Genomic DNA, 55,956 nt, shown 5'->3' with positions numbered 1-55,956 from the left:
GCACGGCCTACAACGGCCTGCAACTCAGCCACTTGAACCGGCGCGCCAGTGGCGTCTGTGATATGCAGGATCAGCAGACCGCCTGTGTTTTCTGCGCGCACCTCCCAGCCCAACGCCTGATGCTCTTTAAGACGGTCGTTGAACTCCTGACTTGCAACGTAGGAGTTTTTGACCTCCAGCCCCGGGAAGGTTTTGACCGCGCTATAGGCCAGGATCAAGTTCACCGTGATGATCACACCAAAGGCACATACGAACACCGCAAGGGCGTGTTTGCCGGTGAATTTCCGCTCGGACATGATCAGTTCCCTCGTCCGTTGAAGCTTGTGTCTTTATAGGCGCGTTCACCGCTGTCGAGATCCTCGACCCAGATCCGAACGGCAGACGTATCCGTACGCGCAGGCCCTGTGTCAGGCGCCGCTGTAATATAGACCCGCACCAGTTGCGCAGTATCGGGGGCCACAGTAACAGTTTGCCCGTCAACGCCTTCGATTTCCAGTAGCAAGGCCGGATCGCCAGTCAGAGACAGATTGAACGGACGCTCTTCGCCATGTTTGTTGCGTAAGCGCACGTCATAGGTGTTGCGGATCGTGCCATCCGACATCGTCACAAAGGTCGGATTGCGCACAGGCGCGACCGTCAGGTCGATATCGGACCGGATGAACAGAGCAAACAGCAGCGCGAAACCGACCAGAGACCACAACGCAGTGTACATGATCGTGCGCGGACGCAGGATGTGTTTCCAGATATTCTTAGGGGGCTGACCTGCCCGTTCATGCGCCTCATCACTCAGCGCCATATAGTCGATCAAACCCCGAGGTTTACCGATCTTGGCCATCATGTCGTCGCAGGCGTCGATGCAAAGGGCGCAGGTGATGCACTCCAACTGCTGACCATCACGAATGTCGATACCAACGGGGCAGACATTCACGCAGGCCATGCAGTCGATGCAATCGCCCAGCTCGGAATCGGCCGCCCTCTTGCCTTTGCCGCGCGGCTCGCCGCGCCATTCGCGATAGCCGACGACCAGGGTGTCCTCGTCCATCATCGCGGCCTGAATGCGTGGCCATGGGCAGGCATAGATGCAGATCTGTTCGCGCGCGAAGCCACCAAAAAGGAAGGTGGTGCCGGTCAGGATCAATATGGTAGTGTAGGCAACCGGGTGCGCGTTTCCGGTCACAAGATCACGCAGAAGGGTTGGCGCGTCGGCAAAATAGAAGACCCAGGCTCCGCCGGTTGCGAGGCCGATCAGGAACCATGCGGTCCATTTCGTCAGACGCAAACGGGCCTTGCGGAGGTCCATCTTCTCTTGCCGGTGCAGGCGCAAGCGGGCGTTGCGATCGCCCTCGATCCAGCGTTCGACCAGAATGAACAGGTCGGTCCAGACGGTCTGCGGGCAGGCATATCCGCACCACACCCGGCCCAAGGCCGATGTGAACAGGAAAAGCCCAAGACCGGCCATGATCAGCAGGCCCGCAACAAAGTAGAATTCGTGCGGCCAGATCTCGATCCAGAAGAAATAGAAGCGGCGGTTGGCCAGGTCCAGCAGCACAGCTTGGTCCGGCAGGCTGGGCCCTCGGTCCCATCTGATCCATGGGGTGACGTAGTAGATCCCCAAGGTCACAATCAGGATAATCCATTTCAGGTTCCGGAACGGACCTGAGACACGCCGGGGAAAGATAGGCTCTCGGGCGGCATACAAGCTGGGGGCGGGATCGGAATCGCTCACTGGCTGGCTCCAAGGATGGGTCTTATGGAAGTGTGTTCTTCCAGATCATGGTCGCGCAAACATTGACATGGGTCAAAACGCGCATCGGACAAACACCTTTTACCGGGCGTCACCCGCCTGCCGCCTCAGCCAGCTGACAAAGGTCTTTACCGCCGGTCTAAGAGGCGTTTTGGCCGTTAAAACGTGGTATCCGCTGCTTTCCGGCTCAGTATGGAGCTCAACAAGGCGGCCCGCCTTGATGTCCTGCTCGACGAAATGTCGCACCGTGGCTGTGACGCCCTGCCCCGCACGCAGCCCTTCAAGCAGCAAGGTCCCCGGCAGCGAGATGCGCCGCCCCTGAGGCGGGTGATCAACTCCACGTCTGGCCAGCCAGGTCGAGGCCTCGGTGGTGCCAAACTCTTCCAGCCAAGGCAGCTGGCTCAACTCTTCCGGTGTCCAATCCGACCGACCGCCCAGCAGGCTGGGGGCCGCAACGACAACAAAAGGGGTTTCAAGCAGCATTTCGCAATCCACACCAGGCCACCCTCCGGAGCCGTACCTGATCGCGACATCGACGCCGCCCGGTGTCAATTCCACCAGATGCGGAGAAGGGTCGATCGTCAGACTGATTTCAGGGTATTTGGCCTGAAATTCCGGCAGTCGCGGCATCAACCACGAGGCGGCGAACGTTGGTGTCAGCGACACGTGAACCGGACGGGCGCCGCCTGCGCTCATCACCTCTTCCACGGCTGCGCCGATTGAACCGAAACCAAGCTGCACCGCACGCGCCAGATGCGTGCCTTCGGGTGTCAGGGAGAGCGACTTCCCATCGCGCCGGACCAGAGCGACGCCCATGTGCTTCTCCAACACACGCAACTGCTGGCTTATGGCAGCGTGACTCACATTCAGCGCCGCTCCGGCCTGCACCACACCACCCTTCTCAGCAAAAGCCGAAAAAGCGCGAAGGGACGAGAGAGGAGGCAGTTTCAACCAGTTCATATGTAATCCCAACTTACATATAGAAATAGCAATTAGCTCGCATCCTGTACAGGGAAACATCATCCTAGGCGCATACAGAAAACGCGAAAGGAAAGCCTCATGCTGAGTGTTTTTGCGAAATCGTTCATGACCGCGACACGGATCAACGAGCCAAATCTCAGGGATGCACCAAAACCAACCCGCAACAAATCGCGCTGGTTGCCCGAGCATCATTGGTGGAAGAAACACCCGCGCACGGTCGATCTTGACGACCTTTGAAACGCGGCCTGTTCTGGATTGGCCATTGGCTCTATGATGGTTTTGGAAATAGGCACCGGCTGTTCAGGAAACGCGCGAACAGATGGAACAGCCGGTGCCGGGACCTAGGGGCAGCAAGCCGCCCCAAGGTATTCTTGTAGCCTTACTGACCGCCACCCAGTTGGTGGACATAGGCGGTCACGGCGCGGATCTGCGCCTCGGTCAGGCGGGTATCCCACGGGGGCATCACGCCAAAACGGCTGTAGGTCACCGTTTCAGTCAGGGCCTCTTCGCTGCCGCCATAGAGCCAGATGGCATCCGTCAGGTTGGGCGCGCCCTGGAAGACGTCGCCTTTGCCATCCTCGCCGTGACAGGCGGCACAATTGTCTTCGAAGACAACCTTACCTGCCTGCGCAGCCGCATCATCGGTCTGCGCATTGGTCAGCGACATCACGTACTGGACCACCTGTGTGATCTCTTCGCCTTCGAGGAGCTCACCGAAGGCTGGCATCTCGGAGTAGCGCGCATCGTCGCTTTCCTCGTTCCGGATCCCATAGCTGACGGTGAAATGGATATCCTCCATCGTGCCACCCCACAGCCATGCATCATCCAGCAGGTTCGGGAAGCCAGCCGCGCCCTGCGCGCCAGAGCCGTGACACTGTGCACACCAGGTGCGGAACACAGCGCTGCCTGCGTTGACGGCATATTGCTGCAACTCAGGGTCAGCCGAAATCTCCTCAAGCGGGGTGTCCACCAGCTTGGCATTCCACGGAGCGTTGGCCTCTTCGAACGAGACCAGCTCTTGCTGGACTTCGGCCCGAGATGACCAACCCATGACGCCTGCCGTTGCCGACTGAACCAGTGGCCATGCGGGATACATGATCGTGTAAATTACACCCCAGAAGATCGTGGCGTAGAAGGTCCACAGCCACCAGCGTGGCATCGGGTTATCAAATTCTTCGATGCCGTCCCAGCTGTGACCGGTTGTATTCGGGTCACCCGGCTGTTTTTCAGGTGTCTTAGTCATTTCCGCGCCTCCTCGGATGTGGCGGGTTGGTCTTGCTGCGGTGCGGGTGCATCAACGTGCCGGAAAGGGATGTTGGCGGTGTCGCTGTATTCCTTGCTGGCGCCTGGGCGGAACACCCAGACAATGATGCCAACAAAGAAGGCGAACAGCAGAAGCAACATCCAGCTATCTGCAAACTGCCTCAGGAGAGTATATTCTTCCATTGCACCCTCCCTCAGCGGTTTGCGTCAGGCGTGAAGGTCGAGAAGTCGACCAGCGTGCCCAGCATCTGCAGATAGGCGATCAGTGCGTCAGCCTCGGTCAGGTCGGATTGACCATCGAAGTTGCGGACGTTGACCTTATCACCATAGCGCTCCAACAGCCCGTCATAGTCACTGTCGGGATCGGCCTGAGCGCGGAAGTCGGCTTGCGCGTTCTCCAGCATCTCGTCGGTGTAGGGTGTACCGACCACCGCGTTTGCCGCCATGATGTCGCCGATATACTTGCCATCGATCTTGCGGTTTTCGAGGAAGCCATATTTCGGCATCACCGATTCCGGCACCACCGATTGCGCATCGCGCAGGTGGCGTACATGCCAATCGTCCGAGTAGCGGCCGCCAACACGTGCCAGATCAGGCCCGGTCCGCTTGGACCCCCACTGGAACGGATGGTCATACATCGACTCGGCCGCCAGCGAGTAATGGCCATAACGTTCGACCTCGTCCCGCATGGGGCGGATCATCTGGCTGTGGCAGACATAGCAGCCTTCGCGGATGTAGATCTCACGGCCCGCCATCTCGAGAGGGGTGTAAGGGCGCATGCCCTCCACCTTCTCGATGGTGTTCTCCAGATAGAACAGCGGGGTGATCTGAACGATGCCACCGATGGTCACGACCAGAAAGCTGAAGATCAGCAGAAGGGTCGCGTTGGTCTCAAGCACTTTGTGTTTGTCGAGAATTGCCATTGCTCCGGCCTCCTTTATTCAGCCGGGACTGCGACGGTCAGGCTGGCCTCTTTGGCCGGTGCCTTACGCACAGTCATCCACAGGTTGTAGCACATGATCACCGAGCCAGCGAGGAACAGAACCCCACCAAGACCGCGAACCACATACATCGGGAACTTGGCGGCAACGGTGTCAGCGAACGAGTTCACCAGGAAGCCGTTGGCATCCACTTCGCGCCACATCAGGCCTTCCATGATACCAGTGACCCACATCGACGCGGCATAGAGAACGATGCCAATCGTGGCGAGCCAGAAGTGCCAGCTGACCATCTGCAAGGAGTACAGACGCTCACGCTTCCACAAGACAGGCACCAGATAGTACAGCGCACCAAAGGTGATCATGCCGTTCCAGCCCAACGCGCCCGAATGTACGTGACCAATGGTCCAGTCGGTGTAGTGGCTGAGCGAGTTCACGGCGCGGATCGACATCATCGGACCCTCAAAGGTGGACATACCGTAGAAGCCGACCGAGATGACCATCATACGGATGATCGGGTCGGTGCGCAGCTTGTCCCATGCGCCCGAGAGCGTCATCAGACCGTTGATCATACCACCCCAAGACGGCATCCACAGCACGATCGAGAACACCATGCCCAGCGTCGAGGCCCAGTCGGGAAGCGCGGTATAGTGCAGGTGGTGCGGACCGGCCCAGATATACAGGAAGATCAGCGCCCAGAAGTGGATGATCGACAGCTTGTACGAGAATACGGGACGTTCGGCCTGTTTCGGGATGAAGTAGTACATCATGCCCAGGAAGCCCGCAGTCAGGAAGAAGCCCACAGCGTTGTGGCCATACCACCACTGGATCATAGCATCCTGTACGCCCGACCAGACGATAACCGATTTCGAACCCCAGATGCTGACCGGGATTGTCATGTTGTTGACGAGGTGCAGCATCGCAACGGTTACGATAAAGGCCAAGTAGAACCAGTTGGCCACATAGATATGCGGCTCTTTGCGTTTGATGATCGTGCCCAGATACACGGCTAGGTAAGCCACCCAGACGATGGTCAGCCACAGGTCCACATACCATTCAGGCTCGGCATACTCCTTGGACTGCGTGCCGCCCAGAACATATCCGGTCGCTGCCAGAACGATGAACAGCTGATAGCCCCAGAACACGAACCATGCCAGGTTTCCACCCCACAGACGCGCCGCGCTGGTGCGCTGCACCACGTAGAACGAGGTCGCGATCAGAGCGTTGCCCCCAAAGGCAAAAATCACCGCTGAGGTGTGCAGCGGACGCAACCGCCCAAAGTTCAGATAGCCTTGCGCCCATTCGAAGTTGAGCGTTGGAAATGCCAGCTGGAACGCAATAAAAGTTCCCGCCAGGAACCCGACCACGCCCCAGAAGGCAGTTGCGATCACGCCGTAGCGGATCACGCCGTCCATGTACTCGCCGGAGCGATCGACAAGAATATCTGGCTCATCCGTGTTTCGAAGCGTCCAGATGAACAGACCACCGGCGATGATCATCACCAGTATCGCATGCACCTGATACGCCAAATCGCGTGCATAATTGGACCCGATCGCGGCAAACAGCACGACCAGACCAAGCACGATCAGCTTGATGTAATTCGACATATTGCGTCCCTTTACCCTGCCCTGCGCGATTTACGTGCCGCACAGAACCTTTTTGACTGTCCCCCGTAATGTCGAAGAACACCCTCTGCCGCTTTGATCTGAGTCAAGACAATCCGTTGTTTTCTGTGACACCCATAGTCAAGTGGAGGGGCGCTGGTCGCATTGGATCGGCTGCTCGAAAGACGAGGTCGATATGGCTTACAAATCAATTCTCACAATCATGACGGAAACTACGAATGCGCAGGCAGCGTTGTCTCAGGCAGCGGCATTGGCCGAGACGCAGGATGGTCATGCCGAGGCCCTGTGCCTGGGCGTCGATCGCAGTCAGACAGGGTATTACTACGCCGGGGCGAACGCACTTATCCTTCAGGAAACTCTCAGCCGGGCCAATGCCGAGGCCGATGAACTGCTAAGCTATGCCGAGGATTTTCTGGGAAAAACTGGCGTGCGGTGGTCGGCCGAAAACGGAGTCGCCCAGATCGCAGACATTGGACGCCACGTTGCCCATAGGGCGCGGTTTTCAGATCTGGTTGTCCTACCGCACCCCTATGGTGAAGGGCGCGGTGCCGAGGCAGAACCAATTGTCGAAGCCGCCATGTTCGAAGGTCACGCTCCGGTCATGGTCGTCCCGAACGCGGGGCAACCTGTTTCGAAGCCTAAAAACATCATGATCGCGTGGAACGAAAGCGTCGAGGCTATGCGCGCGGTGCGCTGCGCCCTGCCATTTCTGAAAGATGCCGATCTGGCACGTATCGTGTTGATCGACCCGCCACGGCATGGGCCCGACCGCTCTGACCCAGGTGGCATGCTGTCCCAGATGCTCGCGCGGCACGGTGTCCGGTGCGATATCGAAGTCCTCAGCAAAACCATGACGCGGGTGTCTGACATTCTGAACCGCCACGCTATAGACACGGAATCAGATATGATCGTTATGGGCGCATACGGCCATTCCCGCTTTCGCGAAGCGATTCTTGGCGGCGCCACCCGCAACATGCTGGAACAATCCGCCGTCCCGGTCTTCATGGCGCACTGATCGCGTGTTGACCCGAACAAAAAAGCCGCCCTGCGGGGCGGCTTGATCACCTTGGGATATGACTGTCAGGTGGCGTCGCTAAACGAGGAACCCTCCGTCCGAGTCGTCTCCGGCCTCTTCCATCAAACGACCAAGATCGGGGATGGTCACGTGACGCTTGCCTTCAAGTACGATAACCCCGTCCTTTTTCAGGGCCGATATCTGTCGGCTCACCGTTTCAAGCGTCAGACCGAGATAGTCCGCCATCGCCTCACGCGTCAGCGGCAGATCGAACACGAGCGGGCCTGACAGCCCTTTCTGCGTGATCGACGCATCCCGGCGCGCAATGATCGAAAGCAGGCTGGCGATCTTTTCCCGCGCCGTCTTGCGGCCCAGAACAAGCATCCATTCCCGCGCTGCATCCAGCTCATCCAGAGTCATCTGCAACAGCCGGTGCGCAATATGAGGGGTCTCACTCAACAACCCTTCGAACGGCTTCTTGCGAAAGCAGCACATCACCACATCCGTGGTGGCCTGAACGTCATATGGCGCAGAATCACGTCCGGGACGCCCGACGAAATCGCTGGGCAGCAGCAGGCCCACCATCTGGGTCCGCCCGTCCTCCATCGTCTGAGTTAGGGACGCGATACCCGAGACGACCGAACCGACAAAGTTCATCTGATCGCCAGACCAGATGATCGTCTGACCCGCTTCGAAACTTCGATAATATTTAATCTCTTCAAGGGACTGCAGCTCATCAGCATCGCACCGGGCACAGACAGCCCGATGACGAATCGGGCATTCGTCACAGTTGGAATGATCAAACTTTAGCTCTACTGACATTCGCTTTCCTACTTGATCTCTATCAAAGCAACCAAGACTTGGGTCCCTTAAAGGTATCTCCATGATAGATAAATCACAATTGGCAAGGCTTGGACTTTTTGACGCGAAGGTGCCTCGCTACACCAGCTACCCGACCGCCCCCCATTTCAGCAATGACGTGGGGGCTGATCTTTTTGGTGACTGGATCGCCCGGATCAAGCCTGGCAGCGCCATTTCGCTCTATGTCCACGTCCCCTTCTGTCGGCGCCTCTGCTGGTTCTGCGCCTGCCGCACGCAAGGTACACAAACCGACAGCCCCGTGGTCGCCTATGTCGACGTACTGAAGGCCGAGCTGGACCTATTGGCCGCGCGCCTGCCCGAGGGGGTGGTTCTATCCCGCCTGCATTGGGGCGGCGGCACCCCAACCCTGCTGAATGCGGACCTGATGCGCGATCTGGCGCGCTACATTCTGGATATCGTGCCGCTGGGACCGGATGCCGAATTCTCGGTCGAGATCGACCCGAATGAGATTGACGAAGCGCGTCTGGATATCCTCGCCGAAGTTGGCATGAACCGCGCCTCGATCGGAGTGCAGGATTTCGATGACGAGATCCAGAAAACCATCGGGCGCATCCAAAGCTACGATACGACGCGGGATGCGGTGGATATGATCCGCGCACGCGGGATCACCAGCCTGAATGCCGACATCCTGTTTGGCTTGCCGCATCAGACCAAGGCACGGATGACTGAAAGTGTGCAGAAGCTTCTGTCGCTCAGCCCGGATCGCGTCGCGCTTTATGGCTATGCCCATGTGCCGTGGATGGCGAAACGACAGCAACTGATCCCGTCCGAGGCGCTGCCAACGCCCGAGCAGCGTCTGGATCTTTTCGACACCGCCCGCCGCCTGTTCATGTGGGACAACTACGCCGAAATCGGAATCGACCACTTTGCGACGCAAGAAGACGGGCTGACCAAAGCATTGAAAGCGGGCCAACTGAAACGCAACTTCCAGGGCTATACCGATGATCAGGCCGAAGTTCTGATCGGCATCGGTGCAAGCTCGATATCGCGCTTTCCTCAGGGCTACGCGCAGAACAACCCCGCGACCTCGGCCCATACCAAGGCAATTCGCGACGGTCAGTTCTCGACCTCGCGTGGGCATGCGTTCAAGGGACAGGACGTGCTGCGCGCCCGTCTGATCGAAGCGTTGATGTGCGATTTCCGTGTCGACTCGGCCGAGATTCTGCGCGGTTATAATGTATCCAGCGCAGAGCTGAACAAGATGTATGCCGAGGTGAACGCAAGATTTGACGGCCTGCTCCGTGTCACCGAAGACGGGCTATTCATCCCGCCCGAGGCGCGTACTCTGACCCGGATGATCGCCCGCAGTTTCGATGCCTATGATCTGAGCAAAGCCGGACATAGCTCTGCGATCTGACCTTGAGCAAGCGGCCCGGTTTTCGGCGGGCCCAAGCCGATCCCGAACGGGGGCTTGACGCAAGGCTGTTGTTTTCTCCACACTCGGGGCGTGGGTCTTCGATCAGGTCCACCGCCCGAGGCAGGCAAATCCGCAGACAGACCATGCCAACGCATTTGCGCAAGGCAGCCCCTTTCGTGCAGCCACTCTGCAACCTGAAAGAGGGACAGCACATATGCGCGTTTTCACCGTCCTAGGCCCCAGTCAATCGGGCAAATCCACTCTGGTCGAGGCCATCAGTCGCCTCGACGGGCGCCCGACAACATTCGACATCTCCGGAACCGTGCATTTGCACGGTTTTTCTTATTTGGACGAACCGTGGTGCGCGGTTGACGTGGACGGCGGCGGCGATGCGCTGGCCTATGTGGGACCAGCCATGGCGATATCGGACGCCGCCGTGGTCGTCGTCCCGCCAGACCCCGATGCGGCCGTACTATGCGCGCCGTACCTGCGGCTGGTGGAAGAGGCTGGCATCCCTTGCTTTCTGTTCATCAACCGAATGGACAATCCCAATGGCCGTATCCGCGACATCATCGCGGCCTTGCAGACCTATTGCACCCATCACATCGCCTTGCGGCAGGTCCCGATCCGCGACGGCGATACAATCATAGGCGCGGTTGATCTGATCTCGGAACGCGCTTGGAAGTACCAAGAAGGCCAACCCTCGGCCTTGATCGAACTGCCTCAATCCGTCGAGGACCGCGAACAGGAAGCCCGCACTGAATTGCTGGAAACGCTTTCGGATTTCGATGACCATCTTCTGGAGCAACTGATCGAAGACAAGCAGCCCCCCAGCGCCGAAATTTACGATCTGGCCGCTCAGGTCCTGCAAAATCACCAGTTGATTCCGGCCTGCCTGGGGGCCGCGCAACATGGCAATGGGCTCACACGCTTGATGAAAGCCCTGCGGCACGAAGCGCCCGAGTTCGATATCGCCGCCGGGCGAGATGAGGCCGCGGACAATGCACGCGCGATTGCGGGCTTTGCCGATGTGAAGAAACATATTGGCAAGATCACCGTGCTGCGCGGGCTGGGCGATGGTGTCAAAGCGCATGAAGCCCTTGGGGGCGAAACGGTCGGCAATTTGACGAGCCTCGACGCCAAAACACAGATTGGCGCGTTGGAGGCCGGACAAATCGGGCTTGCGGTCAAATCTGATCATCTCAACCCAGGATACATTTATGACAGCCGGTCGGCTACGCCACTTCCGGATTGGGCGTCTTCGCATCCGGTTGCGCACCGGCAGGTCGTCTCACCCGCGCATGAGCGCGACGACGTGCGCCTGTCTAACGCCCTGAGCCGTTTGGTCGAGATCGACCCGGGGTTGCATATGGAACAAGACGAACTGAGCGGTCATTCCGTACTGGGTTCGCAGGGTCCGCAACACATGCGTCGCGTGACGGCAAAGCTGCTAGAGGATTTCGGGATCGAGATCGAAACCGACCCCGTCGAGACCGCCTATCGAGAAACCATCCGCACGCCAGTCGAACATCGCCACCGTCATCGCAAGCAATCGGGCGGCGCCGGACAATTCGCCGACGTTGTGATCTCGGTCGCGCCTCTACCCCGTGGCTCGGGCTTTCAATTCGAAGAAGTTGTGAAGGGCGGTGCGGTACCGAAGAACTACATCCCATCCGTGGAGCACGGGGCCAAAGACGCTTTGGTACAAGGCCCCGAAGGCTTCCCGGTCGTGGATGTCAAAATCACCCTCAGCGACGGCAAACACCACAATGTCGATAGTTCGGACTACGCGTTCCGGACGGCGGGCAAGAACGCAGTGCGTGAGGCACTGCCGCAGGCCAAGCCCGTGGTGTTGCAGCCGATTCTCACGGCCGAGATTCATCTGCCGTCAGATTTCGTCGGAGATCTGGTTCCCATGATCAGTTCGCTTCAAGGGCAGGTTTTGGGGTTTGAGGGCAATGCGGATGCCTCAGGTTGGGAAATCTTCAACGCCCAACTTCCGGCCGTGGCGCAAGATGAGTTGCACCGAACTCTCGCCAGTGCCACGCGGGGAACGGGGTGGGTCAATCTGAGCTTCGATCATTATGAAGAGTTGCGCGGACCGGTCCCCAAATCCGCCGATCGCGAAAAAGCCAGCGCCTGAGGGAAACGCGAGGCGGGCCTTAGCCCGCCGCCGCAATCAGTTCACGAGTGTAATCTGTTTGCGCATTTTCGAACAAATCCTCGGATGCGCCCATCTCAATCACGTCGCCGTTGCGCATGACGATGACCTTGTGGGACATCGCCCGCACAACTTTCAGGTCGTGGCTGATGAACAGATACGCCAGCCCGTATTTCCGCTGCAGATCGCGCAGGAGATCAACGATTTGAACCTGCACCGTCATGTCCAACGCGCTTGTCGGCTCATCCAGCACCAGTAGTTTCGGACGCAGCACCATGGCCCGCGCAATCGCAATCCGCTGACGCTGCCCGCCCGAAAACTCATGCGGGTAGCGGTCCATTGAGGCCGGGTCCAAGCCCACCTCTGTCATCACCTCTGCCACCAGTTCACGCGGGGCGCGATGAGGGTCGACGTTGTGAATAGACAGCCCCTCGGAGATGATCTGCTGGCATGTCATACGTGGGCTCAGGCTGCCGAACGGGTCCTGAAACACGATCTGCATGTCCTTGCGCAGGCGCCGCAACTCTCGCGTGGACCAGCGGCGAACATCCTGATCGCGGAAGGTGATCCCACCCTCGGACGCGATCAACCGCATGATGGCCAGCGCCATCGTCGTCTTGCCCGAGCCACTTTCGCCGACAATCCCAAGGGTTTCCCCGGCCCGCACGCTGAACGTCGCATCGTTGACGGCCTTCACATAGCCGACTGTGCGTTTCAGAAAGCCGCGCTGAATCGGGAACCAGACCTTCAGGTGATCGGTGCGGGCGACCTCTTCCGCGTCTGCGGCGACGGGGTCGGGGTGCCCCGAAGGCTCGGCCTCCAGCAGTTTGCGCGTATAGGGATGCTGTGGGTTGTTGAAAATCTCTGCCGTGATTCCGGTTTCGACAATCTCACCGTCTTTCATTACGCAGACCCGGTCGGCGATCCGACGTACAATGCCAAGATCATGGGTGATGAACAGCATCCCCATGTTTTCAGACTTCTGCAGTTCGGCCAGAAGTTCGAGGATCTGCGCCTGAATGGTCACGTCCAAGGCGGTCGTCGGTTCATCCGCGATCAGAACATCTGGTTTGTTGGCCAGCGCCATAGCAATCATCACACGCTGCCGTTGCCCGCCCGAAAGCTGGTGCGGATAGCTGTCCAGACGATCCTCAGGGTCGCGAATGCCAACCTTGTTCAGCAACTCCACAATTCTGTCGCGCGCGGCATCCCCTGCCAAGCCCTGATGCAGCGCCAGCGATTCCGCCATCTGCTTCTGGATCGTATGAAGCGGGTTGAGAGAGGTCATCGGCTCCTGAAAGATGAAGCTGATATCATTGCCGCGCACCTCCATCAACTTGTCCTCGGACGCCCCGATCATCTCGGCCCCGTCATATTTGACCGAACCTTCGACCATGGCGCTGTCGCCCAGCAGCGACACTGTCGACAATGCCGTCACCGACTTGCCCGAGCCGGACTCACCCACCAGGGCAACCGTCTCCCCCCGATCCACGGTGAAGGAGACGCCTTTGACCGCAGCCGATACCTCGCCGTCCTGGCGGAACGAGATCTTGAGGTTGTTTACATCCAAAAGGCTCATGAGAAGGTCTTTCTGGGATCAAACGCATCGCGGACGCCTTCAAAAATGAAGACCAACAGCGACAGCATGATGGCGAAGGTGAAAAAGGCGGTGAAGGCCAGCCATGGGGCCTGCAGGTTCTGTTTGGCCTGCAATGTCAGTTCCCCCAGCGACGGGGCCGAAGAGGGCAGACCGAAGCCAAGGAAATCCAATGAAGCCAGCCCGCCGATTGTACCGGTCACGATGAAAGGCATGAAAGTCAGCGTCGCAACCATCGCATTTGGCAGCATGTGGCGGAACATGATCGTCATGTTGCCCACGCCCAGCGCCCGCGCGGCGCGGACGTATTCCAGATTGCGTGCCCGTAGGAACTCGGCCCTTACAACGCTGACCAAGCCGGTCCAGCTGAACAGGATCATCAGGATCACCAGAAGCCAGAAACTTCGGCCGAGAATGGCGAACATAATGATGATGACGTAAAGAGACGGGGTCGCGGACCATATCTCGATGACCCGTTGAAATGTAAGATCGAGCCAACCGCCAAAGAAGCCCTGTATGGCCCCGGCGAAAATACCGATCAGGCTGGCTACGCCGGTCACCATCAACGTGAATAGGATCGACAGGCGGAAACCATAAATCACCCTCGCCAGCACATCCCGTTTGGTATCATCCGTTCCCAGCAGGTTCTGACCATTCGGCGGCAAGGGGGCCGCACCGGGGCGATCAACACTGGTGTTGTAGGAATAGGGGATCAGCGGCCAGATGGCCCAGCCGCGCTCGAACCCTTCGGCCTGATATGTCCCTGCCTCGATCTGCTCGATTATACCTTCTGGGTCGTCGAAACAGTCCTCAAGCCCGCCACTGTCGATCAGGCAGCGGACCTCGGGGTCGCGATAGATCGCCTCGGTCTGGAAATCGCCGCCAAATTCAGTTTCGGGATAGAAGTTAAAAATCGGCGTGTAGAATTGACCACGGTATTGCACGAGGATCGGCTTATCATTGGCAATGAACTCGGCGAATAGGGACAGGCCGAACAGCACCGAGAAGATGATCAGCGACCAGAAAGCCCGGCCATTGCGGCGGAAATTGCGCCAACGCCGTTGATTGAGAGGGGAAAGCGCCATTTACCCCTCCCTCTTCTCAAAATCGATGCGTGGGTCGACCAGCACATACATCAGGTCGCTGATGATACCTACAACCAGCCCCATCAGACCAAAGATGAACAGAGTGCCAAAGATCACCGGATAGTCCCGCGCCACGGCGGCCTCGAACCCGAGGCGACCCAGACCATCCAGAGAGAAGATCGTCTCGATAATAATTGACCCGCCGAAGAAGACACCGATGAAAACTGCCGGAAAGCCCGCAATCACGATCAGCATAGCGTTGCGGAAGACGTGACCATAGAGGACCCTACGTTCCCCCAATCCCTTGGCACGGGCGGTCATGACATATTGCTTCTTGATCTCATCCAGAAACGAGTTCTTGGTCAGCAGCGTCAGCGTCGCAAAGGCCGAAATGGTCAAGGCAATGATCGGCAGCGCGATATGCCAGAAATAGTCGGCGATCTTGCCCAAAAGGCTGAGGCTGTCCCAATTGTCCGAGGTCAGCCCTCGCAGCGGGAAGATCTGCCAGTAGGATCCACCGGCAAACAGCACCAGCAGCAGGATGGCAAATAGGAAACCGGGGATCGCGTAGGCCACGATAATAGCGCCGCTCGTCACCGTATCGAACCGCGACCCGTCCTTTACGGCTTTGCGGATGCCCAACGGGATAGAGACCAGATAGGCGATCAAGGTCGACCACAGGCCAAGCGAGATGGACACAGGCATCTTTTCCAACACCAAATCAATCACGCTGATCGACCGGAAATAGCTCTCGCCAAAATCGAGCGTTAGGTAGTTGCCCATCATTCCAAGAAAACGCTCAAGCGGCGGCTTGTCGAAACCGAATTCCTTTTCCAATTCGGCAATGAACTCCGGAGGCAGGCCGCGCGCGCCCACATATTTGTCGTCGAAGACACCGCCTGCAGGCTCGGACCCGGCACCGGCGTCTCCGCCCCCAGCGAAGCCCGCGAAGACATCGCCCTGTCCTTCGATCTGAGCGATGATTTGTTCAACGGGTCCACCCGGAACAAACTGCACCAGCGTGAAGTTAACGACCATAATGCCCAGCAAGGTCGGAATGACCAAAAGCAGGCGTCTTAGAATATAGGCGCCCATTTTACCGCAGCGCGCCTTTTGCCTTCAAATCGGCTTCTTTCTCGGGGTTGATCCACCAAAGGTCCAAATGTCCTAACGAATAGGGTGGCAGGTTTTCAGGGTATTCGTACATGTCGTAGTAGGCTGTCCAGTAGTCCGCGATGTATCCCACGGGGATCACGAAAAACTCATATCTCAGGGCACGGTCCAACGCCATAAGTGCTGCGTCCTGATCAGCCTGATTGTCGGTTTCAAAAGACGCTTCAATAATCGCGTCGACCAACGGGCTTGCCAGGCCAGCGGGATTGAACAGACTAAAGGCTGCCTCTTCGGACCCATACATCTGGCTCAATCCGCCGCCCGTCGACAGGAACGACCCATACCGCGTGGAATAGACCATATCGTAGTCGCGCTCTCGGCTACGCAATGTGTATTGTGCCGGATCAACCTTTTCCGCAGATGCATCTACACCCAATGCCTGAAGGTTCTGAACGTAGGTTTCGATCATCGTCGCCGTCGATGTTGGCAAATTCGAAGGGTAAGGGATATTCACCTTCAGCGTCTGCCCTTCGGCATTGCGACGCACGTTACCTTCGCCCACGGGCCAACCCGCCTCGTCCAACATCTTCGACGCTTTGCGCAGGTTGCGCCGGTCGTTCAGGCGTGCTGGGTTGGATTCATGAGCAACGACGACATCCTCGGATAGAAAATCGGCTGGGACGGCATCGCCAAGCGTTTCCAAGAAGGCCAGCTCTGGGCCCGCTGGGGTGCCCTGTGCTTCAAGAGGTGTGCCTTGCACAAAAGAGTTGCGTGGTGAATTCAATCCAAACAACAAGGATTCGTTTGCCCATTCGAAATTGAACGCCAGAGCCAACGCTTTGCGAACGTTCTTATCTGCGAATTGGGGCTTGCCGAGATTGAATACAAAACCAGACGGCGTCGGCGGGCTGCCATCCTTGATTTCGTCGCGCACAACCGAACCTTCTGTCAGCTTGGGGAAGTCATAGCTTGTCGCCCAGAGCTTGGGATCGCTCTCGATCCGCATCGTATATTCGCCCGCCTTGAAACCTTCGAAAGCGGCAGTCTGGTCAGCGAAATATTCGACGCGAATAGTGTCAAAGTTGTTGCGGCCCACGTTGAATGGCAGGTCTTTGCCCCAATAGTCGTCGCGGCGCTTGTAGACGATACGGCGGTTGATGTCATAACTGTCCAGCTTGTACGGTCCCGACCCCACCGCCACTTCCAGACGAGGTTCATCCAGACGACGCGACTCGTCAGCTTCAAACCACGCTTTCGAGAAGACAGGTGTCGATCCTACGGTTTCGATCAAGCTACGGCGGGTGACTTCTGGGTTAAACGTGAACCTCACGGTGTGATCGTCTAGCGCCTCGGCCCCGGTGACCATGCGCCCGACAGCCTGCGCGTAAGACGGCAGGCCCTGCTCGATGAACAAACGATGGCTGTAAACAACGTCTTCGGCCGTAACCGGTGTTCCATCCCAGAACATGGCCTCAGGGCGCAAGTTGAAGATGACGTAGTTGCGCCCTTCGTCGTACTCGAGGCTTTCCGCCAGCACTCCGTAGTACTGACCGACACTGTCATCCGCGCTTTCGAACAGGCGATCATATTGGATAGTGGTTAGCGCTCCGCTCCGACCCTTTCGTGAGTAAGGGTTCAACGAGTCAAAGGTTCCAGACGCTGCCAGTGACATCTCACCGCCCTTGGGAGCGTCGGGATTCACGTAATTCAGATGCGGATAGTCCGCCGGGTAGTCCAGATTTCCAAAATAGGAGTACCCGTGACTGGTTGTAACGTTTTCATCATTCGCTTGGGCGACCTCGGCTGATCCGAGCGTCACGGCGACCAACCCTAAGACCACCCCCCAATGCCGAATACTCATGTCGCGCGCAGCAGGCAGGAGGGGTTTCATAAGGCTCATCCTCTGGATTGTTGTCGTCATCTATGTTTGTTCCGCCAGCTAAATCGCCAGTCCTGGCTGATTCAAGTTTAGAATGCGTGAACGCTTTGTGAAGATTTTCGACATAAAAAAAGCCGCTGCACAAGGCAGCGGCTTTGGGTTTTTTCACAAACATGATGGCAATCAGTTGCCGATGGTTTGCAGATAGGCAATCAGGTCAGCGCGTTCTTGAGGCTTTTTCAGGCCGGCAAAGCTCATGGATGTACCCGAGATATATGCGTTGGGTCTTTCGACGAAGGCATCAAGCGCTTCGGGGGTCCAGTTGCCACCGTGCGCCTGCATTGCTGCGGAGTAGCCGGTGAAGCCTTTGGCCGACGCAACAGGCCGGTCTACAATGCCGTACAGGTAGGGTCCGGTGCCGTTCGCACCGTCTTCCAACTTGTGGCAAGCAGTGCATTTGCGGAAAACTCTGGCGCCCTTTTCAGGGTCTGCGGCGGCCAGCAGGTCTTCAAAGACCACCTCTTCGCCATCGGCGCTTTCACCCGAGCTTTCGGTCTCGATGATGTAGGCAGCCTGTGCATCCCCATGGCCCCCATGCGAATGGTACAGGATGTCACCACCCCATTTGGCAAGAAGCAGCACAAGGAACGTGCCGAACAGGCCCGCAGCGGCCTTGGTAACTGTCATCGTGTCGAACATTGATCGCTAGTCCATTTCAGCTGTCTGAAAAGGTGTCTAAGGCTTCCCCTTGCGAGAGGCAAGGTATAGACACCGCGACGAAACGCCCAATTTTGTAACTTGTTGCACGGGACCGACCAAATGACCAAACTCATTGCCTTTCAAGGCGAACCCGGCGCCTATAGCCACGAGGCCTGCCGCAACGCGCGACCCGATATGGAGGCGCTGCCCTGCCGCACTTTCGAGGATGTTATCGAATCAGTTCGCTCCGGCGCGGCTGATCTGGCGATGCTGCCGGTCGAGAACACGACCTATGGGCGGGTGGCCGATATCCACCGGCTGTTGCCTCATAGTGGTCTGCAGATCATTGATGAGGCCTTCGTGCGTGTCCACATCAACCTGCTGGCCGTGCCCGGCGCGACGCTTGACGACATCACCGAGGCGCATTCCCATCTGGTCCTGCTGCCCCAATGCGCGGGCTTCCTGCGCCAGCACGGTATTCACGGACGGGTCAGCCCCGACAACGCCCGCGCCGCGCGTGAGGTGTCCGAGGCGGGTGAAATCCATTCCGCCGCTCTGGCCAGCGAACTGGCCGGAGAGATCTACGGCCTGAACGTCCTCGCCCGCCATATCGAGGATCATGGCGATAACACCACGCGTTTTCTGGTTATGTCACCCGAGGCCGACCTGTCGCGTCGGGGCGAGCATGGCATGATCACCAGCTTTGTCTTTCAGGTCCGCAACATTCCAGCGGCGCTCTATAAGGCGATGGGTGGGTTTGCGACCAACGGGATCAACATGACCAAGCTGGAAAGCTACATGGTCGATGGCTCGTTCACGGCGACCCAGTTTTATGCCGATATCGTCGGGCATCCGGAAGACCGGAACGTGCAACTGGCCATGGACGAGCTTGAGCATTTCACCACCAATGTGGAAATACTTGGCGTCTACCCGGCGGCCCAGCCACGCGGCTAGGCCCGCGCTTCAGGTAAATGTGAGTTTAGGCGCCATGCCTGTGGCGCTGCTCCAGTTCTCGGGCGAATTCCGCAAGGCGCATTTGAAAGCGTTTGCGAAACCGCGCTTGGCCCAGCTTCATCGACTGCAGCAGCAACCGCGCCGGCAGGGACTTGGCGCTGAGTGACAGGTCCACACTCAAGCGGGTCCGACGCTGAGACAGGGCCATAAAGTCAACCACCGTAACCCCGGTCATGCCCTTGCCCGTCGCCTCGAATCGCATTTGCGAGGGGTGGTCGCAATCGGTCAGCAGTACGGACATCTTGCGGGGTTTGCCGCGCAGCTTGAACTCGGTCTCCCACGCCATGCCTGCGGAGGGTGCGACCCCGCCAGTGGTACGGCGCACGTCAACGCCACGGCGCATCGCCATACGTTCGAAGCGATCGAAATCGGCAACCATGTCAAAAACCGAGTGGATGGGAGCCTCGATATCTTCGCGCGCTGAAAACTGCATGTGGGCCCTTGCTGCTCGTTCTTGCTTGCCAGTGTTTCGTTAGTCCAACGTATCTGCAAGCCAGTTCTGCAGCAGAAAATGCGCAATCGCCCCCTTGCGAGCGGGCAGCAGGCGCGGATGCTCCCCCGCGAAGGCCTGCATCATCTCGGACTTGCTGACCCACATTGCCTCTTCGATTTCAACCGGGTCGATCTGAATGTCCCGAGACAAAGCCTCACCGGCACAGCCGAACATCAACGACGCCGGAAACGGCCAGGGCTGGCTGGACAGATAGGACACTGCGCCGACGGGAACGCCCGCCTCTTCCATCACCTCGCGCCGCACCGCGGATTCCAGCGTTTCGCCCGGCTCGACGAACCCTGCAAGCAACGAGAACATGCCCTCGGGCCACCCCGGTGAGCGCCCCATCAGCACGCTGTCGCCGTGGGTGATCAACATGATCACAACCGGGTCGGTGCGTGGGAAGTGTTGGCCACCACAGGCCGAACAACTGCGCTGCCATCCGGCTTGCGATACGTCGCTTGGCGCACCGCAGCGGGCGCAGAAGCGATGCGTCTCGTGCCAGCCGATCACCGCCTTGGCTGTCGCCGCAAGCTCGGCATCGCGGGCGGACAGGCGCGTCATGATCCGGCGCAGCTCGCCAAACACGTGACCCTCGGGCAGATCGGGATGCTGTTGCTCGGACGGGTCGATGAAATTGCCCAAGCTCGACAGATCCAGCCCCTCGGCCTGCCATTCAGAGATATCTGCGGCAAACATCGCCGCCCCGTCACCAGAGCAGCCAAGCAAGATCGGAGCCTCAACCACTCCACCGGGGCCATTGGCGACCAGAGGATGCGCCATGTTGACCAGACCCAACCGATCCAGAGCCTCGCCCTGCACCAGCACTTTTCCACGCCACAGCAACAAGCAGCGGGCGTTTGGATCTTGGGCCGCCTCAGCCAGCTTGTCCGCATCCCCCCGCAGATGGGCCGCACGATCAAGGCCCGAGCTGCCGAATGTCACGTTTTCTGCGTTTTTCATTGGGGTCCCCTCGGCCTTTTGCGCCTAGGGCTGCCATGTCCGCGCAGGTGTTGCAATGTCAATTCACTACTGCGGCATATCGACAGGTGCCACCGAAACACCGCATGACCGCCTCGGATTTTTCACTTATTTGTCCTCTTGGTAAATTTTCTTAGCTCTCATAGCGCAAAAGTAGACAATCAAACGTGACCGCAATCTCCCCGCGCATGAAAGACGCGCAGGACGCAGGAATGCATATCCGCATTCTGGCAACCACCGATCTGCATATGACCCTGACCGGGTTCGACTACTATGCGGACAAACCAGACCCGACCATCGGGCTGACTCGTACGGCGTCGGCGATCCGAAACGCCCGTCAACAGGTCGAGGACGGCTTGACTCTTTTGTTCGACAATGGCGACGCGCTGCAAGGAACACCGATTGGGGACTGGGCGGTGGAAAACGATGGCCCGCACCCGATGATGCAGGCCTTCAAGGCGCTGGAATATGACGCGATCGGCTTGGGCAATCATGATTTCGGGTTCGGGCTGGATGTACTTGAGCGCGTAATTACCCAAGCCCCTTGCCCGGTGATTTGCAGCAATCTGAACCATGTGAACGACCGGCAGCCTTGGCTGCGCAGTGTCGTTCTGACCCGGTCCGTTGCGCAGGAAGAAACGATCCGAATCGGCGTATTTTCAGTGCTTCCGCCTCAAACCACGATGTGGGAGGCGCATCACCTAAAAGACACGTTCATTGCCGAGGATATCTTGACCGCCGCCCGACGAACGGCTGAGGCGTTGCGCGCGCAAGGCTGTGATCTGGTCATCGCGCTGGCCCATTCGGGGTTGGAGCAATCGACGACTCAGCCGGGGCTTGAGAATGCGGTGATTCCCCTCGCCGAGATTGAGGGCATTGACGCGATTGTTGCCGGTCACACGCACCTGACAATGCCGGGCGCGGGGCATCTCGGGCTTGACGGCGTTGATGCCGAAAATGGTCTGGTCCACGGCACACCTGTGGTCATGGCCGGGTCCGCTGGGTCTTATCTGGGGGTCATAGACCTGCACCTGACCAAGGTACCCGAGGGGCGCTGGCAGATCACGGATCGCCACTGCAGCTTGGTCGCCACAGCCGATGAGGTCGAAGACAAGGACCTGTGCGAGATGCTCAAGCCCGCGCATCTGGCCACGCGCGTAAGGATGGCCGAACCTGTCAGTCATACCGCGCAGAGCCTGCACAGCTATTTCAGCTTCTGCGCGCCGGATCGGGGGCTAGCCCTGGTCGCGGCGGCACAAGCGGCGGGTTTGCGCCCGTTTCTAAACGGCACCGCGTTCGCCGAACTGCCGCTTCTGTCTGCGGTGTCTCCTTACAAATTCGGCGGCCGCGCCGGGCCGAGGAACTATACGGACGTGCCTGTGGGCGAGATTTGCCTGCGCCACGTCGCTGACCTGCATGTTTTCTCCAACGAATTGCGGGCCGTCAAAATCACCGGCGCGCAACTGCGGGACTGGCTTGAGATGTCGGCGGGTGTTCTCAACCAGATCCACCCAGACGCCGAAGCCGAGCTAACCGATTCCCGCCGGGCGGGGCATAACTTTGACGTCGTGTTTGGCGTGACCTATCAGATCGACCTGTCCAGCCCTGCGCGGTTCGATAGCAACGGCGCCATGACCGATCCAACCGCCCAGCGCGTCCGCGACCTGTGCTTGGGCGGGCAAATAGTCCGCGACGACCAGAGCTTTGTGGTCGCCCTCAACAACTATCGCGCCAGCGGTGGTGGGCATTTCCCTTTCGTCACAAAAGCCCGGGCCATTCCTCTGCCGTCCAGGGATATCAAAGAGATACTGCGGGACTACCTGTCAGATCGCCTGCCCGCGGACCCTCTGGATCAGGCGCCTTACCCATTCTCCTTAGCCCCGCATTATGGTATTCGCACGATCCTAAGAACCGGCAGCGGAGCGTTGAAGTATTTGCCCGAGCTAAGCAGATACTCCCCCGAATTGCTGGGGCCTGATACCGAGGGCTTTGAAAGGATACGACTGACCTTGTGACGGGTTGTCATTTTCACATCCCTTCCCTATATCAGGCGTTGAGAGGTTGGCGCGGGCGAGCGCCTCGCCAACCTGGTCAGGTCCGGAAGGAAGCAGCCACAACGAGCCCCGCTTGGGTCGATGTCCAACCTCTCACTTTATAGAAACCATCAGCCGCAGGAGGGCTTTATGATTGTAGCAAACACCCTTCGGGCAGATCGGTTCTAAACCCAACTCTCCGATTGCCTGAACACATCGCCAACGGATGCGCATCGGCCATCCGATGGGATTGCTATATCTGAACACAGGCAAACCAATGTCTTTTAATCTTTCGGACCTGGGATGGTCCTCTCACTTCGCTGCACAGCACGCGGCGCACGCGCAACTCACGCCTTTTCGTATCACCGGTGTTCACCGGGACCGCCTGGTCGGGATGAACGAGACTGGTGAAACATCTCTGTTTGCCCCTGGTCATTCCACTGGCGATTTTACGGTTGGCGATTGGGTGCTGGCCGATGACAAGAATCGCGTTCAGCATCTGCTTGACCGGCGCAGCCTGTTGCAACGCCGTGCTGCCGGAACCGGAGCCGAGGCGCAACTGATCGCAGCCAATGTTGACGTGCTGTTCATCGTCAGCTCGTGCAATGCGGATTTCAATGTGCCCCGGCTCGAACGGTATCTGGCACTGGCGCATCAGGCGGGCTGCTATCCTGTCGTGGTCCTGACCAAAGCAGATAGCTGCTCGGACCCCGCAGCCTACGCCAAGCAGGCCGAAGCGCTGGCACCGTTTTTGACAGTCCTGACGGTCAACGCGCATGAAGCGTTAGACCTGCAGCAGGTTCTGGCATGGTGTCCGGCGAGTCAGACAGCGGCTTTGGTCGGGTCATCCGGGGTTGGCAAAACAACGCTCGCCAACGGAATGACCGGGCAGGATCAGGCAACAGCCACAATCCGCGAGGATGACGCCCGCGGCCGCCACACCACGACGTCTCGCGCCTTACATCCGATGCAAAATGGCGGTTGGCTGGTCGACACCCCCGGCATGCGCGCCCTGCGCCTGCTCGACGCGCAGGACGGGGTGGACGAAGTGTTCTCGGACATTCTGGAGCTGGCCCAAACCTGCCGGTTCTCGGATTGCCAGCATGAGGCCGAGCCCGGTTGCGCTGTGCAGGCGGCGATTGAAGCAGGCACACTGGATGCAGATCGGTTGGAACGCTGGCGCAAGCTGAGGCGCGAGGATCAGCGCAACTCTGAGACCGTGGCCGAGGCGCGGGCACGCGACAAGGCTTTCGGCAAGATGGTCCGATCTGCGATGCACGGAAAATCCGCGCGGCGCGGCGATTGAAACACGGGCTGAAAAAGGGGCGTCGGTCCGCCGGCGCCCCCCATCAAGCGATCAATCGTGGCCAGAGCACCGCATTTCGGCGGGCAAACACACCGATATGGCCGATCTCCCGAACACCAAACTCTTCCGGTGACAACAGGTGACGGCGTGCTTTTGGACCATAAAGCTCGGCCAACCGCCAAACGGCAGCTTCTGGGACCATCTCATCATCTGTGAAGGCAAAAAGGTCGACGGGAACGTCAGCATCCTGCCACGTAGCTTGCGGCAGTGTGTCTCCGATCTCGGGCAGATAGCTTTGCGGCGCGGTGCACCATTTGCGCCATTGCCAATAGACCTTAGGCGGTAGGTCTGTTCCAAACCCAAGTGCCTTGCCCGGCAAATACCCCAGGCCGCTCACGACCAGAGGCACATGCCCATACCAGAACAACCCGGCCAGAGCGCGGTACGGCCAAGGATGATCGCCCAACTTCACAAGGCCAGAACAGACGCAGATCATGCGATCAATCTTGTCGATATCCGGCTGCACTGGCCCCAGCATCCCTCCAAGCGAATGACCAACTGACCATTGCTGCGACAGCGGGAACCGTCGGCGCATCTCGGCCCGCGCGGCGGGCATGTCCTGCAACGCCCAATCGGCCATCGAAATCTTCGACCGACGCTGTGGGCCCGATTTCGAATGCCCGAATTCCCGGTAGTCGTAGATCAGACAGGCGATATCACGATCCGAGGCCAACCATTGTGCGAAATGCTTGTAGTAGTCTCGCGGAACCCCTGTCGCGCTGTTGACCACCACTACGGTTTCGGGCTGCGCCACGGGCCGGTAGATCCACCCGGACAGGGCACCATCCCCCACCGGGATCTGAACATCTTCGATCAGCACTGTTTGGTTTGCATCCAACATGGGCATCCTCGGTGGAAAACTGAACTGATGAGTTCACATTGCAACTTGACCCCAGACAGCCCATGCAAGTCAACTGCGATCCCGCTTGACCACGCGTCCACTTTGCGGATCGTCTTTCCGCAGCGCAGAAAGTTCAACTTGACTCAGAATGGTTTTGAACGCTAGCGATGGTGTGATGGTTCCCGGCTTTCACAAGAGGTCGGGATGAAAAGGGAACACGGTGCGGTTTTCCCCGACTTACTCGGGACGAACCAAATCCGCGACTGCCCCCGCAACTGTAAGCGGTGAGCGATGTCGAAGAGCCACTGGCCGAAAGGCCGGGAAGGTCGGCAAAGCGATGACCCGCAAGTCAGGAGACCTGCCATCGTCAACATAACCCAAACTCGGGCGGGGTGTCCGGGCAGGCCGTGACAGACCCTATCTGCCCCACCTGATCCCAGCCCCTGTCCACCGCGCGGAGGGCGCAGGATGATCTGGAAGACGAAGACACATAGGTTCTCGGCAACTATCTGCCAACATACCGGCAAGACTTGCCCGGCGCTGGCGCGGCTGGCGCGTTCAATGGTTGACGCACTGGACCAAGCTGGTCCGGCGACCACATCGGACTTTGAAATCGAAGGCAGCAGTGACCTGACCCATTGCTCGGACGGCTGCCACGCCCGGTTTCGGGCCAGCCAATCTCGGGTGCGGGTCTATTGCGGAGCGGATCCTAAGGCCGACAGCGAGACCCTCGATCGCTATGCCGATTTGATGTTCGGTACCGACACGAGCAGCCTGCCTAGCGCAGCGATGACATCCCTGCCCTGCGCCATGCTCGAGGCATCAGTGATTGCGCCGCGCAAAACGACCCCGGCGGAACTGCAACTGTCGGCTTAGGAGTCTGCCAAAGCTCGGGCGGGCAAGGTGGCCCAGTGCTTCTGTGCATCGGTTTCGACCGCGCAGGGGCGTAGCTTGCGCAACCGATCCAGCGCTTGGGTTGGAGCCTCGCCGCATTCGATCATCAACCTCAGCACCACCATGCCAGAGCGACCACATCCGCCCTGACAATGGACAAGCACGCGCCCTCCGCCAGACAAAGCCTGCCGCGCCGCGGCACTAACATCGGGCCATTGCGCATCAACCTCTGACGGTGGCACGCCGAAATCCTGAATCGGCAGATGCACCCAGCGGCTGGCGCGCCCCTGAACGTCGCGGCCAAAATCGCGGGCTCCAAACTGGACCAGCTCGGCCTCGGTTGTCATCGACAGCACGAGGCCCGGCCTCCAATCTCCAATCGTTTCAAGGTCGCCTGCATAGTCGCCGCCCTTTCCCGGCATCGACGTTAGGGCAAGTGTGCCCCCGCCCACTTGCAAAGCATGAATGACCAAATTCGTCATGACAGCATCCCCCCGGAAGCGTTGATCCTGACTTTAGGCTTGATTCACAATCTGAAGAGTGTACCCCTGACGCGCCAGTTTCCAAAACAAAATCGTTCTTCAACTCATGTGGACGCGGGCGGCGCGGGCCTCTACGCTGCAGTGACGTTCCGAATCCGCCAGAGCAGACATGACCGACTCAGACAGCCCCGCCTATCAGGTTCTCGCCCGCAAATATCGCCCGGAAACCTTTGCCGATCTGGTGGGTCAGGATGCGATGGTCCGCACGCTCAAAAACGCATTTGAAGCGGATCGCATCGCGCAAGCCTTTGTCATGACAGGCATTCGCGGAACCGGCAAAACCACGACCGCACGGATCATTGCGAAAGGCATGAACTGTATCGGACCGGACGGAAATGGCGGACCCACGACCGAGCCTTGCGGCCAATGTGAACACTGCGTCGCCATCATGGAAGGTCGCCATGTCGACGTGATTGAGATGGACGCCGCCAGTCGCACCGGCGTGAATGATATTCGCGAGATCATCGACAGTGTTCGCTACCGCGCAGCCTCGGCCCGTTACAAGATCTACATCATCGATGAGGTCCATATGCTGTCGACCAGCGCCTTCAACGCGCTGCTCAAGACGCTTGAGGAACCGCCGGCGCATGTGAAGTTCATCTTCGCCACAACTGAGATTCGCAAGGTTCCCGTCACGGTTCTGTCGCGCTGCCAACGCTTCGACCTGCGCCGGATCGAACCCGAGGATATGATCGGCCTGCTGCGCAAGATCGCTTCTGCGGAGAGTGCTGAGATTGCCGAAGACGCCTTGGCGCTGATCACCCGTGCTGCCGAGGGATCTGCCCGCGACGCCACCTCATTACTGGATCAGGCGATCTCACACGGGGCCGGAGAGACGACGGCAGATCAAGTGCGCGCGATGCTGGGCCTGGCGGATCGTGGCCGGGTTCTGGACCTCATGGACATGATCCTGCGGGGCGATGCGGCAGGGGCGCTGACCGAGCTTGGTGGCCAATATGCCGCAGGAGCTGATCCACTAGCCGTGCTGCGTGATCTGGCCGAAATCACTCATTGGGTTTCGGTCGTGAAGATCACCCCGGACGCAGCCGAAGACCCAACTGTTTCCCCGGATGAGCGCGCCCGGGGCCAGCAGATGGCTGAGGCCCTCCCCATGCGGGTGCTGACTCGGATGTGGCAGATGCTGTTGAAAGCGCTTGAGGAAGTTTCAGCCGCCCCCAACTCTATGATGGCCGCCGAAATGGCGGTGATCCGAATGACTCACGTGGCCGACCTGCCTAGCCCGGAAGAACTGATCAAACGGCTGCAGGATACGCCTCCGCCCCCCAACGGCGGACCTGGTGGTGGGACGCCCATTCAAAGCAACGGCGCGGCCCCGGTCGAAGCCCGCGCCGCTACAAGCTACACCCCTGCGCCACGCGGGTCCGGCGGAGCACCCGTCGCCGCTTTGGCGCAAGACACGCAAACCGCATTGGCGCGATACCCGAGTTTCGAACATGTGGTCGAGCTGATCCGGAACAACCGAGACGTCAAACTTTTGGTCGAGGTCGAAAACGGCGTGCGGCTGGTCTCTTACCAGCCGGGACGGATCGAATTCACCCCATCTTCGCAAGCCCCGACCGATCTTGCACCACGGCTGGGCTCGGCCCTGCAACGTTGGACTGGCAACAGATGGGCGGTATCCATCGTGTCGGATGGTGACGCTCCGACGATCGCCGAAATCCGCGACAAAGCCGAACTGGCGCTGAAAGAAGAGGCCACGGCGCATCCGCTTGTTCAGGCTGTTCTGGCAAGTTTCCCCAAGGCCAAAATCACCCGCATCGAGACACCGGAACAACGCGCCGCCCAAGTCGAGACCGAAGCTCTGCCCGAGGTCGAAGATGAATGGGATCCTTTCGAAGAAGACTGACCTCTATACAAAGCAAAACCCTCCCGCGCCCGCCACGGGCAATCGGCTAAAGCCGATCACCCAGAGCGACCTTGGGCCCGGCAGCGCTCGGGCTTTGCCCGAGCGCTGCCGGGCCCAACGGGAGGAAAGGTCTTGCCAAAGACCTTGACGGCGGGCGGGAGCGCGCTCTGCTCTTGTGTCACTACGGTGACCCCCGTATCTAGGCACAAACCGAACTTACAGGAGAAGCAACATGCTCAAAGGACTAGGCGGCCTGGGCGATATGGCCAAAATGATGAAATCCGCGCAGGATCTTCAGACCAAGATGACCGAGATGCAGGAAGAGCTGAACAACCTGATGGTTGTAGGCGAATCCGGCGCAGGGCTAGTCAAGGCGACGGCAACCGCCAAAGGGGAACTGAAGGGCTTGGATATCGACCCGTCGATCTTCAATGGCGACGACAAGGAAGTGGTCGAGGATCTGATCCTTGCGGCCATCAAGGACGCTCAGACCAAAGCCGCCGAGCGCTCGCAGGCCGAAATGGCCAAACTGACCGAAAGCATGGGCCTGCCCGCAGACATCAAGCTGCCGTTCTGATCTCCATCTTTTCAATAATACTCCCGCCGGAGTCTCCCTCCGGCGTCAGACAGGATAGGCCGTGACCTCCAACAGCGACATCGACAATTTGATCGACCTGATGGCCAAACTTCCCGGCCTCGGCCCTCGCTCGGCCCGCCGCGCGGTGCTGCACCTGATCCGCAAGCGTTCCCTGCTGCTAACGCCCCTGTCCGACGTGATGCAGCAGGTCGCCATCACCGCCCGCGAGTGCCTGAACTGCGGCAATGTGGGCACCACCGACATCTGTGACATCTGCAACGATGAGGCCCGCGCGACCGGAGAGCTTTGCGTTGTCGAGGACGTCGCCGACCTGTGGGCGATGGAGCGCGCAGGCGTGTTCAAAGGCCGCTATCACGTGTTGGGAGGCACGCTGTCGGCGCTGGATGGCGTTGGCCCGGATGAACTGCGCATTCCCCGCCTCAAGGACCGGGTGGTGGCAGAAGGCGTCACCGAGATCATTCTGGCCCTGAACGCCACCGTCGACGGCCAGACCACGGCACATTACATCGCTGATCAGTTGGAGGGGCAGGTCCGCCTGACCTCACTAGCGCAAGGTGTGCCGATTGGGGGAGAGCTGGACTATCTGGATGACGGAACGATTACAGCAGCACTGAGGGCACGAAAAGAGCTCTGAGCATTGCAAAACTGAAGCAACCGAAACGCTTTCACGCCTTCCGATTGCACACCAGGCCCAGTCTCGTCGGTCAGGTGTAAGCACCCGACGAGTACGTCAACTCGTAGGAATGGCTGTAGATCTCGAAGACAATACCAAAGGGGTCTTCGACATAGACCATTCGGTAGGGTTTCTCTCCGGGATAATAGTATCGAATCGGCATCCGTTGTTTGCCACCCGCTGCAACGATTTTTTCTACCAGGCCTTCGACATCCGGGTCTTGGACGCAAAAATGGAACGTACCATTTTGGCGAAAGTCGATATTGTTTTCCGGCACATAATTCCCGTCAAACTCGAAAAGCTCGAACCCGATGCGATCAGCAGTCGCGAGATGCGCAATACGTAGTTTTTTCCACTCAGGACCAAACACATCAGTGCACATGACACCAATATCCGTGTCATCCTCTACCACATCAGTCGGTGGCATGATCACGTAGAAACCAAGGACTTCGGAGTAGAACTTTACAGCCTCGTCAACGTTTGGGACGGACAATCCGATGTGAGAGAACGTTCTGGGATGTTGCGGCATGGCTCGTTCCTTGTTTTATGGGGCGAAAGCTATTGCGCAGCAGCCGAGTTTCAAGCGCCTCCCCGGCTGGGCATAGCCGGCTTCCGCCATGCACATAGGTGTTCTTTCGTGGTGCGATCAGTCAAGAATGGCCTTTGCCTGCCGCACGCGGCGTGTACTATGGCCATGACCTTATCCGTTTGATTTTGGGAACTGTTATGAAACGCCTTTTTGCCCTCACACTTGCCGCCTTTACAGCCACTGCAGCGTTTTCGCAGCAACTGATCGACAAGGGCTTTGTCGACGGCTGGAACATCATGATGGACCCGGCGTTGGGCAATGGGTGCCTGATCCAGACGGTGTATCAGGACCTCTCGGTGGTGCGGATCGGTTATGACGCGCTTGGCAATCGCGGATATTTCGCTGTCTACAACAAGGCCTGGGGCGATATCGAGCAGGGCAAAACCTACCCGATCCGGTTTGCTCTGGACGGCAAAAGCTATGACGCCACTGCCATTGGCTTCAACGAACGTGATGTCCCCGGCGCGACCGTCTTTTTCACTGACCGGAATTTCGTCACCGCGATTGCTCAAAATAAGACGATGACGGTTTACAACCCGGCGGGCGAAGTGGTGATGGCCATCGACCTCAAAGGCACCGCCAAGGCGCTGGAATACGCGCGAGACTGTCAGAACAAAAAGCTCTAGCGAATCGGGTCGAACAGGGCGTCTTTGGCGGTGCAGTCCCGGATGACATCCCGGCCGCAGGGCACGGGATCAAGGTCGCGGGACAAGCACAGGCGAACCTCTTCGATGTAGCCCTGTTCGCAGGTGATGGTGATCATGTCACGCTCGAGCTTAGGGTTGGCCTTTAGAAAGGCCTCTTCGACAATCGACGCGGGCAGTTTGACCGAGGTATCAAGCTGGCGGAACACCTCGGGCCGGGTCACGCGACCATAGGCTTCGCGCGACAGATCCATATAGTCCCGCGCCGACAGTCCCGAACAGGTGCCGTGTTTCTTCCACTGATGCCATGCAAGGCCTCCACTTCCCTGAATATCTTCCATCGCGCGAGTCATCGCGCGTGAAGGCGGGGCCTTAGGTGTGCGGCAATAGGAGGGCCAGCCCTGATGGAACTGAGGCCACAGCCCGTGCAAAATCCAGCCATGGTCATGCCGGGCGTCGCATTGGTCCGACCCGCGGGCATCCCCTTCGCGCGCGCACCAGTTTGGAGACCAGCTCAGCGCCAGGACGTAGTAGTCGAACTCACCCGCTTTTTCGCCCTCGGCCAGCGCGGCGACGGCGCTTGTGACCCACAAAATCAGCGCTAGAAACCCTTGGCGCATTCGCCTCTTCCCTTCTTGCGTCGCGGCGACTATATACAGCCCAAGTTCCCCGACAACGGAAACCTGCCCCAAAACCCCGGGGCCGCCGAATTCCGGCGACGGGACAGATGTATTTATAGGAGACGGGCTGATGGCAAAACCGCTTATGGCCAAGGCAACAGCCGTATGGCTGGTGGACAACACGACGATCAGCTTCAAGCAGATCGCGGATTTCGTAGGGATGCACGAGCTTGAGGTGCAGGGCATTGCCGATGGCGATGTGGCCGCTGGTGTCAAAGGGTTCGACCCGCTTGCCAACAACCAGCTGACGCAGGAAGAGATCGACTCGGCGCAGAACAACCCGCTGCACAAGCTGAAGCTCAAGTTCAACCCGTCGGCAACGGGCGAGGAAAAGCGCCGTGGCCCGCGCTATACCCCGCTGTCCAAGCGTCAGGACCGTCCGAACTCGATCCTATGGCTGGTCAAGTTCCACCCCGAGCTTAGCGACGGTCAGATCGCCAAGCTGGTTGGCACCACCAAGCCGACCATCCAGTCGATCCGCGAACGCACGCACTGGAACATCGCCAACATGCAGCCCATCGACCCGGTTGCCTTGGGCCTATGTAAACAGTCCGAACTGGACGCTGTGGTGCAGAAGGCCGCCGCGAAGAAAGCCGCCGAAGGCGGCGTGATGAGCGATGACGAGCGCCGCAAGCTGGTCTCGACCGAGCAGTCGCTGGAGATGGATGCAGCACCGAAGATCCCGACCGCGATTGAGGGTCTGGAAACCTTCTCGCTGTCTGAAGAGCCGGAAGCCGACAAGGAAGACGGTGATCCGATCGTGGACGCCGACAGCTTCTTCAACCTGCCCAAAGGCGGTGGGGACGACGAAGACGAAGACGATCTGCGCCCCTGATTTCTGGCCCGCCCCGGTCTAAACTGGCCGGGGCGTTTTCTTGGGACCTCTCATGCTCAACATTCTATCTGCCATCTTTGGCCCACACCGCGCCGTAACGATCTACGCCTTCCTAAAAACCTGGGGTTTGGGTCTGGCCGCTGCCGTGGTCATGGCTTTCATCGTCGGCGGTCTTTTCCTGTTGGGGGATGACGGCGAGCATGAGCATCATTCTTTCATGACCGTCCCGGTTCTGTCGGCCACAGCGATCAACGGGGACCTGAAAAACGGGGTCATCGCTTCGGTTCGTCTGCCGGATGGAACGGCCACGTCGATCACCTCGACCGAGGCGCCAATATCCCAATCGGTGGGCACCAGCGCCTGCGTGGAAAAACGCGTCTACGTGGAAAGCGGAGAGGCACGGTATAGGTTCAAACTGCCTCGGTTCTGCGAGGCTGGTTAAAACCTAACGAACCAGAGAAAAACGCCCGGGCACTGCGCCGGGCGTTTTCTTTTTCAGAGCATCTGGAACAAGATCCCGGCGACAATCGCGCCCCCGACCCCGAGGGTCAGATAGGTGGCGAAGACGCGCGGTTTAACCAGTGACCAGACCGCAGCCATGGCCGGGATCGAGCTGACCGCCCCTGCCACCATGAAGGACATCGCAGCACCCGCCGTCATGCCTTGCTCCATCAACCCCGCCAAAAGCGGCGGCGCGACGTAGGAGTTCAGATAGGCGGGCATTCCGACTAGCGCGGCAACGACGATGGGCAGCACACCTTCTCCACCGACGACGCGAGCGATCAGGTCGGCAGGCACATAGCTGACCAGAAGCGCCTCAAGAACATAGGCCAGAGCAAGCCATTTCAGCAGGAAGATACCGTTATGCACGAACTCAGACCGGAAACGCTGACGGCGTTCGGGTTCCTGCCAGAACTTCCAGACGGGTTTGTCATCCAGCTTGGGGCCGCACCCACAGCATCCGGCGGGTTTGTATTCCCGCAGGGGCTGAGTGAAGGCTCCGTTGCGCATCAGAAGGCGCACGGCGAACCCGCCGAACAGACCTAAGGCAACCGCTGCAACGGCCTTGCCGATGGCAAAAGGCCACCCCAACGCGCCTGCGGTTATCAGCAATGTCGGCGGGTCGATCAGTGGCGAGCTGAGCCAGAACGCCATCACGGCCGAGAGCGGCGCACCCAGTGCCAGAAGCCCGGCAATGAACGGGATCACCTCGCAGGAACAAAACGGCGCAAGCCCTCCGAACAGGGCGGCCAGAAAGATCATCCTAGTTTCCCGCCCCTCAAACGCGCGCGCCACCATGACTTCGGCCCCAGTGGCTTTGAGATAGGACAGCAGAAGAACGGCGAACAGGATATACTGCCCTGTATGCGCCAGTGCCTTGGCGGCGAAGGTTACAACCTCTGCCCAGTTACCAGGATCGAAAACTGCGACAAGCGCCAGTATCGCGACGATCAAAGCCCAAGGCGTTTTGATCACATCCAACGCGAGTTTGGCCGAGGCTTTCGGGTTTTGTGATAGTTCAGCCATCGTTTGCGGCCTTTCCGACTTCGTCTGCGCAGCATTCACTGAGAATAAACTGCGCCAGGTTTCGCAATTCGTTGAAACAAGCGCGATTGATCGTCGTGCGCCCGATCTTTTCCTGTTCAACCACACCACCTGCAGCCAGAAACCGAAGGTGATGCGCAAGGGTGGAGGGGGCGATGCCGGTACGTGTCTGGATCTCACCCACGGTCAGACCGGCTTGCCCGGCCCTCACAAGTGTTTTCAGAACCTTCAACCGGGCCTCGGACCCCATGGCCGAAAATCCTGCTGCAGCGGTTTCCCACATCTGAATTCTCCATTAAACTAGATTTCTAGTTATTTAGGTGATTCGAATTTCCTCGTCAAGCCACATCACAAATTCACTCCGAGGCATGTAAGTCCAGATTGCCACCGCCTTAAGTCCAACCTATAAGCGCTCATGGCTATCTCGGTTGACACTTTCTTTCTTGAGCTGAACGGACAGGGGACGCTGCAGGCGCAAATCCAGCAGATGATCGCCGAAGGCATCCTGTCGGGCCGCTTCCACATCGGGGAAAAGCTGCCCTCGTCGCGCAAACTGGCGACCCATCTGGGCGTCAGTCGGATTACTGTGACGCTGGCCTATACCGAGCTTCTGGCCAATGACTATCTGACCGCCAAAGGGCGTTCGGGCTACTATGTATCCGAAAACGCGCCGGTCCCGCCGAAATACACGCCCGTCCCGCGCAGCGAAGAGACGGTCGATTGGGACAATGCGCTGGCCCGGCGGTTCTCGGGCGGCAATGTGCTAACCAAGCCTCAGGATTGGCGCAACTACAAATACCCGTTCATCTACGGGCAGGCCGACCGGACGCTGTTTGACCACGCGAACTGGCGGCTTTGCGCGGTTCGGGCACTGGGACACAAGGATTTCGAGTCCCTAACGACTGACTACGCTGATCAGGACGACCCGCTGCTGGTCGAGTTCATTGCCCGCCACACCCTGCCACGCCGAGGCATCACCGCCCGCCCCGAAGAGATCCTGATCACGCTGGGCGCGCAGAACGCGTTGTGGCTGGCCTCGCGCATTCTTCTGAAAAAAGGGCGCACAGCGGCAATTGAAGACCCCTGCTATTACGCTCTGCGTGAGCTGCTGAGCCATTCGGATTGCACTATGGCACCGATCCGCGTGGATGGTGACGGGCTGCCGCCTGAGGCTCTACCAGACGACACCGACGTGATCTTTACTACCCCCAGCCACCAAAGCCCGACAACGGCCACCATGCCCGTCAGCCGCAGAACCGCCCTTTTGGAACGCGGGAGCGAGCTGAACGCAATGATCGTCGAGGACGACTACGAGTTCGAGATGGCTTATCTGGGGGCGCCCTCACCCGCGCTCAAGTCGATGGATCGCGACGGGCGAGTAATCTATGTGGGCAGCTTCTCGAAATCGCTGTTTCCTGGGTTGCGACTGGGCTACATGGTTGGGTCCGAAACCTTCATCCGCGAGGCGCGCGCGCTTCGATCGCTCGTGTTGCGGCATCCTCCGGGGCATGTTCAGCGCACAGCAGCCTATTTCTTGTCCCTCGGGCACTACGACGCTCAGATCCGGCGCATGTCGAACGCCCTGGCCCAACGGCGCGAGGCGTTAGACAAAGCTGTTCAGGCCCATGCGCTGCAGGTCGCGGGGCGCGGCGTGCTTGGCGGGTCCTCCATTTGGATGCAAGCCCCTTCGCACGTAGACACCGCGCAACTGGCTGCCACATTGCAGGCGCAAGGTGTGCATATCGAACCCGGCGCGCCCTTCTTTTCGGGGCCAAGGCCGCCTCGGAATTTCTACCGTCTTGGGTATTCCTCAATTGCGCCCGACCGCATCGAGGCCGGAGTGAAACTGATCGCGGATGCGATCCGGGCCAGTTAACCGTCGGCTGGACGTATTCCGCCGCCGCATCTGGCCCTAACGCCATACGCAGGCTTGCGCCAAAACCGTATCAAAGGCCGGGCTGAACCCCTCCGGCCAATTCACGCATTCAGTCTTGGAGAGTCACCGATGAAAATGACCACGGAAGAAGCCTTCGTTAAGGTTCTGCAGATGCACGGGATCGAGCATGCCTTTGGTATCATTGGTTCGGCCATGATGCCGATTTCGGATATTTTCGGGAAAGCAGGCATCACGTTCTGGGATTGTGCGCATGAAGGCTCGGGCGGGATGATGGCCGACGGCTACACCCGCGCCACCGGCAAAATGTCGATGATGATCGCGCAGAACGGCCCTGGCATCACCAACTTTGTCACCGCCGTCAAAACCGCCTACTGGAACCATACCCCGCTGCTGCTGGTCACCCCTCAGGCCGCGAACAAGACCATGGGTCAGGGCGGTTTCCAAGAAATGGAACAGATGCGGATGTTCGCAGACTGCGTCTGCTATCAGGAAGAAGTGCGCGACCCGTCTCGGATGGCCGAAGTCCTCAGCCGCGTGATCACCAAAGCCAAGCGCGCCTCCGCCCCGGCACAGATCAACGTGCCCCGTGACTTCTTCACTCAGGTTGTCGATATCGAGCTGCCGGCCGTGGTCGAATTCGAACTGCCTTCGGGCGGCGCCTCTGCCGTAACCGAAGCTGCAGCTCTGCTGTCCGATGCCAAAAACCCGGTCATTCTGAACGGTGCTGGCACGGTGCTGTCAGCAGGCGGCATCGAAGCGTCGAAAGAACTAGCCGAGCGTTTGGACGCCCCCGTGTGCGTTGGCTACCAGCACAACGACGCTTTCCCCGGCTCGCACCCGCTGTTTGCCGGCCCTCTGGGTTACAACGGCTCGAAAGCTGCGATGGAGCTGATCAAGGAAGCGGACGTTGTTCTGTGCCTTGGTACCCGTCTGAACCCGTTCTCGACCCTGCCCGGATACGGTATGGAATACTGGCCGACCGAAGCAAAAATCATTCAGGTCGACATCAACCCAGACCGCATCGGTCTGACCAAGAAGGTCTCGGTTGGTATCGTCGGTGACGCAGCCACTGTTGCAACCAACATCCTGGTACAGCTTTCGGGCACTGCGGGCGATGAAGGCCGCGATGCGCGTAAGGCGAAAATCGCTGAAACCAAGTCGCGTTGGGCGCAGGAACTGACCTCGATGGACCACGAGCAGGACGACCCGGGCACAACTTGGAACGAACGCGCCCGTGCTGCCAAGCCCGACTGGATGAGCCCGCGCATGGCATGGCGTGCGATTCAATCCGCTCTGCCGAAAGAGGCGATCATCTCGTCCGATATCGGCAACAACTGCGCCATCGGCAACGCTTACCCCTCGTTTGAGGAAGGCCGCAAGTATCTGGCCCCGGGCCTGTTCGGCCCCTGTGGCTATGGTTTGCCGTCAGTGATCGGCGCCAAGATCGGCTGCCCGGATGTGCCTGTTGTTGGTTTCTCGGGCGACGGTGCCTTTGGCATTGCCGTAACCGAGCTGACGGCGATCGGCCGTGAGGAATGGCCCGCCGTGACCCAGATCGTCTTCCGTAACTATCAGTGGGGCGCGGAAAAGCGGAACTCGACCCTTTGGTTCGACGACAACTTCGTCGGCACCGAATTGGACACCAAGGTCTCTTACGCCGGTATCGCAGAAGCCTGTGGCCTGAAAGGCGTCGTCGCACGTACGCAGGACGAACTGACAGCTGCGCTGAACCAGGCGATCGAAGATCAGAAGAACGGCATCACCACCTTGATCGAAGCCATGATCAACCAGGAACTGGGTGAGCCTTTCCGTCGCGACGCGATGAAGAAGCCGGTTGCGGTTGCGGGTATCGAAGCAGCAGACATGAAGCCGCAAGTCGAGGCCTGATCGCGGTGAAGCCCCTACATCAAATTCTCGGGGCTGCGACCAGTTCCAAAAAGATCATCGCCCTTGCTGAGGGCGATGATCCACGTGTAGTAGAAGGCGCGTTGAAAGCACGTGCCGAAGATGCAGCCGATATTATCCTGGTCGGCGATCAGACCAAAGTTGCCTCTTTGCTGGCTGAAAAAGGCGGAACGGATGTTGCCGGGATAGACATCCACGATCCGGCTACTTCGCCCCACTTGGATCGCTTTGCCAATGCCTATTTCGAACTGCGCAAACACAAAGGCGTAACACCTGTGACTGCGAAGTCTCTGGTGCAAAATCGTCTGAACTACGCCGCTATGTTGGTCCATATCGGGCTGGCTGACGGCACGGTCGGCGGTGCTGTGGAAACCACCTCGGACACTGTTCGAGCCGCTTTGCAGATCATCGGTAAAGCACCTGACGCCCATATGGTGTCCAGTTTCTTTCTGATGATCTATGACCGCAACCATCACACGGTTCATGGCGTCCATATTTTCGCCGACTGCGGGTTGGTCGTTGATCCGAACGAACGCGAGTTGGCTGAGATCGCTCAGGCCTCGGCCGCGTCCTATCGTACACTCACCGGAAAAGAGCCTCGTGTTGCGATGCTGTCTTTCTCGACGAGCGGCAGTGCCAGCCATCCGAAAGTGTCCAAGGTGGTTGAGGCCACACAAATTGCCAAAACCGCCAATCCAAACCTGGTCATCGACGGAGAGTTGCAGTTCGACGCTGCCTATGTGCCAGAGGTCGCCAGGAAAAAGGCCAGGAATTCGCCACTGGAAGGGAAAGCAAACGTGTTTGTCTTTCCCAACCTAGATGCGGGCAACCTAGGGTACAAGATCGCCCAGCGCATTGGAGGTGCCGAGGCCATTGGGCCCGTTCTCCAAGGCTTGGCAAAACCCGCAAACGACCTGTCGCGCGGTTGTTCTTCGGACGATGTGTTGCACATGATCGCTGTGACCGCAGTGCAGGCACAACAAGTGGGTTCATCGCAAGAGCCAGTTCATCCAGCTACTGCATAACCTCTGCGGCTTTGCCGCTTAACTGTAAACGTGTTCAAGAAAGATCAACGAACCGATGCTGGGTAAGACTGAACTCAAAAGCTCCTTCGGCGCGGATGTCGCCCAGACGGCTCGAACATTGTTCCCCGGGGTTATGGTGGCGATCACTGTTGCTGTGACGGCAAAATTCCTGTCGGAACACTATGCGACCCCAGCCATGCTGATGGCCTTGCTGCTTGGCATCGCGCTCAGCTTTCTGGGCGAAGAAGGCAAGACCGTCCCCGGCATCGGTTTTGCGGCCAGATCCCTACTGCGCCTCGGCGTAGCGCTTTTAGGTGTGCGCATTTCCATGACGCTGATGATGGGGCTGGGTTGGGACCTGATCGCCCTTGTGGTTGGCGGCGTATTAGCCACCATTGCGTTCGGTCTTTTGATCGCACGGTTCTTTGGTCACAAATGGCGCTTTGCGTTCCTAACGGCGGGCTCTGTCGCCATCTGCGGCGCGTCTGCGGCAATGGCGATCAGTGCCATCCTGCCTAAAGACGAACGATCCGAAGAGCGGCTGATTTTCACCGTTCTCGGCGTCACTGTCCTGTCGACCATCGCCATGATCGCCTATCCGATTCTAGTGCGCACGCTGGGCATGGATGACGTAGCGGGCGGTGTGTTTCTGGGCGGAACGATCCACGACGTGGCACAGGTTGTCGGCGCAGGCTTCTCAATCTCTGAACAAACCGGCGACACCGCCACGCTGGTCAAACTATTCCGCGTGGCGATGCTGGCCCCGGTGGTTCTGGTCGCCTCGCTGATCATCCGCAGCGTCACCGACATGGACGAAGCAGGCAAGCGCCCTCCGATCCTACCCGGCTTTGTGATCGGGTTTCTGGTGCTGGCTGCGGCCAGCTCGTTCGGCCTGATCCCGCCCTTCCTGTCCGAGTTACTTAGCCAGACATCCCGCTGGCTGCTTCTGATCGCAATCGCTGCGGTTGGAATGAAGACGAACCTGAAACAAATCCTCTCGGTCGGAGGCGCAGCCATCGCCCTGATCGTCGTGGAAACTCTTTTTATTGCAGGAATTATCCTCGCCGGACTAACATTCCTAACCTGACCCGCCGCCCCGACATAAGGACGCCAGATGACAATCCAGCAACCGAAGATCGACACCAGCCCGAAAGTCTCGGACGAGATCCGGCGTACCACCTGCTATATGTGCGCCTGTCGCTGCGGCATCAATGTTCACATGAAGGACGGCAAGGTTGCCTATATCGAGGGCAACCGTGATCACCCGGTCAACAAAGGCGTGCTTTGCGCCAAGGGCAGCGCCGGCATCATGCAGGTTAACGCGCCCTCGCGCCTGCGCAAACCCCTGCGCCGCGTTGGCCCGCGCGGCTCGGGTGAGTTCCGCGAGATCGAGTGGGACGAGGCGATCAGCACCGCCGTCGGTTGGCTGAACGAGTTGCACGAGACTGCCCCGCATAAGCTTGCCTTCTTCACTGGACGTGATCAGAGCCAGAGCTTCACCAGCTTCTGGGCACAGAATTTTGGCACACCCAACTATGCAGCGCATGGCGGGTTCTGCTCGGTCAACATGGCAGCGGGCGGCATCTACACGATGGGCGGCGCGTTTTGGGAGTTCGGCCAGCCCGATTGGGATCACACCAAGCTGTTCATGCTGTTTGGCGTGGCCGAAGACCACGACAGCAACCCGATCAAGATGGGCATCGGCAAGATCAAGGCGCGCGGCGCGCGGGTGATCGGGGTGAACCCGATCCGCTCGGGCTATAACGCGGTGGCTGACGATTGGGTCGGGATCACGCCGGGCACCGACGGGCTGTTCATCCTGTCGCTGATCCATGTGCTGATGAAGGCTGGCAAGATCGACCTCGACTACCTTGCCCGCTACACCAACGCGCCGGTTCTGGTGAATGCTTCTGACGGCCCGGAAAAGGGCCTGTTCCTGCGCGATGCCGACGGAAAGCCTTTGGTGATCGACCGTGTGACCGGCGAACCAACCGCCTTTGACAAACCCGGCGTGCGCCCGGATCTGTCCGCCACCTACGACAAGGATGGCGTAACTCACCGCCCGGTCTTCCATCAGATGGCCGAGAAATACCTCTCGGACGATCACGCCCCCGAAAATGTGGCCGAGCGCTGCGGCATACCGGCCCAGAAAATCCGCGCCATCGCCGCCGAAATCGCCCGCGTCGCTTTTGATGAGGCCATCGAACTTGACCAGGAATGGACCGACTTCCGGGGCGAAAAGCACGCCAAAATGACTGGCCGCCCGGTCAGCTTCCACGCCATGCGGGGGATCTCGGCACATGCCAACGGCTTCCAGACCTGCCGCGCGCTGCACGTACTGCAAATCCTGCTGGGCACGGTCGAGGTTCCCGGCGGCTTTCGCTTCAAACCGCCCTACCCAAAACCCGTCGAGGCGCACCCGACACCGCACGGAGACCGCCGCCCAGGCCGCCCACTGGAAGGCCCTCACCTTGGCTTCCCGCGCGGCCCCGAAGACCTGCTGCTAGACGAGGACGGCACCGCTCAGCGTATTGACAAAGCCTTCACGTGGGAAAACCCGATGTCGGCCCACGGGCTGATGCACATGGTGATCTCGAACGCCGCCGCAGGCGATCCCTACAAGATCAACACGTTGTTCATGTATATGGCGAATATGTCGTGGAACTCCTCCATGAACACCAAAGGTGTAATGGAGATGCTGTCGGCCAAGACCGAAGACGGCACATACGTCATCCCGCATATCATCTACTCGGATGCCTATTCATCGGAAATGGTCGCCTATGCCGACCTGATCCTGCCCGACACCACCTATCTTGAACGGCACGACTGTATCTCGCTACTGGATCGCCCGATCTGCGAAGCCGACGCTGCCGCCGATGCCATCCGCTGGCCAGTGATCGAACCCGATCGCGACGTGCGCGGGTTCCAATCGGTGCTGATTCAACTCGCCAACCGCATGAGCCTGCCGGGCTTTACCAACGAAGACGGAACACCCAAGTGGAAGGACTATGCCGACTATATCGTCAATCACCAGCGCAAACCCGGCATCGGCCCGCTGGCCGGGTTCAGAGGCGAAGATGGCACCAAGGAAGGGCGCGGAGAGGTCAACCCAGACCAACTGAACCGCTATATCGAAAACGGGGGCTTCTACGTCGCGCATATCCCGGAAGGTGCGGATTACTACAAACCGTGGAATGCCGCCTATCAGGACTGGGCCGTTGGAATGGGTCTTTATGACAGCCCGCAGCCCTACCTGTTTCAGCTGTACTCTGAGCCGATGCGCAAGTTCCAACTGGCCGCCGAAGGACATGGACCGAACCAGCCCCCCGACCACCTGCGACAACGCATCAAGGATGCCATGGACCCTCTGCCAATTTGGTACGAGACCGACCAACAGGGCAACGAGGGCTTCACCGTCAACGCTCTTACTCAGCGCCCCATGGCGATGTATCACAGCTGGGGCACCCAAAACGCGTGGCTAAGGCAACTGCACGGGCGCAACCCGCTTTACGTCCCAACGAAGCTGATGCGCGAACACGGGCTGCAAGACGGCGATTGGGCCAAAGTCACCTCTCCTCACGGCGAGATCACCGTCCCCGTGATGGAAATGGCCGCGCTGAATGAAAACACCGTTTGGACTTGGAACGCGATCGGCAAACGCAAAGGCGCATGGGCTTTGCAGGAAGACGCGCCTGAGGCGACCAAGGGTTTCCTGCTCAACCACCTGATCCACGAATTGCTACCGCCTAAGGGCGACGGTATGCGATGGGCCAACTCGGACCCGATCACCGGTCAGGCCGCGTGGTTCGACCTGAAAATCAGAATCGAAAAAGCCGCCCCTCCAGCGGATACCGAAAGCCAACCCGAATTTGCCCCGATCAATTCCCCCGTCGGCACCGGCCCGAAGGATATCGCGTGGAAGGTAGGCAAATGAGCAGGATCCAATCTTCATCTGGCCAAAAATATCTCGGGGGTGAATTGAGCCAACGGCTCAAGAGGGGGCTGGCCCCCTGCCCCGCCTACCAAAGCCGAGGTTCCTTGCTATGACGCAACTCCCCCAATCTACCGAACGCAAAATGGGCCTCGTCATCGACTTGGATACCTGTGTCGGCTGCCACGCCTGCGTGATCTCATGTAAAGGCTGGAACACCGAAAACTACGGTGCACCCTTGTCTGATCAGGATGCCTATGGTGGCAACCCATCGGGCACATTCCTGAACCGAGTCCACTCCTACGAGGTCACACCGGCCGAGGGCCCCGCCCAACTGGTTCACTTCCCCAAATCCTGCCTGCATTGCGAAGACGCGCCCTGCGTCACGGTCTGCCCAACTGGGGCCAGCTACAAACGGGTCGAGGATGGGATCGTGCTGGTCAACGAAAGCGACTGCATAGGTTGCGGCCTCTGCGCCTGGTCCTGCCCCTATGGCGCGCGGGAAATGGACATGGCCGAGGGCGTGATGAAGAAATGCACCCTCTGCGTCGATCGCATCTACAACGAAAACCTGCCCGAAGTGGATCGGGTGCCGTCCTGCGTCCGCACCTGCCCAGCCGGAGCGCGTCATTTCGGGGACCTCGGCGATCCTAACAGCAACGTCAGCAAGCTGGTCGCTGAACGGGACGGCATGGACCTGATGCCAGAAATGGGCACCAAACCCGTCAACAAATACCTGCCGCCCCGCCCCAAGGATCAGATCGAGGACCAGATCGACATTCTGGCCCCACTGCTGGCCCCCGTCGCGGAAGAGCCCAAAGGGTTCCTCGGCTGGCTTGACAAAACTCTGGAGAAGCTCTGATGCATCCGGCCCCTTCCGTTATCATCTTCACCACCCTTTCAGGCCTTGGCTTTGGGCTGCTGTTTTTCCTGGGCCTCGGCATGCCAAAAGTTACAGGCTGGGTCGCCTTTGTTTTATTCCTGATTGCGTACGGGCTGGCCGTCGGCGGATTGCTGGCGTCAACCTTTCACCTCGGTCACCCAGAGCGGGCGTGGAAAGCGTTCACGCAATGGCGCTCAAGCTGGCTCAGTCGCGAGGGCTGGTGCGCGGTGATCGCACTGGTGCTGATGGGCCTGTTCGCAATCGGTTCAGTTTTCATGGGCGAACGCTGGAGCCTTTTGGGTTGGCTCGGTGCGTTGTTCTCGCTGGCCACGGTGTTCACCACGTCGATGATCTACACCCAGCTCAAGACAATCCCCCGTTGGAACATGAAGCTGACACCAGCCATGTTTCTCAGCTTCAGTTTGGCCGGAGGGGCCTTGATCGCCGGTCAAACCTCGGTCGCGCTGCCTTTGCTGTTGATCGCCGCTCTGGTGCAGATTCTGTATTGGCGTCAGGGGGACAAGGCGCTTGCCAGCTCGGGGACTGACCTTGGGACAGCAACAGGATTGGGTCAGCGCGGGTCGGTGCGGGCGTTTGAGCCTCCGCATACCGGGACCAACTACTTGCTACGCGAGTTCGTCCACGTGGTTGGCCGCAAACATGCCGAGAAGCTTCGGATCATCTCGTTTCTGTTGGCTTTTGTTCTGCCCGTCGTATTCATCGCGATCCCGTTGGAAGAGCTCGCGCTAAAACACCTGCTTGCGCTGCTGGCAGTGGTTTCTCACCTGGCAGGGGTTGCTGCGTCACGCTGGCTGTTCTTCGCGCAGGCGGAGCATGTGGTTGGGCTCTACTACGGCAAACGTTGAGCACCTTTGCAGCAAACGAAAAAGGGCGGCGCTCGATATTCGAGGCCGCCCTTTTCATTAGAACGTCTAATTTAGATCAGACCTGCATGCGCCATCGCGGCTTCGACCGCAGTCTTGGTGCTGTCTTCAAGTTCAGTCAGAGGTGAGCGAACTTCGGTGCTGCACAGGCCCAGTTTACTCAGCGCGTATTTAGCGCCGACTAGGCCGGGCTCGATGAAGATCGCTTCGTGCAGAGGCATCAGGCGATCCTGATAGTCCAGAGCCTTGGCGTAGTCGCCCGCCAGCGTGGCCTGTTGGAACTCGGCGCAAAGTTTCGGAGCCACGTTGGCCGTGACCGAAATACAGCCTACCCCGCCATGCGCGTTGAAGCCCAGCGCGGTGGCGTCTTCGCCCGACAGCTGACAGAAGTCGGCGCCACAGCTTGCGCGCTGCTGGCTGACGCGCGCCAGATCGCCCGTCGCGTCTTTGACACCGACAATCCATGGCAGTTTTGCCAGTTCACCCATGGTCGCGGGGGTCATGTCGATGACCGAACGGCCCGGGATGTTGTAGATGATGATCGGAATCTCGGCGCAATCGTGCAGAGCGCGGAAATGGGCCAACAGGCCATTCTGTGTAGGCTTGTTGTAGTAGGGTGTGACCACTAGTGCCGCATCGGCCCCGACATTCTTGGCAAACTGGACGAATCGAACTGCCTCGACCGTGTTGTTTGAACCTGCGCCCGCAATCACCGGCACCCGCCCCGCAGCAGCTTTGACCACTTCGGCCACAACGGTTTCGTGTTCCTCATGGCTCAGCGTTGGGCTTTCACCAGTGGTGCCTACGGGAACCAGACCGGTCGAGCCTTCCTTTATCTGCCATTCTACCAAGTGTTTGAGCGTATCCAGGTCCAACTCGCCGTTGCTGAACGGGGTGACGAGGGCTGGCATTGAGCCTTTGAACATGGGTCGCGCTCCTTGAAGTGCGGTTGCAGTATTTGCGCCATCCTCGCTCACGTTTTTGGCTTTGTGAGTTGATACTGGCGGCGCAAGGTTTATCCTGAATGGCTCTATCCTCGGTTGGTTGGGAAATGCAAGGGATGACACGCGTTCTGGCCTTTTTGGCAACAGTGATTCTGTGTTTTGGGATGCAGGCAAGCGCCGCGCGGGCTGATGCTGCCGGTGATCTGCGTGCCGGGATGGCCGAAATGCGCAAAGGCGACTGGAACGAAGCGCTGAGGGTTTCTGGCGCACGCGGCTCGGTTTCCCGTGACATCATCGTGTGGCACTGGCTGCGCGAGGGCTTTGGCAGCTCAGGCGACGTGCTGGTGTTTCTGGACCGCCGCCCCGATTGGCCCGGGCTGGCGTGGCTGCGCCGCAAGAGCGAGCCTTCCTTTACCGGGGCGGATCCGGATCGGGTGGTGCAGTTCTATGCCGATCAGCCGCCTCAGACGGCCGAAGGCGCGCTGAACTATGCCGTTGCGCTAAAAGCCAAAGGTCGGATTGGGGACGCCGAGGCCGATATCGTCACCGCTTGGCGCACCATGCCCATGGGGTCAGGGCTGCAGAAGGACTATCTTGAGAATTTCGGCACCTTGCTGAAACCTCACCATACCGCGCGACTGGATCGGATGCTGTGGGACAACCATCTGGTCAGCGCCGGGCGCATGCTGCCTCTGGTCAGCGCCAATCAGCGCAAACTGGCCGAAGCCCGAATTGCCCTGCAAAAACGGGAACCGGGTGTGGATGGCAAGATTTCTGCCGTGCCCGAGGCTCTGGCAGGGTCTCCGGGGCTGGCGTTTGATCGCTTTGTCTGGCGCGACAAGAAAGAGCTGGACGACAGCGCCATTGATTTGATGCTGGCGCGCTCGACCGGCCCAGACGCCTTGGGTGAGCCGGACAAATGGGCCGAAGGGCGACGCCGACTGGCCCGGCTTGAGACGCGGCAGGGCAGTGCGGCCCGTGCCTATGAGGTTGCCGCCAATCACCACATGACGCCCGAAATGGGTTATGGATACGCCGATCTGGAATGGCTGGCCGGGTTTCTGGCTTTGCGCAAGTTGAACGACCCCGCGACGGCGGTTCGGCATTTCCAAAACTTCGAAGGCGCAGTGAAGTCTCCGATATCACGAGGCCGCGCCGGCTATTGGCTGGGTCGCGCTTACGCGGCACAAGGGGATGCCGAGAAAGCCTATGACGCTTACGCAATGGGTGCAGATTATCAGACGTCTTTCTACGGCATTCTGGCAGCCGAACAGATCGGGCGACCTTTCGACAGCACCCTCGCCAACCCGCCCCGCGCCGCGCATTGGCGGCAAGCCGAGTTTGCGAACTCCAGCGTTTTGGAGGCGGGTCTGCTGCTGTTGAAAGCTGGGGAGGATAACCTCTCCGAACGGTTTCTGACCCACCTGGTCGAAAGCCTCGATACAGCGCAAGCCAATCAGCTGGGCGATCTGGTCATCGAGTTGAAAGAGCCGCATCTGGCCGTGATGATCGCCAAACGCGCCGCGACCACGGGAACGGTTCTACCCGCCGCCTACTACCCTGTGCATCCGGTCGCAGATATCGGCTTGCCAATGGCCAAAGAGATGACCTTGGCCATCGCCCGGCGTGAAAGCGAATTTGATCCCGTTGTGATCAGCGGCGCAGGCGCGCGCGGTTTGATGCAGGTGATGCCAGCGACCGCCAAACTGGTTGCACAGGAGCTGGGGATCCTAAGCGGACATCAGACCGGGCGGCTGACCACGGACTGGGAGTATAATGCCAAGCTGGGGGCAAACTACCTGTCCAGCCTTGCGGCGGATTTCAACGGCAATGTGGTCATGATGGCCGCCGGGTATAACGCCGGACCGCGGCGGCCGATCTCATGGATGGAGCGCTACGGAGACCCCCGTGCCGGTGAGGTGGATGTGGTCGACTGGATCGAGACCATCCCCTTCAGCGAAACGCGCAACTATGTGATGCGCGTGACCGAAAGCCTGCCGGTCTACCGCGCGCGATTGGGCAAACCCGCCCTGCCCGTGCCCTTCTCACAGGAGCTGACCGGATCAACCCTTGCGGCGTTCGCGCCATAGGGTGAACAGCCCCGCCGCGACAACGAGCCCAGCACCGATGACGACCTCGGGGCGGAGGACCTCGTTGAAGATTGCGATGCCAAGGATCGCCACCCAGACCAGATGGAGGTAGGCAAAGGGCTGCACCGCGCTGGCCTCGGCCGCCTCATAGCATTTGATCAGCAACCAATGGCCGAAGGCACCGCTAACACAAAGCGTCGCCATCCAGGCCCAATCCGCCTTTGCCATCGGCTCCCAGAACCACATGCCGACCAGCGTCATGGCAACGGCTCCGCTGACACCGGTCCAGAAAAAGCTGGTGGCGGCGCTGTCGCGGCGGGCGGCATAACGGGTGAGCAGCGAATAGACCGCAAACAGAAAGGCCGAGATCAGCGGAATGATTGCCCAAGGATTAAACACGCCGACCCCCGGTTGCAGGATGATTAGCACGCCGACGCAGCCGACCCCAATCGCCGTCCAACGCCGCCAGCCCACGCTTTCACCCAGAACCGGGCCGCTGAGGGCCGCGACCAGAAGGGGGTAGCAGATGAAGACCGCCATGCTGTTGATCAGACCCAGTTTGGTGAACCCGAAAACGGCCACGCAAATCTCGGTCACCAGCAGAACACCGCGAAATATTTGCAGTTTCGGCTGATCGGTACGCGCCGCCACCTTCAACCCACCCGTAGCACGGGCCGCCAATGCGATGACAAACGCTGCGAAAAACCAATAGCGGACCATCACCACCATGTAGGTGTTATACGTCCCCGCCAGATGGCGCGAGATCCCGTCCTGCAGGGCAAACACCACCGTCGAGGCGACCATCAGCGCGATCCCGGCCGAGATATTGTTCTGCTGCGTCACGCTTTCACCGCCCGTGTCATATGCCGTTTGCGACCGTAGCCGGGTGCGCGGGTGACCGAGAAACCGGCCTCTTCCAACCCGCGGCGGACAAAGCCTGCTGCGGTGTAGGTGGCCGCGGTGCCGCCCGGTGCCGTGTGATCGGCCACATGCTGCATCAACTCCGCGCCCCAGAGTTCGGGGTTTTTAGCGGGTGAGAAGCCGTCCAGAAACCACGCATCGGCCTTGCCGGTCCATCCGGGCAACGTCTGACGCGCGTCGCCTTCGATCACCTCGAGGTGCAGCGTGTCGAACTGACAGGACCCGCCGCGCCATTGCGACAGGAAGCGGTCGTTCCAAGGTTGCAATTCGGGGAAAGCGGCCAAGGCGCGCGCCATATCCTCGGGGGCCATTGGGAAGGCCTCAAAACTGGTGAAACGCAGCGGAGTGGTCTGGCCTGCGGCCTCCCACGCGGACCAGGCGGTCAGCAGATTCAGGCCGGTGCCAAAGCCCAGTTCGGCAATATGAAACCCTGGCGCAAAGCGCGCAGGCAGATCGTTGCCCGACAGAAAGACATGCCGCGTCTCTTCTAACCCGTTTTGCAACGAGAAATATGGGTCATCGAACTGGTCCGAAACCGGAATCCTGTCCTCTCTCCATGTCAATTCGGCGTGCTGGTCTGCCATCGGGGAATCCTGTAGCTAAGCGGCGCGACACTGAACAAGGAAGAGGGGTTTGGCAATGGTCGATGTGACGGTACGCGGCGCTGGCATTTTTGGCCTGTCCATCGCCTGGACCTGCGCCCGGCGCGGCGCAAAGGTGCAAGTCGTCGATCCCTTTGGCCCCGGCGCGGGCTCCAGCGGAGGGTTGGTCGGTGCCCTGGCTCCGCATGTACCCGAGAATTGGAATGCCAAGAAGGCCTTTCAGTTCGACAGCCTGATCATGGCCGAACCCTTTTGGGCGCAGGTCGAAGCGACCGGAGGGGTCTCAGCCGGCTATGGGCGTCTGGGACGTCTGCAACCCATCATGGATGAGTTCAGCCTGCAGTTGGCGCACCAACGACATGCCACCGCGCAAGAGCTCTGGCAGGGCCTGGCCGAGTGGCAGGTGCTGGCCACGTCGGAGGCAGGCCAATGGTGCCCGCCCAGCCCGACTGGCTATGTCATCCAAGACACCCTGACCGCGCGGATGCACCCGCGCAGGGCCTGTGCCGCGCTGGTTGCGGCGCTCTCGGTCATGGGGGTTGAGGTGGTCGCTGAGGCCCCGGACAAGGGCCATGTGCTGCATGCGACAGGTGTCGTCGGGTTACAGGAGCTCAGCCAAAGCTTCGGGAAAACCGTAGGCAATGGCGTCAAGGGACAAGCGGCATTGCTGCGCTTTGATGCGGGCGCGGTGCCGCAGCTATTCGCCGATGCGATCCATATCGTGCCGCATGCAGACGGTACGCTTGCCATCGGCTCGACCTCGGAGCGGGACTATGACGATCCAACCAGCACCGACGACGCGCTTGAGGATGTGATCGACCGCGCCACCCGCGCCGTTCCCGTGCTGCACGGAGCTGAGGTGATCGAGCGCTGGGCAGGCGTTCGCCCCCGCAGCAAAAGCCGCGCTCCGATGCTGGGTACACACCCGCTGCACGACGGTCAGTTCATCGCCAATGGCGGCTTCAAGATCGGCTTCGGCATGGCCCCGAAAGTGGCCGAGGTGATGGCCGACCTGATGCTGGACGGTCGAGATGAAATCCCTGCGGACTTCCGGCCCGAAGCATCACTCTGACCGCGCTTCTGCATGCATGCACTGCCGCCCATCGGGACCTCGAACCCACAGGTCTTGTCCATTGCGGCAGAGTGTGGCCGTCTCAAAGTGCAAAAGCGGCGCGGTTGCTCGGAACGAAAAGCGCGTCAGCGGGCCGATCACCTCCTCTGCAAATAGCATCAGCAGCTGCGCCAATAGCGGCCCGTGTACGACCAGCCCGCCATATCCTTCGACATCACGCGCATAGTCCAGATCGTAGTGGATCCGGTGGCCGTTGAAGGTAAGTGCGGAGTATCGGAACAACAGGGTGCTGTCGAAGCGCACTTCGCGGCGCTCAGTTTCGTCACGTCGCGCCATGGGCGGCGTTGGCTTCACCTCGTCCAGAGCGGGATCTTCACGATAGACCAGATCCTGCCATTCGGTGACGCAGAGCGCCCCATCCTGCCAGATCTCATGCTTGAGCGTGACAAACCCCAATGGCCCAGTTCGCCCGGCTTTGCGGCTCTGCTTCTCGAGAACGGAGTGCCGCTCGGCCTCTGCACCTGCCCGCAGGGGGGTATGGAAGTGCAACCGCCCTCCGGCCCACATCCGGCGCGGCAGGCCCATGTCGGGGATTAGATCAATCCCGACCCGAGGGTGCCCGTCGCGCCCCAGATCAGATGGTGCACGCGGGGACCAGAAGTAAAGCTGATGAAAGAACGGCGGCAACGCAGAACCATCAGAGATCGTAGGCTCCAACCCCAGCACAACCTGCAAGGCCGCCGCCCGGGCCGGGTCCATCACGTCGCTTTGTCGATCCCCCTGCATACCGTATCCGCCTAGAGACACTCGACCTCGGCCCGCAGTTTTTGCATCAACGCATGGATCGTCTTTTCGTAGCGCTCACTCGTCAGCCGCCCCCCGTCGTCAAATGCGTTGGAGCTGTCGGCCAGATGGACCTCGGGACCTTGCAGAATGCGTGGCTGAAACGGCACCATGTAGGCGCGCAGGATCATCTGTGCGCGCTCCCCTCCGGCCCGACCCGCTGCGGCGGACATCACCGCAACCGGCTTGCCGGCCCAAGGGTTGCCCGTCGTGCGGCTGACCCAGTCCAGAGCATTCTTCAACACGCCCGACGGCCCCTTGTTGTATTCCGGTGTGGAGATAATCACCGCATCCGCTTGCGCGATCTGGTCAGCCAGCGTTTTCACGGCGGCTGGGATGCCCTCACCCTCTTCCAGATCCCCGTCATAGAGGGGCAGGTTCAGATCCGCTTCGACAAAGCTGGCAGGATCAAAAAGGCGTGCCGCCTCTCGCAGTAGTTTACGGTTTGTTGCTGACTGACGCAGGGAACCGGACAGGCCAAGAAGGGTCGGTTGGGACATTGCGGGAAACTCCGTTTCAGTGTTTCCCAATAGGTAGACCGAGACGCGCCCGATCCAAACCCCATTTCTTGCACAGATCGTGCGCGCAAAAGGGCAGCCCTAAGACCGCCCGCAATGCACATAGAATTACGAGTTTGCGCTGGGTACGATGACGATCTCGACCCGCCGGTTCTGCGACTTGCCTTCCGGCGTCAGGTTCGAGGCAACCGGGTTGTTTTCACCACGTCCGATGGTGACGATCCGGCTGTAGTTCACACCGTTCGCCTGAAGGACGTCAGCAACCGCATTGGCGCGACGCTCGGACAGGCCTTGGTTGTAGGAGGCCTCGCCATCACTGTCGGTGTGACCGATGATCTGCACGTTCGAGTTCGGATAATTCACGAGGTTCTGACCGACCCGTACCAGATCGGCGCGCAAGGCCGGGCGGACTGTGGCACTGTCGGTATCGAAGGTGATGTCATTGGGAACGGTCACAATCAGTCGGTCGCCCGCGTTGACGATGGTGATCCCGTCATTGGCCAGCTGCTGACGCAATTCAGCAGCCTGTTTATCAAGTTGGTTGCCGATCAGGCCTCCGCCAGCCGCGCCGATCGCACCGCCTGCCACCGCGCCCAAAAGAGGGTTCGAATTATTCGCGATTGCGCCAACACCAGCACCAACCAAACCACCCAAAACCGCGCCCTGCTTGGCATTCTGATTCGGATCGGAGGGCAGGTTCAACGTGCCCGGATCGGTACAGGCCGCCAGAGCCATGGCCGAGCATAGCCCGGTTGCCAGAAAAAACTTGGAAATCGTCATGGTATCACCTTCTGCTCGGGCACCCGTTGATCGGGTTTGCCTTGTTGCAGATCAGTATATCACGGCAGCGTTGCGCGGGCTCAAGCAACAAAGCGGTGAAGTCGGCGAATCCCCGCCCATACCGGTTCAGACGGTCTGCGTGGCCGGATCTTTGCCCTCCTGCTCGTTCCACAAATCCCGGAGCGAACTGCCTTGGCCCCGGAAACTCTCGCCCGTGTTTTCACAGGCCCAGATACGGTCCGTCCGGAAATGCCGGAACCCGCCCCGCAGCTCACACCATCCGGCGAGCATCGTGCATTCGATGTGGTAGATCAAAGCCACAGGCCGAATGACCCGTTCCGAGCGTTCGCCCGCACCGTTGACATAGGTGATGTGCAGTTTCTGCTCGGCCCGTATCGCTTCGCGGTAACTGGCCACCGGGATGCATCCTTTCGCGGGATCATCAACCGGCGCACCCCAGGTCGAGACCTGCAGCCAATCGGCCGGGCAATGGAGCGCGTCGATCTTGTCACAGATGCGCCGCGCTGCCCGTTGCAGATGACTGTCCCCGGTGCGCGCCAGCATCGATAGCCCGACCCACAGCGCCTCAACCTCTTCGGCGTCGAAATTCAGTGGCGGCAGATCATAGCCGCGCCGCATCAGATATCCGACACCTGCCTCGCCCTCGATCGGTGTGCGCTGCGCCTGTAGCTCGGCGATATCACGGTAGACCGTGCGCGTGGAGACCTCGAGCTTTTCGGCCAGTTGATCCGCCGTCACGGGCGCATCTGCGGCCCTAAGCATCTGGATGATTTCGAACAACCGGGTCGAGCGGCTCATGTCGGGGTCTCCTGTCAAACTGCTGACAGCCTAGCACATCCCCCTGACAAGGGGGTGTCAGGAGTGGTGCGCGAGATTGGGTCAGATGTCAAAAACCCGGAGGCCCAATATGCCCAGTCTAGACAACCATGTTCTGATGCACCTGAAACTTGAACGCTGGTCACAGGATCATACGCTTCGCTCCTATGAGATCGAGCATGAACTGGCCGCAGATCGACACCGCGCACAGCCTGCGCGCCGCAAAAGATCGCGTAGGTTTTCCCTCGGGAACCTGAAACTGTTGTGGACCAACGTGGCCTGAACCTAGAAATCCGCCTTGGCACGAAACTTCATCGCAACGCCCCCTTCGGGGCTTTTCAGGCGCAATTCCTCGGAATGCAGCATGAGGCGCGGGAAATCGCGCGCTGCGCCTTCGGCGTAAAACGGGTCACCCAGAATCGGGTGGCCCAAGGCCAACATGTGAACGCGCAACTGATGCGAGCGACCGGTTTTCGGAAACAGCCGTACGCGCGTCGTACCGCCTTCGTATTTGACAACACGCCAATCGGTGACGGCCTGTTTGCCCGTGTCTTGGCACACCATCTGGCGCGGTCGGTTGGGCCAGTCGACGATCAGTGGTAGATCAACCGTGCCCGTCTTGGCTTCCAGCCGCCCCCAAACACGGGCAATGTAGGTTTTGCGGGTTTGTCGCTGCTCGAACTGCATACTCAGATTGCGTTGCGCGTGGGGCGTCTGCGCAAAGACCATCACGCCCGAGGTGTCCCGGTCCAACCGATGCACCAGCAGGGCCTGCGGAAACACCGCCTGCACGCGGGTCAGCAGGCAATCCGCCAAATGCGCACCGCGCCCCGGCACCGACAACAAGCCCGAGGGTTTGTTCACCACGATCAGTTGCGCATCTTCATGCAGCACATCCAGCGGTGTCTGGGGGGGATCGTAGGTCTCATTCATGCCCGCGTGCCTATCCCACAGCGTCCCTTCCCGCAACGTCGTCCTTGCGCGCGGCACGCGTATCGTGAACCGTTGAGGCAAAAGGGGAGAGGTCATGCATCCAACAATCGAACGCATGCAAGAGGTTGTCGCCAAAGGGGACGAAGCTCTCGTTCATGAGCTTTTGGCCGAGGACGTCCGCTTCATGCCGCCTACATACTACAGCACATGGACCGGCCGCGCGCCAGTTGCGGCCGTATTGGGCCATGTGGGTAAGGTATTCTCCGACTTCCGCTACCGACGGATCATGGGCAGTGGCAATGACTGGGCGCTGGAGTTTCAATGCAAGGTCGGAGATCTGGATGCGGTCGGCGTGGACCTGATCACACTAAACGACGAGGGTTTGATCCAGCAATTTGAAGTCGTCATGCGCCCTCACAAGACCATTGGTGCCCTGCGTGAGGCGATGATGGCCCGCGTGATGACCGACCCGCGGTTTCTGGAATTCAAATCCGCCCTGAGCTGACCATGTCAAATCCGCTTGCCGCTGATCAGATTCTGCGCGTGCCCCTGCTGCCAGTTCTGGCCGCTCAGGGCTTGGCTGTGCGCCGCAAAGCCCAGTTGCTGCCGGAACCGATTGGTCCGCGCGAAGGGCGAACGGGCCGTGGCCCACGCTTGCGCCTATTGATCGCGGGCGACAGTTCTGCCGCCGGCGTAGGCGCAGGAACACAGGATCAGGCGCTGTCAGGCCATTTGGTCAAACACTTGGCGCGGCATCACTCGGTCGAATGGCGGCTTGAGGCGACAACCGGACACACGACACGAGACACGCTTGAGAGGTTGCAAGCGATTGATGGCACATTCGATGCGGTTGTGACAGCGCTCGGCGTAAACGACGTGACCCGAGGCGTGACCTATGCGCGCTTCGTCGAACGGCAAAACCAGTTGGCCAGGATATTGACCCAACGCCTCGGTGCGCGACGCGTTGTGGTGACAGCAGTGCCACAGATGAATCGATTTCCGTCCCTGCCCCATCCTTTGGCATGGGTATTGGGTCGACAATCCGAGCGCCTGGATCGTGGTCTGCAACAGGTCGTTGCCGCCCATCCGCAACTCCGACACTTGTCGCTGGATTTACCGGATGATCCGGCTCTGGCCGCGCCGGATGGATACCACCCCAGCCCCAAAACCTACGCGATTTGGGCTGAAAGCGCCGCGCGGCTTCTACTTCAGGCCTGAGCCCGTGCCTGCCGGATCATCGGGATCGAATACACCACAAGCGCCGCCCAGATCAGAGGGAAGGCAATCATGCGGGCCCGGTCGATCTGTTCTCCGAACACGGCGACTGCAGTGATGAAGATCATGGTGGGCGCGATGTATTGCAGGATGCCCATTGTCGACAGCCTGACGAGCTTGGCCCCATTGGCATAAACCAGCAAAGGCACCGCCGTCACGACACCGGCACAAGACAGCAAGACAGTATCCGAGGCCAACGTTCCGAAATGCCCTGTGCCCTGAACCCCCAACCACGTCACATAGGCGATCGCGGGGATCAAAAGGATCAGAAACTCAAGCAGAAACCCCTGATTGGGACCAATCGGCAGAGACCTTTTGAAGAAGGCATAAAACCCCCAACTCACCATCAAACCCAGCGCTGCCCAAGGCAGACGCCCAGCCTCGACCACCAGAACCAAAACGCCCAAAGCCGCCAGACCGATAGCAACCAGCTGCATGCGCGTCAGCGGTTCTCGCAGCAACACAGCGCCCAAGGCGATACTGAACAATGGGTTGATATAATACCCTAGCGCCGCATCCAGCGCATGACCGGTTGAGATCGCCCAAACGTAAATCGCCCAGTTCACCGAGATCAGCGCCGCCGTCAAAGCCGCCATTCCCAACATCTTGGGATTGCCCAACGCCGCCCTAAGGTCTCGGGTGCGCCCCAGAAAGACCAGAAGAAGCCCCGTCACCGGCACCG

Annotated in this window: 56 protein-coding genes, 1 other RNA gene and 1 riboswitch (2 of these 58 only partly in view); of the genes, 27 read left to right on the top strand and 30 right to left on the bottom strand. The window is 59.5% G+C overall.

What is annotated here, in order from left to right:
• The 3 genes from ACR0JF_RS14850 to ACR0JF_RS14840 form a co-directional block, all read right to left on the bottom strand.
• On the bottom strand, positions 1–296 hold the 5' portion of the coding sequence (locus ACR0JF_RS14850; protein WP_170460237.1) for a FixH family protein. It extends 163 nt beyond the left edge of the window; 296 of the gene's 459 nt are visible here — the first part of the coding sequence; the start codon lies at positions 294–296; the stop codon falls past the left edge of the window.
• A gap of 2 nt (positions 297–298) precedes the next feature.
• Positions 299–1,726, bottom strand: coding sequence for a cytochrome c oxidase accessory protein CcoG (gene ccoG, locus ACR0JF_RS14845; RefSeq protein WP_170661503.1), 1,428 nt, complete (start codon positions 1,724–1,726; stop codon positions 299–301).
• A gap of 99 nt (positions 1,727–1,825) precedes the next feature.
• Complete coding sequence (locus ACR0JF_RS14840) at positions 1,826–2,704, bottom strand: LysR family transcriptional regulator (RefSeq protein ID WP_170493123.1); 879 nt, start codon at positions 2,702–2,704, stop codon at positions 1,826–1,828.
• Between the two features lie 99 nt (positions 2,705–2,803).
• Here ACR0JF_RS14840 and ACR0JF_RS14835 point away from each other — a divergent pair, with 99 nt between their 5' ends.
• Positions 2,804–2,962: a hypothetical protein gene (locus ACR0JF_RS14835; protein WP_170552565.1), complete on the top strand. Its 159-nt coding sequence runs from the start codon at positions 2,804–2,806 to the stop codon at positions 2,960–2,962.
• Between the two features lie 142 nt (positions 2,963–3,104).
• Here ACR0JF_RS14835 and ccoP read toward each other — a convergent pair whose 3' ends face one another.
• From ccoP to ccoN, 4 genes are read right to left on the bottom strand one after another with little or no spacing between them, the layout of a single operon-like run.
• On the bottom strand, positions 3,105–3,968 hold the full coding sequence (gene ccoP, locus ACR0JF_RS14830; RefSeq protein ID WP_170375407.1) for a cytochrome-c oxidase, cbb3-type subunit III: 864 nt from the start codon (positions 3,966–3,968) through the stop codon (positions 3,105–3,107).
• Positions 3,965–4,171, bottom strand: a complete 207-nt coding sequence (locus ACR0JF_RS14825) for a cbb3-type cytochrome c oxidase subunit 3 (RefSeq protein ID WP_170375409.1) — start codon at positions 4,169–4,171, stop codon at positions 3,965–3,967. The genes ccoP and ACR0JF_RS14825 overlap by 4 nt, the downstream gene beginning before the upstream one ends.
• Positions 4,172–4,182: 11 nt before the next feature.
• The gene (gene ccoO, locus ACR0JF_RS14820) at positions 4,183–4,911 is read right to left on the bottom strand and encodes a cytochrome-c oxidase, cbb3-type subunit II (RefSeq protein ID WP_170375411.1); all 729 of its coding nucleotides are present in this window, start codon (positions 4,909–4,911) and stop codon (positions 4,183–4,185) included.
• A 14-nt stretch (positions 4,912–4,925) separates the two neighbouring features.
• Positions 4,926–6,533: a cytochrome-c oxidase, cbb3-type subunit I gene (ccoN, locus tag ACR0JF_RS14815; RefSeq protein WP_170375413.1), complete on the bottom strand. Its 1,608-nt coding sequence runs from the start codon at positions 6,531–6,533 to the stop codon at positions 4,926–4,928.
• Between the two features lie 193 nt (positions 6,534–6,726).
• On the opposite strand from ccoN, the gene ACR0JF_RS14810 reads away from it, so the two are divergent.
• Complete coding sequence (locus tag ACR0JF_RS14810; protein ID WP_170661504.1) at positions 6,727–7,566, top strand: universal stress protein; 840 nt, start codon at positions 6,727–6,729, stop codon at positions 7,564–7,566.
• 78 nt (positions 7,567–7,644) lie between these two features.
• On the opposite strand, the gene fnrL is transcribed toward ACR0JF_RS14810, so the two are convergent.
• Positions 7,645–8,388 (bottom strand): transcriptional regulator FnrL, encoded by a 744-nt coding sequence (fnrL, locus tag ACR0JF_RS14805; RefSeq protein WP_170661505.1) that lies wholly within the window; start codon positions 8,386–8,388, stop codon positions 7,645–7,647.
• A gap of 61 nt (positions 8,389–8,449) precedes the next feature.
• On the opposite strand from fnrL, the gene hemN reads away from it, so the two are divergent.
• Together hemN and ACR0JF_RS14795 are read left to right on the top strand one after the other, a co-directional pair.
• On the top strand, positions 8,450–9,805 hold the full coding sequence (gene hemN / locus ACR0JF_RS14800) for an oxygen-independent coproporphyrinogen III oxidase (RefSeq protein ID WP_170661506.1): 1,356 nt from the start codon (positions 8,450–8,452) through the stop codon (positions 9,803–9,805).
• A gap of 214 nt (positions 9,806–10,019) precedes the next feature.
• A complete protein-coding gene (locus ACR0JF_RS14795; RefSeq protein WP_480669531.1) occupies positions 10,020–11,948 on the top strand; it encodes an elongation factor G in 1,929 nt (642 codons plus the stop codon).
• 19 nt (positions 11,949–11,967) lie between these two features.
• On the opposite strand, the gene ACR0JF_RS14790 is transcribed toward ACR0JF_RS14795, so the two are convergent.
• From ACR0JF_RS14790 to ACR0JF_RS14770, 5 genes are all read right to left on the bottom strand, one after another.
• Positions 11,968–13,545, bottom strand: coding sequence for an ABC transporter ATP-binding protein (locus ACR0JF_RS14790; protein ID WP_170661508.1), 1,578 nt, complete (start codon positions 13,543–13,545; stop codon positions 11,968–11,970).
• Complete coding sequence (locus ACR0JF_RS14785; protein ID WP_170661509.1) at positions 13,542–14,648, bottom strand: ABC transporter permease; 1,107 nt, start codon at positions 14,646–14,648, stop codon at positions 13,542–13,544. The genes ACR0JF_RS14790 and ACR0JF_RS14785 overlap by 4 nt, the downstream gene beginning before the upstream one ends.
• Complete coding sequence (locus tag ACR0JF_RS14780) at positions 14,649–15,743, bottom strand: microcin C ABC transporter permease YejB (RefSeq protein WP_170375427.1); 1,095 nt, start codon at positions 15,741–15,743, stop codon at positions 14,649–14,651.
• Position 15,744: 1 nt separating this feature from the next.
• Entirely contained in the window at positions 15,745–17,652 is a 1,908-nt protein-coding gene (locus ACR0JF_RS14775; protein ID WP_170661510.1) for an extracellular solute-binding protein, read from the bottom strand.
• A gap of 171 nt (positions 17,653–17,823) precedes the next feature.
• On the bottom strand, positions 17,824–18,339 hold the full coding sequence (locus ACR0JF_RS14770; RefSeq protein WP_170471271.1) for a c-type cytochrome: 516 nt from the start codon (positions 18,337–18,339) through the stop codon (positions 17,824–17,826).
• 120 nt (positions 18,340–18,459) lie between these two features.
• Here ACR0JF_RS14770 and ACR0JF_RS14765 point away from each other — a divergent pair, with 120 nt between their 5' ends.
• Positions 18,460–19,293 carry a prephenate dehydratase gene (locus tag ACR0JF_RS14765; RefSeq protein ID WP_170661511.1) on the top strand — a complete coding sequence of 278 codons (834 nt, stop codon included), beginning with the start codon at positions 18,460–18,462 and terminating at the stop codon, positions 19,291–19,293.
• 25 nt (positions 19,294–19,318) lie between these two features.
• Here the strand turns inward: ACR0JF_RS14765 and ACR0JF_RS14760 are convergent, their stop codons facing one another.
• Positions 19,319–19,786: an SRPBCC family protein gene (locus ACR0JF_RS14760; RefSeq protein ID WP_170661512.1), complete on the bottom strand. Its 468-nt coding sequence runs from the start codon at positions 19,784–19,786 to the stop codon at positions 19,319–19,321.
• A 39-nt stretch (positions 19,787–19,825) separates the two neighbouring features.
• Complete coding sequence (gene nudC, locus ACR0JF_RS14755) at positions 19,826–20,809, bottom strand: NAD(+) diphosphatase (protein ID WP_170661513.1); 984 nt, start codon at positions 20,807–20,809, stop codon at positions 19,826–19,828.
• Positions 20,810–20,994: 185 nt separating this feature from the next.
• Here nudC and ACR0JF_RS14750 point away from each other — a divergent pair, with 185 nt between their 5' ends.
• The 3 genes from ACR0JF_RS14750 (at position 20,995) to rsgA (ending at position 24,166) form a co-directional block, all read left to right on the top strand.
• Positions 20,995–22,842, top strand: a complete 1,848-nt coding sequence (locus ACR0JF_RS14750) for a bifunctional 2',3'-cyclic-nucleotide 2'-phosphodiesterase/3'-nucleotidase (protein ID WP_480669530.1) — start codon at positions 20,995–20,997, stop codon at positions 22,840–22,842.
• A 39-nt stretch (positions 22,843–22,881) separates the two neighbouring features.
• An RNA gene (gene ffs / locus ACR0JF_RS14745) (signal recognition particle sRNA small type) lies at positions 22,882–22,980 on the top strand.
• Between the two features lie 157 nt (positions 22,981–23,137).
• A complete protein-coding gene (rsgA, locus tag ACR0JF_RS14740; RefSeq protein WP_170661514.1) occupies positions 23,138–24,166 on the top strand; it encodes a ribosome small subunit-dependent GTPase A in 1,029 nt (342 codons plus the stop codon).
• 43 nt (positions 24,167–24,209) lie between these two features.
• On the opposite strand, the gene ACR0JF_RS14735 is transcribed toward rsgA, so the two are convergent.
• Positions 24,210–25,067, bottom strand: a complete 858-nt coding sequence (locus ACR0JF_RS14735) for an alpha/beta fold hydrolase (RefSeq protein ID WP_170661515.1) — start codon at positions 25,065–25,067, stop codon at positions 24,210–24,212.
• A 159-nt stretch (positions 25,068–25,226) separates the two neighbouring features.
• A riboswitch (cobalamin riboswitch) is annotated at positions 25,227–25,448 on the top strand.
• An 87-nt stretch (positions 25,449–25,535) separates the two neighbouring features.
• Here ACR0JF_RS14735 and ACR0JF_RS14730 point away from each other — a divergent pair.
• A complete protein-coding gene (locus ACR0JF_RS14730; RefSeq protein WP_170661516.1) occupies positions 25,536–25,943 on the top strand; it encodes a hypothetical protein in 408 nt (135 codons plus the stop codon).
• Here ACR0JF_RS14730 and ACR0JF_RS14725 read toward each other — a convergent pair.
• Positions 25,940–26,443, bottom strand: a complete 504-nt coding sequence (locus ACR0JF_RS14725; RefSeq protein WP_170642670.1) for a phosphatase domain-containing protein — start codon at positions 26,441–26,443, stop codon at positions 25,940–25,942. The two genes, ACR0JF_RS14730 and ACR0JF_RS14725, sit on opposite strands and share 4 nt — an antisense overlap.
• Before the next feature lie 169 nt (positions 26,444–26,612).
• Between ACR0JF_RS14725 and ACR0JF_RS14720 the strand changes: the two genes are divergently transcribed.
• The 3 genes from ACR0JF_RS14720 to recR all read left to right on the top strand — a co-directional run bounded on the left by ACR0JF_RS14720 (position 26,613) and on the right by recR (position 29,602).
• Positions 26,613–28,370, top strand: coding sequence for a DNA polymerase III subunit gamma/tau (locus ACR0JF_RS14720; RefSeq protein ID WP_170661517.1), 1,758 nt, complete (start codon positions 26,613–26,615; stop codon positions 28,368–28,370).
• 232 nt (positions 28,371–28,602) lie between these two features.
• A complete protein-coding gene (locus tag ACR0JF_RS14715; RefSeq protein ID WP_170328851.1) occupies positions 28,603–28,947 on the top strand; it encodes a YbaB/EbfC family nucleoid-associated protein in 345 nt (114 codons plus the stop codon).
• 61 nt (positions 28,948–29,008) lie between these two features.
• Positions 29,009–29,602: a recombination mediator RecR gene (recR, locus tag ACR0JF_RS14710; RefSeq protein ID WP_170661518.1), complete on the top strand. Its 594-nt coding sequence runs from the start codon at positions 29,009–29,011 to the stop codon at positions 29,600–29,602.
• Positions 29,603–29,672: 70 nt separating this feature from the next.
• Here recR and ACR0JF_RS14705 read toward each other — a convergent pair whose 3' ends face one another.
• Positions 29,673–30,170, bottom strand: coding sequence for a lactoylglutathione lyase family protein (locus ACR0JF_RS14705; protein WP_170483306.1), 498 nt, complete (start codon positions 30,168–30,170; stop codon positions 29,673–29,675).
• A gap of 197 nt (positions 30,171–30,367) precedes the next feature.
• Here ACR0JF_RS14705 and ACR0JF_RS14700 point away from each other — a divergent pair, with 197 nt between their 5' ends.
• Positions 30,368–30,856: a hypothetical protein gene (locus ACR0JF_RS14700; protein WP_170661519.1), complete on the top strand. Its 489-nt coding sequence runs from the start codon at positions 30,368–30,370 to the stop codon at positions 30,854–30,856.
• Here the strand turns inward: ACR0JF_RS14700 and ACR0JF_RS14695 are convergent.
• Positions 30,853–31,494, bottom strand: coding sequence for a ribonuclease T2 (locus tag ACR0JF_RS14695; protein ID WP_170661520.1), 642 nt, complete (start codon positions 31,492–31,494; stop codon positions 30,853–30,855). The two genes, ACR0JF_RS14700 and ACR0JF_RS14695, sit on opposite strands and share 4 nt — an antisense overlap.
• A gap of 130 nt (positions 31,495–31,624) precedes the next feature.
• Between ACR0JF_RS14695 and ACR0JF_RS14690 the strand changes: the two genes are divergently transcribed.
• Both ACR0JF_RS14690 and ACR0JF_RS14685 read left to right on the top strand, forming a co-directional pair.
• Positions 31,625–32,389, top strand: coding sequence for a DUF1013 domain-containing protein (locus ACR0JF_RS14690; protein WP_170661521.1), 765 nt, complete (start codon positions 31,625–31,627; stop codon positions 32,387–32,389).
• A gap of 52 nt (positions 32,390–32,441) precedes the next feature.
• Entirely contained in the window at positions 32,442–32,831 is a 390-nt protein-coding gene (locus ACR0JF_RS14685) for a hypothetical protein (RefSeq protein WP_170661522.1), read from the top strand.
• 53 nt (positions 32,832–32,884) lie between these two features.
• Here ACR0JF_RS14685 and ACR0JF_RS14680 read toward each other — a convergent pair whose 3' ends face one another.
• Positions 32,885–33,916, bottom strand: coding sequence for a permease (locus tag ACR0JF_RS14680; protein WP_170661523.1), 1,032 nt, complete (start codon positions 33,914–33,916; stop codon positions 32,885–32,887).
• Complete coding sequence (locus ACR0JF_RS14675) at positions 33,909–34,217, bottom strand: ArsR/SmtB family transcription factor (RefSeq protein ID WP_170375462.1); 309 nt, start codon at positions 34,215–34,217, stop codon at positions 33,909–33,911. Before ACR0JF_RS14675 ends, ACR0JF_RS14680 begins: the two co-directional genes overlap by 8 nt.
• A gap of 132 nt (positions 34,218–34,349) precedes the next feature.
• Here ACR0JF_RS14675 and pdxR point away from each other — a divergent pair, with 132 nt between their 5' ends.
• From pdxR to ACR0JF_RS14640, 7 genes are all read left to right on the top strand, one after another.
• Complete coding sequence (pdxR, locus tag ACR0JF_RS14670; protein ID WP_170661524.1) at positions 34,350–35,810, top strand: MocR-like pyridoxine biosynthesis transcription factor PdxR; 1,461 nt, start codon at positions 34,350–34,352, stop codon at positions 35,808–35,810.
• 129 nt (positions 35,811–35,939) lie between these two features.
• Positions 35,940–37,718, top strand: coding sequence for a sulfoacetaldehyde acetyltransferase (gene xsc / locus ACR0JF_RS14665; RefSeq protein ID WP_170661525.1), 1,779 nt, complete (start codon positions 35,940–35,942; stop codon positions 37,716–37,718).
• A 5-nt stretch (positions 37,719–37,723) separates the two neighbouring features.
• Positions 37,724–38,761, top strand: coding sequence for a phosphate acetyltransferase (pta, locus tag ACR0JF_RS14660; RefSeq protein WP_170661526.1), 1,038 nt, complete (start codon positions 37,724–37,726; stop codon positions 38,759–38,761).
• 55 nt (positions 38,762–38,816) lie between these two features.
• Complete coding sequence (locus tag ACR0JF_RS14655) at positions 38,817–39,848, top strand: putative sulfate exporter family transporter (protein WP_170661527.1); 1,032 nt, start codon at positions 38,817–38,819, stop codon at positions 39,846–39,848.
• Positions 39,849–39,875: 27 nt separating this feature from the next.
• Complete coding sequence (locus ACR0JF_RS14650) at positions 39,876–42,695, top strand: molybdopterin oxidoreductase family protein (protein WP_170661528.1); 2,820 nt, start codon at positions 39,876–39,878, stop codon at positions 42,693–42,695.
• Positions 42,696–42,804: 109 nt separating this feature from the next.
• Positions 42,805–43,554, top strand: a complete 750-nt coding sequence (locus ACR0JF_RS14645) for a 4Fe-4S dicluster domain-containing protein (RefSeq protein WP_170661529.1) — start codon at positions 42,805–42,807, stop codon at positions 43,552–43,554.
• The gene (locus ACR0JF_RS14640) at positions 43,554–44,441 is read left to right on the top strand and encodes a DmsC/YnfH family molybdoenzyme membrane anchor subunit (RefSeq protein ID WP_170661530.1); all 888 of its coding nucleotides are present in this window, start codon (positions 43,554–43,556) and stop codon (positions 44,439–44,441) included. The genes ACR0JF_RS14645 and ACR0JF_RS14640 overlap by 1 nt, the downstream gene beginning before the upstream one ends.
• Before the next feature lie 71 nt (positions 44,442–44,512).
• On the opposite strand, the gene dapA is transcribed toward ACR0JF_RS14640, so the two are convergent.
• A complete protein-coding gene (gene dapA / locus ACR0JF_RS14635; RefSeq protein WP_170661531.1) occupies positions 44,513–45,385 on the bottom strand; it encodes a 4-hydroxy-tetrahydrodipicolinate synthase in 873 nt (290 codons plus the stop codon).
• Between the two features lie 134 nt (positions 45,386–45,519).
• Here dapA and ACR0JF_RS14630 point away from each other — a divergent pair, with 134 nt between their 5' ends.
• Positions 45,520–47,493, top strand: coding sequence for a lytic transglycosylase domain-containing protein (locus tag ACR0JF_RS14630; RefSeq protein ID WP_170661683.1), 1,974 nt, complete (start codon positions 45,520–45,522; stop codon positions 47,491–47,493).
• Here ACR0JF_RS14630 and ACR0JF_RS14625 read toward each other — a convergent pair.
• Together ACR0JF_RS14625 and mnmC2 are read right to left on the bottom strand one after the other, a co-directional pair.
• The gene (locus ACR0JF_RS14625) at positions 47,467–48,336 is read right to left on the bottom strand and encodes a DMT family transporter (RefSeq protein ID WP_480669529.1); all 870 of its coding nucleotides are present in this window, start codon (positions 48,334–48,336) and stop codon (positions 47,467–47,469) included. The two genes, ACR0JF_RS14630 and ACR0JF_RS14625, sit on opposite strands and share 27 nt — an antisense overlap.
• Positions 48,333–48,998 (bottom strand): tRNA (5-methylaminomethyl-2-thiouridine)(34)-methyltransferase MnmC2, encoded by a 666-nt coding sequence (gene mnmC2 / locus ACR0JF_RS14620; protein WP_170661532.1) that lies wholly within the window; start codon positions 48,996–48,998, stop codon positions 48,333–48,335. The genes ACR0JF_RS14625 and mnmC2 overlap by 4 nt, the downstream gene beginning before the upstream one ends.
• A gap of 55 nt (positions 48,999–49,053) precedes the next feature.
• Between mnmC2 and ACR0JF_RS14615 the strand changes: the two genes are divergently transcribed.
• Positions 49,054–50,088, top strand: a complete 1,035-nt coding sequence (locus tag ACR0JF_RS14615) for an NAD(P)/FAD-dependent oxidoreductase (protein ID WP_170661533.1) — start codon at positions 49,054–49,056, stop codon at positions 50,086–50,088.
• On the opposite strand, the gene ACR0JF_RS14610 is transcribed toward ACR0JF_RS14615, so the two are convergent.
• The 4 genes from ACR0JF_RS14610 to ACR0JF_RS14595 form a co-directional block, all read right to left on the bottom strand.
• A complete protein-coding gene (locus tag ACR0JF_RS14610) occupies positions 50,080–50,874 on the bottom strand; it encodes an FAS1-like dehydratase domain-containing protein (protein ID WP_170661534.1) in 795 nt (264 codons plus the stop codon). The genes ACR0JF_RS14615 and ACR0JF_RS14610 overlap by 9 nt on opposite strands.
• Positions 50,875–50,885: 11 nt before the next feature.
• Positions 50,886–51,431 carry an NAD(P)H-dependent oxidoreductase gene (locus ACR0JF_RS14605; RefSeq protein WP_170661535.1) on the bottom strand — a complete coding sequence of 182 codons (546 nt, stop codon included), beginning with the start codon at positions 51,429–51,431 and terminating at the stop codon, positions 50,886–50,888.
• Between the two features lie 126 nt (positions 51,432–51,557).
• On the bottom strand, positions 51,558–52,229 hold the full coding sequence (locus ACR0JF_RS14600) for a YiaD family glycine zipper/OmpA-like lipoprotein (protein ID WP_170661536.1): 672 nt from the start codon (positions 52,227–52,229) through the stop codon (positions 51,558–51,560).
• 126 nt (positions 52,230–52,355) lie between these two features.
• Positions 52,356–53,048, bottom strand: a complete 693-nt coding sequence (locus tag ACR0JF_RS14595) for a helix-turn-helix transcriptional regulator (RefSeq protein WP_170661537.1) — start codon at positions 53,046–53,048, stop codon at positions 52,356–52,358.
• Between the two features lie 109 nt (positions 53,049–53,157).
• Between ACR0JF_RS14595 and ACR0JF_RS14590 the strand changes: the two genes are divergently transcribed.
• Entirely contained in the window at positions 53,158–53,349 is a 192-nt protein-coding gene (locus ACR0JF_RS14590; RefSeq protein WP_170661538.1) for a hypothetical protein, read from the top strand.
• Between the two features lie 2 nt (positions 53,350–53,351).
• Here ACR0JF_RS14590 and ACR0JF_RS14585 read toward each other — a convergent pair whose 3' ends face one another.
• The gene (locus ACR0JF_RS14585; RefSeq protein ID WP_170661685.1) at positions 53,352–53,999 is read right to left on the bottom strand and encodes an RluA family pseudouridine synthase; all 648 of its coding nucleotides are present in this window, start codon (positions 53,997–53,999) and stop codon (positions 53,352–53,354) included.
• A gap of 94 nt (positions 54,000–54,093) precedes the next feature.
• On the opposite strand from ACR0JF_RS14585, the gene ACR0JF_RS14580 reads away from it, so the two are divergent.
• Together ACR0JF_RS14580 and ACR0JF_RS14575 are read left to right on the top strand one after the other, a co-directional pair.
• Positions 54,094–54,504: a nuclear transport factor 2 family protein gene (locus ACR0JF_RS14580; RefSeq protein WP_170661539.1), complete on the top strand. Its 411-nt coding sequence runs from the start codon at positions 54,094–54,096 to the stop codon at positions 54,502–54,504.
• A gap of 2 nt (positions 54,505–54,506) precedes the next feature.
• Positions 54,507–55,217 carry an SGNH/GDSL hydrolase family protein gene (locus ACR0JF_RS14575; RefSeq protein WP_170661540.1) on the top strand — a complete coding sequence of 237 codons (711 nt, stop codon included), beginning with the start codon at positions 54,507–54,509 and terminating at the stop codon, positions 55,215–55,217.
• On the opposite strand, the gene rarD is transcribed toward ACR0JF_RS14575, so the two are convergent.
• Positions 55,208–55,956: the 3' portion of an EamA family transporter RarD gene (gene rarD, locus ACR0JF_RS14570; RefSeq protein WP_170661687.1), read on the bottom strand. The gene runs 151 nt beyond the window's last position; only the last 749 of its 900 coding nucleotides appear in the window; its start codon lies off the right edge, out of view; its stop codon occupies positions 55,208–55,210. The genes ACR0JF_RS14575 and rarD overlap by 10 nt on opposite strands.

The organism is Ruegeria sp. BG11, from assembly GCF_056538565.1.
Note: the sequence above shows the minus strand (reverse complement) of the source record. Positions and strands in the feature narration are given on the sequence as shown.

Coding starts and splice junctions, on each gene's coding strand:
- ACR0JF_RS14765 (WP_170661511.1), top strand. CDS start 18,460: ATGACCAAACTCATTGCCTTTCAAGGCGAACCCGGCGCCTATAGCCAC.
- ACR0JF_RS14605 (WP_170661535.1), bottom strand. CDS start 51,431: ATGTCCCAACCGACCCTTCTTGGCCTGTCCGGTTCCCTGCGTCAGTCA.
- ACR0JF_RS14585 (WP_170661685.1), bottom strand. CDS start 53,999: ATGAATGAGACCTACGATCCCCCCCAGACACCGCTGGATGTGCTGCAT.
- ACR0JF_RS14705 (WP_170483306.1), bottom strand. CDS start 30,170: ATGCCGCAACATCCCAGAACGTTCTCTCACATCGGATTGTCCGTCCCA.
- ACR0JF_RS14680 (WP_170661523.1), bottom strand. CDS start 33,916: ATGGCTGAACTATCACAAAACCCGAAAGCCTCGGCCAAACTCGCGTTG.
- ACR0JF_RS14780 (WP_170375427.1), bottom strand. CDS start 15,743: ATGGGCGCCTATATTCTAAGACGCCTGCTTTTGGTCATTCCGACCTTG.
- ACR0JF_RS14695 (WP_170661520.1), bottom strand. CDS start 31,494: ATGCGCCAAGGGTTTCTAGCGCTGATTTTGTGGGTCACAAGCGCCGTC.
- hemN (WP_170661506.1), top strand. CDS start 8,450: ATGATAGATAAATCACAATTGGCAAGGCTTGGACTTTTTGACGCGAAG.
- ACR0JF_RS14610 (WP_170661534.1), bottom strand. CDS start 50,874: ATGCAGGGGGATCGACAAAGCGACGTGATGGACCCGGCCCGGGCGGCG.
- mnmC2 (WP_170661532.1), bottom strand. CDS start 48,998: ATGGCAGACCAGCACGCCGAATTGACATGGAGAGAGGACAGGATTCCG.
- ACR0JF_RS14790 (WP_170661508.1), bottom strand. CDS start 13,545: ATGAGCCTTTTGGATGTAAACAACCTCAAGATCTCGTTCCGCCAGGAC.
- ACR0JF_RS14720 (WP_170661517.1), top strand. CDS start 26,613: ATGACCGACTCAGACAGCCCCGCCTATCAGGTTCTCGCCCGCAAATAT.
- ACR0JF_RS14685 (WP_170661522.1), top strand. CDS start 32,442: ATGCTCAACATTCTATCTGCCATCTTTGGCCCACACCGCGCCGTAACG.
- fnrL (WP_170661505.1), bottom strand. CDS start 8,388: ATGTCAGTAGAGCTAAAGTTTGATCATTCCAACTGTGACGAATGCCCG.
- ACR0JF_RS14590 (WP_170661538.1), top strand. CDS start 53,158: ATGCCCAGTCTAGACAACCATGTTCTGATGCACCTGAAACTTGAACGC.
- ACR0JF_RS14760 (WP_170661512.1), bottom strand. CDS start 19,786: ATGCAGTTTTCAGCGCGCGAAGATATCGAGGCTCCCATCCACTCGGTT.
- ACR0JF_RS14810 (WP_170661504.1), top strand. CDS start 6,727: ATGGCTTACAAATCAATTCTCACAATCATGACGGAAACTACGAATGCG.
- ACR0JF_RS14835 (WP_170552565.1), top strand. CDS start 2,804: ATGCTGAGTGTTTTTGCGAAATCGTTCATGACCGCGACACGGATCAAC.
- ACR0JF_RS14600 (WP_170661536.1), bottom strand. CDS start 52,229: ATGACGATTTCCAAGTTTTTTCTGGCAACCGGGCTATGCTCGGCCATG.
- ACR0JF_RS14615 (WP_170661533.1), top strand. CDS start 49,054: ATGGTCGATGTGACGGTACGCGGCGCTGGCATTTTTGGCCTGTCCATC.
- ACR0JF_RS14785 (WP_170661509.1), bottom strand. CDS start 14,648: ATGGCGCTTTCCCCTCTCAATCAACGGCGTTGGCGCAATTTCCGCCGC.
- ACR0JF_RS14595 (WP_170661537.1), bottom strand. CDS start 53,048: ATGAGCCGCTCGACCCGGTTGTTCGAAATCATCCAGATGCTTAGGGCC.
- ACR0JF_RS14770 (WP_170471271.1), bottom strand. CDS start 18,339: ATGTTCGACACGATGACAGTTACCAAGGCCGCTGCGGGCCTGTTCGGC.
- xsc (WP_170661525.1), top strand. CDS start 35,940: ATGAAAATGACCACGGAAGAAGCCTTCGTTAAGGTTCTGCAGATGCAC.
- ACR0JF_RS14580 (WP_170661539.1), top strand. CDS start 54,094: ATGCATCCAACAATCGAACGCATGCAAGAGGTTGTCGCCAAAGGGGAC.
- ACR0JF_RS14675 (WP_170375462.1), bottom strand. CDS start 34,217: ATGTGGGAAACCGCTGCAGCAGGATTTTCGGCCATGGGGTCCGAGGCC.
- ccoO (WP_170375411.1), bottom strand. CDS start 4,911: ATGGCAATTCTCGACAAACACAAAGTGCTTGAGACCAACGCGACCCTT.
- ccoP (WP_170375407.1), bottom strand. CDS start 3,968: ATGACTAAGACACCTGAAAAACAGCCGGGTGACCCGAATACAACCGGT.
- ACR0JF_RS14730 (WP_170661516.1), top strand. CDS start 25,536: ATGATCTGGAAGACGAAGACACATAGGTTCTCGGCAACTATCTGCCAA.
- ACR0JF_RS14715 (WP_170328851.1), top strand. CDS start 28,603: ATGCTCAAAGGACTAGGCGGCCTGGGCGATATGGCCAAAATGATGAAA.
- ACR0JF_RS14795 (WP_480669531.1), top strand. CDS start 10,020: ATGCGCGTTTTCACCGTCCTAGGCCCCAGTCAATCGGGCAAATCCACT.
- ACR0JF_RS14840 (WP_170493123.1), bottom strand. CDS start 2,704: ATGAACTGGTTGAAACTGCCTCCTCTCTCGTCCCTTCGCGCTTTTTCG.
- ACR0JF_RS14640 (WP_170661530.1), top strand. CDS start 43,554: ATGCATCCGGCCCCTTCCGTTATCATCTTCACCACCCTTTCAGGCCTT.
- ccoN (WP_170375413.1), bottom strand. CDS start 6,533: ATGTCGAATTACATCAAGCTGATCGTGCTTGGTCTGGTCGTGCTGTTT.
- ACR0JF_RS14575 (WP_170661540.1), top strand. CDS start 54,507: ATGTCAAATCCGCTTGCCGCTGATCAGATTCTGCGCGTGCCCCTGCTG.
- ACR0JF_RS14630 (WP_170661683.1), top strand. CDS start 45,520: ATGACACGCGTTCTGGCCTTTTTGGCAACAGTGATTCTGTGTTTTGGG.
- ACR0JF_RS14655 (WP_170661527.1), top strand. CDS start 38,817: ATGCTGGGTAAGACTGAACTCAAAAGCTCCTTCGGCGCGGATGTCGCC.
- ACR0JF_RS14690 (WP_170661521.1), top strand. CDS start 31,625: ATGGCAAAACCGCTTATGGCCAAGGCAACAGCCGTATGGCTGGTGGAC.
- ACR0JF_RS14650 (WP_170661528.1), top strand. CDS start 39,876: ATGACAATCCAGCAACCGAAGATCGACACCAGCCCGAAAGTCTCGGAC.
- ACR0JF_RS14700 (WP_170661519.1), top strand. CDS start 30,368: ATGAAACGCCTTTTTGCCCTCACACTTGCCGCCTTTACAGCCACTGCA.
- rsgA (WP_170661514.1), top strand. CDS start 23,138: ATGTCTTTTAATCTTTCGGACCTGGGATGGTCCTCTCACTTCGCTGCA.
- dapA (WP_170661531.1), bottom strand. CDS start 45,385: ATGTTCAAAGGCTCAATGCCAGCCCTCGTCACCCCGTTCAGCAACGGC.
- nudC (WP_170661513.1), bottom strand. CDS start 20,809: ATGAAAAACGCAGAAAACGTGACATTCGGCAGCTCGGGCCTTGATCGT.
- ACR0JF_RS14825 (WP_170375409.1), bottom strand. CDS start 4,171: ATGGAAGAATATACTCTCCTGAGGCAGTTTGCAGATAGCTGGATGTTG.
- ACR0JF_RS14645 (WP_170661529.1), top strand. CDS start 42,805: ATGACGCAACTCCCCCAATCTACCGAACGCAAAATGGGCCTCGTCATC.
- ACR0JF_RS14735 (WP_170661515.1), bottom strand. CDS start 25,067: ATGTTGGATGCAAACCAAACAGTGCTGATCGAAGATGTTCAGATCCCG.
- ACR0JF_RS14775 (WP_170661510.1), bottom strand. CDS start 17,652: ATGAAACCCCTCCTGCCTGCTGCGCGCGACATGAGTATTCGGCATTGG.
- ACR0JF_RS14725 (WP_170642670.1), bottom strand. CDS start 26,443: ATGACGAATTTGGTCATTCATGCTTTGCAAGTGGGCGGGGGCACACTT.
- pdxR (WP_170661524.1), top strand. CDS start 34,350: ATGGCTATCTCGGTTGACACTTTCTTTCTTGAGCTGAACGGACAGGGG.